Origin of the sequence: Flavobacterium sp. Arc2, assembly GCF_041431385.1 — a bacterium.
GTDB lineage: Bacteria > Bacteroidota > Bacteroidia > Flavobacteriales > Flavobacteriaceae > Flavobacterium.
This window is the reverse complement of record NZ_JASMRH010000008.1, coordinates 1-57671: the sequence shown is the minus strand read 5'-3', so window position 1 is coordinate 57671 and position 57671 is coordinate 1. Positions and strand designations below refer to the sequence as shown.

56 protein-coding genes (1 of these 56 running past the window's edge) are annotated in these 57671 nt (G+C 33.9%); 41 read left to right on the top strand and 15 right to left on the bottom strand.

The window, feature by feature from the left end; genetic code table 11:
• Nucleotides 1-999: the beginning of an LTA synthase family protein gene (locus QO182_RS07145; protein ID WP_371560735.1), read on the bottom strand. Its footprint begins 1098 nt before the window's first position; the window shows 999 of its 2097 coding nt (coding positions 1-999); the start codon lies at nucleotides 997-999; its stop codon lies beyond the left edge, outside the window.
• Between the two features lie 192 nt (nucleotides 1000-1191).
• Between QO182_RS07145 and QO182_RS07140 the strand changes: the two genes are divergently transcribed.
• The 25 genes from QO182_RS07140 to QO182_RS07020 all read left to right on the top strand — a co-directional run bounded on the left by QO182_RS07140 (nucleotide 1192) and on the right by QO182_RS07020 (nucleotide 28331).
• Nucleotides 1192-1629, top strand: coding sequence for a thioredoxin family protein (locus QO182_RS07140; protein WP_371542066.1), 438 nt, complete (start codon nucleotides 1192-1194; stop codon nucleotides 1627-1629).
• 2 nt (nucleotides 1630-1631) lie between these two features.
• Nucleotides 1632-2621, top strand: a complete 990-nt coding sequence (locus tag QO182_RS07135; RefSeq protein ID WP_371560733.1) for an FAD:protein FMN transferase — start codon at nucleotides 1632-1634, stop codon at nucleotides 2619-2621.
• The gene (locus QO182_RS07130) at nucleotides 2614-2823 is read left to right on the top strand and encodes a DUF4266 domain-containing protein (RefSeq protein ID WP_091429927.1); all 210 of its coding nucleotides are present in this window, start codon (nucleotides 2614-2616) and stop codon (nucleotides 2821-2823) included. Before QO182_RS07135 ends, QO182_RS07130 begins: the two co-directional genes overlap by 8 nt.
• A gap of 9 nt (nucleotides 2824-2832) precedes the next feature.
• Nucleotides 2833-4227, top strand: a complete 1395-nt coding sequence (locus QO182_RS07125) for a DUF3570 domain-containing protein (RefSeq protein ID WP_371560731.1) — start codon at nucleotides 2833-2835, stop codon at nucleotides 4225-4227.
• Between the two features lie 11 nt (nucleotides 4228-4238).
• Nucleotides 4239-4901, top strand: a complete 663-nt coding sequence (locus QO182_RS07120; RefSeq protein ID WP_371542074.1) for a response regulator transcription factor — start codon at nucleotides 4239-4241, stop codon at nucleotides 4899-4901.
• Between the two features lie 6 nt (nucleotides 4902-4907).
• The gene (locus QO182_RS07115) at nucleotides 4908-6302 is read left to right on the top strand and encodes a sensor histidine kinase (protein ID WP_371542077.1); all 1395 of its coding nucleotides are present in this window, start codon (nucleotides 4908-4910) and stop codon (nucleotides 6300-6302) included.
• Nucleotides 6303-6360: 58 nt separating this feature from the next.
• Nucleotides 6361-10695, top strand: a complete 4335-nt coding sequence (locus QO182_RS07110) for a CusA/CzcA family heavy metal efflux RND transporter (protein ID WP_371542080.1) — start codon at nucleotides 6361-6363, stop codon at nucleotides 10693-10695.
• A gap of 10 nt (nucleotides 10696-10705) precedes the next feature.
• Nucleotides 10706-11824 (top strand): efflux RND transporter periplasmic adaptor subunit, encoded by a 1119-nt coding sequence (locus QO182_RS07105; protein WP_371560730.1) that lies wholly within the window; start codon nucleotides 10706-10708, stop codon nucleotides 11822-11824.
• A 9-nt stretch (nucleotides 11825-11833) separates the two neighbouring features.
• Complete coding sequence (locus QO182_RS07100) at nucleotides 11834-12952, top strand: VIT1/CCC1 transporter family protein (RefSeq protein WP_371542085.1); 1119 nt, start codon at nucleotides 11834-11836, stop codon at nucleotides 12950-12952.
• A 68-nt stretch (nucleotides 12953-13020) separates the two neighbouring features.
• Nucleotides 13021-13530: a hypothetical protein gene (locus QO182_RS07095; protein WP_371560728.1), complete on the top strand. Its 510-nt coding sequence runs from the start codon at nucleotides 13021-13023 to the stop codon at nucleotides 13528-13530.
• Nucleotides 13531-13804: 274 nt separating this feature from the next.
• Complete coding sequence (gene hisG / locus QO182_RS07090) at nucleotides 13805-14662, top strand: ATP phosphoribosyltransferase (RefSeq protein ID WP_371542089.1); 858 nt, start codon at nucleotides 13805-13807, stop codon at nucleotides 14660-14662.
• Nucleotides 14663-14756: 94 nt separating this feature from the next.
• Entirely contained in the window at nucleotides 14757-16049 is a 1293-nt protein-coding gene (gene hisD / locus QO182_RS07085; RefSeq protein ID WP_371542092.1) for a histidinol dehydrogenase, read from the top strand.
• A complete protein-coding gene (gene hisC, locus QO182_RS07080; RefSeq protein ID WP_371560726.1) occupies nucleotides 16039-17094 on the top strand; it encodes a histidinol-phosphate transaminase in 1056 nt (351 codons plus the stop codon). The genes hisD and hisC overlap by 11 nt, the downstream gene beginning before the upstream one ends.
• 29 nt (nucleotides 17095-17123) lie before the next feature.
• Nucleotides 17124-17558 (top strand): DUF2846 domain-containing protein, encoded by a 435-nt coding sequence (locus tag QO182_RS07075; protein ID WP_371542097.1) that lies wholly within the window; start codon nucleotides 17124-17126, stop codon nucleotides 17556-17558.
• 36 nt (nucleotides 17559-17594) lie between these two features.
• Entirely contained in the window at nucleotides 17595-18731 is a 1137-nt protein-coding gene (gene hisB / locus QO182_RS07070; RefSeq protein ID WP_371560724.1) for a bifunctional histidinol-phosphatase/imidazoleglycerol-phosphate dehydratase HisB, read from the top strand.
• 81 nt (nucleotides 18732-18812) lie between these two features.
• Nucleotides 18813-19394, top strand: a complete 582-nt coding sequence (gene hisH / locus QO182_RS07065) for an imidazole glycerol phosphate synthase subunit HisH (RefSeq protein ID WP_371542103.1) — start codon at nucleotides 18813-18815, stop codon at nucleotides 19392-19394.
• Nucleotides 19395-19415: 21 nt separating this feature from the next.
• Nucleotides 19416-20180 carry a HisA/HisF-related TIM barrel protein gene (locus QO182_RS07060; RefSeq protein WP_371542106.1) on the top strand — a complete coding sequence of 255 codons (765 nt, stop codon included), beginning with the start codon at nucleotides 19416-19418 and terminating at the stop codon, nucleotides 20178-20180.
• On the top strand, nucleotides 20170-20499 hold the full coding sequence (locus QO182_RS07055; RefSeq protein WP_371560723.1) for an NIPSNAP family protein: 330 nt from the start codon (nucleotides 20170-20172) through the stop codon (nucleotides 20497-20499). The genes QO182_RS07060 and QO182_RS07055 overlap by 11 nt, the downstream gene beginning before the upstream one ends.
• Nucleotides 20500-20521: 22 nt before the next feature.
• On the top strand, nucleotides 20522-21277 hold the full coding sequence (gene hisF / locus QO182_RS07050) for an imidazole glycerol phosphate synthase subunit HisF (protein WP_371542112.1): 756 nt from the start codon (nucleotides 20522-20524) through the stop codon (nucleotides 21275-21277).
• A gap of 70 nt (nucleotides 21278-21347) precedes the next feature.
• Entirely contained in the window at nucleotides 21348-21947 is a 600-nt protein-coding gene (hisIE, locus tag QO182_RS07045; RefSeq protein WP_371542114.1) for a bifunctional phosphoribosyl-AMP cyclohydrolase/phosphoribosyl-ATP diphosphatase HisIE, read from the top strand.
• Between the two features lie 137 nt (nucleotides 21948-22084).
• Nucleotides 22085-23221 carry an alpha/beta hydrolase gene (locus QO182_RS07040; RefSeq protein WP_371542118.1) on the top strand — a complete coding sequence of 379 codons (1137 nt, stop codon included), beginning with the start codon at nucleotides 22085-22087 and terminating at the stop codon, nucleotides 23219-23221.
• Nucleotides 23222-24652: a M17 family metallopeptidase gene (locus QO182_RS07035; RefSeq protein ID WP_371542121.1), complete on the top strand. Its 1431-nt coding sequence runs from the start codon at nucleotides 23222-23224 to the stop codon at nucleotides 24650-24652.
• Between the two features lie 4 nt (nucleotides 24653-24656).
• Nucleotides 24657-25871, top strand: coding sequence for an acetyl-CoA carboxylase biotin carboxylase subunit family protein (locus QO182_RS07030; protein WP_371542124.1), 1215 nt, complete (start codon nucleotides 24657-24659; stop codon nucleotides 25869-25871).
• A gap of 51 nt (nucleotides 25872-25922) precedes the next feature.
• Nucleotides 25923-27578, top strand: coding sequence for a M1 family metallopeptidase (locus tag QO182_RS07025; protein ID WP_371560722.1), 1656 nt, complete (start codon nucleotides 25923-25925; stop codon nucleotides 27576-27578).
• A gap of 57 nt (nucleotides 27579-27635) precedes the next feature.
• On the top strand, nucleotides 27636-28331 hold the full coding sequence (locus QO182_RS07020) for a DUF4240 domain-containing protein (RefSeq protein WP_371560720.1): 696 nt from the start codon (nucleotides 27636-27638) through the stop codon (nucleotides 28329-28331).
• 11 nt (nucleotides 28332-28342) lie between these two features.
• Here the strand turns inward: QO182_RS07020 and QO182_RS07015 are convergent, their stop codons facing one another.
• The 6 genes from QO182_RS07015 to QO182_RS06990 form a co-directional block, all read right to left on the bottom strand.
• Nucleotides 28343-29527, bottom strand: coding sequence for a hypothetical protein (locus tag QO182_RS07015; protein ID WP_371560718.1), 1185 nt, complete (start codon nucleotides 29525-29527; stop codon nucleotides 28343-28345).
• Nucleotides 29528-29542: 15 nt separating this feature from the next.
• Nucleotides 29543-30373 carry a type 1 glutamine amidotransferase gene (locus tag QO182_RS07010; RefSeq protein ID WP_371560716.1) on the bottom strand — a complete coding sequence of 277 codons (831 nt, stop codon included), beginning with the start codon at nucleotides 30371-30373 and terminating at the stop codon, nucleotides 29543-29545.
• A gap of 45 nt (nucleotides 30374-30418) precedes the next feature.
• Complete coding sequence (locus tag QO182_RS07005; protein ID WP_371542136.1) at nucleotides 30419-31525, bottom strand: carboxylate-amine ligase; 1107 nt, start codon at nucleotides 31523-31525, stop codon at nucleotides 30419-30421.
• Nucleotides 31526-31663: 138 nt separating this feature from the next.
• On the bottom strand, nucleotides 31664-32611 hold the full coding sequence (locus tag QO182_RS07000; RefSeq protein ID WP_371560714.1) for a RimK family alpha-L-glutamate ligase: 948 nt from the start codon (nucleotides 32609-32611) through the stop codon (nucleotides 31664-31666).
• A gap of 50 nt (nucleotides 32612-32661) precedes the next feature.
• Complete coding sequence (locus tag QO182_RS06995; RefSeq protein ID WP_371560713.1) at nucleotides 32662-33375, bottom strand: esterase family protein; 714 nt, start codon at nucleotides 33373-33375, stop codon at nucleotides 32662-32664.
• 235 nt (nucleotides 33376-33610) lie between these two features.
• On the bottom strand, nucleotides 33611-34018 hold the full coding sequence (locus QO182_RS06990; protein ID WP_371542146.1) for a glyoxalase: 408 nt from the start codon (nucleotides 34016-34018) through the stop codon (nucleotides 33611-33613).
• A 66-nt stretch (nucleotides 34019-34084) separates the two neighbouring features.
• Here QO182_RS06990 and QO182_RS06985 point away from each other — a divergent pair, with 66 nt between their 5' ends.
• Complete coding sequence (locus QO182_RS06985; protein WP_371542148.1) at nucleotides 34085-34468, top strand: acyl-CoA thioesterase; 384 nt, start codon at nucleotides 34085-34087, stop codon at nucleotides 34466-34468.
• 6 nt (nucleotides 34469-34474) lie between these two features.
• Here the strand turns inward: QO182_RS06985 and QO182_RS06980 are convergent, their stop codons facing one another.
• From QO182_RS06980 to QO182_RS06965, 4 genes are all read right to left on the bottom strand, one after another.
• Nucleotides 34475-34867 (bottom strand): ACT domain-containing protein, encoded by a 393-nt coding sequence (locus tag QO182_RS06980; RefSeq protein WP_371560711.1) that lies wholly within the window; start codon nucleotides 34865-34867, stop codon nucleotides 34475-34477.
• A gap of 208 nt (nucleotides 34868-35075) precedes the next feature.
• Nucleotides 35076-35651: a GNAT family N-acetyltransferase gene (locus tag QO182_RS06975; protein ID WP_371560709.1), complete on the bottom strand. Its 576-nt coding sequence runs from the start codon at nucleotides 35649-35651 to the stop codon at nucleotides 35076-35078.
• Between the two features lie 12 nt (nucleotides 35652-35663).
• Nucleotides 35664-36920 carry a mechanosensitive ion channel family protein gene (locus QO182_RS06970; RefSeq protein ID WP_371560707.1) on the bottom strand — a complete coding sequence of 419 codons (1257 nt, stop codon included), beginning with the start codon at nucleotides 36918-36920 and terminating at the stop codon, nucleotides 35664-35666.
• Nucleotides 36913-37197: a DUF3817 domain-containing protein gene (locus QO182_RS06965; protein ID WP_371560706.1), complete on the bottom strand. Its 285-nt coding sequence runs from the start codon at nucleotides 37195-37197 to the stop codon at nucleotides 36913-36915. The genes QO182_RS06970 and QO182_RS06965 overlap by 8 nt, the downstream gene beginning before the upstream one ends.
• 103 nt (nucleotides 37198-37300) lie before the next feature.
• On the opposite strand from QO182_RS06965, the gene QO182_RS06960 reads away from it, so the two are divergent.
• The 11 genes from QO182_RS06960 (at nucleotide 37301) to QO182_RS06910 (ending at nucleotide 50439) form a co-directional block, all read left to right on the top strand.
• Entirely contained in the window at nucleotides 37301-37831 is a 531-nt protein-coding gene (locus tag QO182_RS06960) for a DUF6155 family protein (protein WP_371542162.1), read from the top strand.
• A gap of 108 nt (nucleotides 37832-37939) precedes the next feature.
• Nucleotides 37940-39484 carry a DEAD/DEAH box helicase gene (locus QO182_RS06955; RefSeq protein ID WP_371542165.1) on the top strand — a complete coding sequence of 515 codons (1545 nt, stop codon included), beginning with the start codon at nucleotides 37940-37942 and terminating at the stop codon, nucleotides 39482-39484.
• A gap of 146 nt (nucleotides 39485-39630) precedes the next feature.
• Nucleotides 39631-40968 (top strand): DEAD/DEAH box helicase, encoded by a 1338-nt coding sequence (locus QO182_RS06950; protein WP_371542167.1) that lies wholly within the window; start codon nucleotides 39631-39633, stop codon nucleotides 40966-40968.
• Nucleotides 40969-41189: 221 nt separating this feature from the next.
• Nucleotides 41190-41804 (top strand): hypothetical protein, encoded by a 615-nt coding sequence (locus tag QO182_RS06945; RefSeq protein WP_371542170.1) that lies wholly within the window; start codon nucleotides 41190-41192, stop codon nucleotides 41802-41804.
• 664 nt (nucleotides 41805-42468) lie between these two features.
• Complete coding sequence (locus QO182_RS06940; protein ID WP_371542173.1) at nucleotides 42469-43662, top strand: ATP-binding protein; 1194 nt, start codon at nucleotides 42469-42471, stop codon at nucleotides 43660-43662.
• Between the two features lie 399 nt (nucleotides 43663-44061).
• Nucleotides 44062-44952, top strand: a complete 891-nt coding sequence (gene bla, locus QO182_RS06935) for a class A beta-lactamase, subclass A2 (RefSeq protein WP_371560705.1) — start codon at nucleotides 44062-44064, stop codon at nucleotides 44950-44952.
• Between the two features lie 673 nt (nucleotides 44953-45625).
• Nucleotides 45626-46291, top strand: a complete 666-nt coding sequence (locus tag QO182_RS06930; RefSeq protein ID WP_371560704.1) for an aspartate/glutamate racemase family protein — start codon at nucleotides 45626-45628, stop codon at nucleotides 46289-46291.
• 337 nt (nucleotides 46292-46628) lie between these two features.
• Entirely contained in the window at nucleotides 46629-47447 is an 819-nt protein-coding gene (locus tag QO182_RS06925; RefSeq protein WP_371560824.1) for a pyridoxal-phosphate dependent enzyme, read from the top strand.
• A 52-nt stretch (nucleotides 47448-47499) separates the two neighbouring features.
• Nucleotides 47500-48153, top strand: a complete 654-nt coding sequence (locus QO182_RS06920; RefSeq protein WP_371560703.1) for an NAD(P)H-binding protein — start codon at nucleotides 47500-47502, stop codon at nucleotides 48151-48153.
• A gap of 334 nt (nucleotides 48154-48487) precedes the next feature.
• The gene (locus QO182_RS06915) at nucleotides 48488-48943 is read left to right on the top strand and encodes an outer membrane beta-barrel protein (RefSeq protein WP_371560702.1); all 456 of its coding nucleotides are present in this window, start codon (nucleotides 48488-48490) and stop codon (nucleotides 48941-48943) included.
• Nucleotides 48944-49152: 209 nt separating this feature from the next.
• Nucleotides 49153-50439, top strand: coding sequence for an NAD(P)/FAD-dependent oxidoreductase (locus tag QO182_RS06910; protein WP_371560701.1), 1287 nt, complete (start codon nucleotides 49153-49155; stop codon nucleotides 50437-50439).
• Nucleotides 50440-50559: 120 nt separating this feature from the next.
• On the opposite strand, the gene QO182_RS06905 is transcribed toward QO182_RS06910, so the two are convergent.
• The 3 genes from QO182_RS06905 to QO182_RS06895 form a co-directional block, all read right to left on the bottom strand.
• A complete protein-coding gene (locus tag QO182_RS06905) occupies nucleotides 50560-51795 on the bottom strand; it encodes a multidrug effflux MFS transporter (protein ID WP_371560700.1) in 1236 nt (411 codons plus the stop codon).
• An 81-nt stretch (nucleotides 51796-51876) separates the two neighbouring features.
• On the bottom strand, nucleotides 51877-52128 hold the full coding sequence (locus tag QO182_RS06900) for a hypothetical protein (RefSeq protein WP_371560698.1): 252 nt from the start codon (nucleotides 52126-52128) through the stop codon (nucleotides 51877-51879).
• Nucleotides 52129-52305: 177 nt separating this feature from the next.
• Complete coding sequence (locus QO182_RS06895; RefSeq protein WP_371560696.1) at nucleotides 52306-52614, bottom strand: hypothetical protein; 309 nt, start codon at nucleotides 52612-52614, stop codon at nucleotides 52306-52308.
• 1064 nt (nucleotides 52615-53678) lie between these two features.
• Here QO182_RS06895 and QO182_RS06890 point away from each other — a divergent pair.
• The 3 genes from QO182_RS06890 (at nucleotide 53679) to QO182_RS06880 (ending at nucleotide 55369) form a co-directional block, all read left to right on the top strand.
• Nucleotides 53679-54143 (top strand): hypothetical protein, encoded by a 465-nt coding sequence (locus QO182_RS06890; RefSeq protein WP_371560695.1) that lies wholly within the window; start codon nucleotides 53679-53681, stop codon nucleotides 54141-54143.
• A gap of 74 nt (nucleotides 54144-54217) precedes the next feature.
• A complete protein-coding gene (locus QO182_RS06885; protein ID WP_371541943.1) occupies nucleotides 54218-54805 on the top strand; it encodes an RNA polymerase sigma factor in 588 nt (195 codons plus the stop codon).
• 114 nt (nucleotides 54806-54919) lie between these two features.
• A complete protein-coding gene (locus tag QO182_RS06880; RefSeq protein ID WP_371560693.1) occupies nucleotides 54920-55369 on the top strand; it encodes a DUF6789 family protein in 450 nt (149 codons plus the stop codon).
• A gap of 572 nt (nucleotides 55370-55941) precedes the next feature.
• Here the strand turns inward: QO182_RS06880 and QO182_RS06875 are convergent.
• Nucleotides 55942-56661, bottom strand: a complete 720-nt coding sequence (locus QO182_RS06875; RefSeq protein ID WP_371541938.1) for a TSUP family transporter — start codon at nucleotides 56659-56661, stop codon at nucleotides 55942-55944.
• Between the two features lie 104 nt (nucleotides 56662-56765).
• Here QO182_RS06875 and QO182_RS06870 point away from each other — a divergent pair, with 104 nt between their 5' ends.
• Nucleotides 56766-57194, top strand: coding sequence for an Lrp/AsnC family transcriptional regulator (locus QO182_RS06870; protein ID WP_371541935.1), 429 nt, complete (start codon nucleotides 56766-56768; stop codon nucleotides 57192-57194).
• Nucleotides 57195-57671: the final 477 nt, after the last annotated feature.

The following is a 57671-nucleotide window of genomic DNA, read 5'->3' as shown; positions in this document are numbered from 1 at the left end:
AATAGTAATTAAAACGACATTTTTATGGTTTTCAGTCGCAGCACTTTTAATGTCTCTTAAGGTAGATTCACCAGTTAGACCAGGAATTTGTTCTCCTAATAAGGCATAGACTTCTTTTTCCGGTAGTGTTTTATAAAATTTAAAATAGTCTAATTCACTATTCATAAAAGCCAAATAAAATTTATAAACTCCATTGGCCTGCAACTCGTTTGAAAATATATTTTGGGAATTTTCATTGGTTGCTAATGATGGAATAGCCAAAAGGGAAAATCCAAACAATACAAAATACAAACCTGAAATTTTGACTTTTTCAACAAAGGTAGGAATACTGTCAATGTAGGATTTTGATCTCCCAACAATAAAATAGGTAACAATTCCCGCAATAATAAATAAGCCTGTAAATAATGGAACTACAGGATAAGACTCCATTATGTTTCCTATTACCTCATTGGTGTAAACCAAATAATTTACTGCTATGAAGTTATATTTTACTCCAAATTCATTCCAGAAAAAATATTCGCTAATTGCATTTTGCAAGATTAAAACGACAAACAAAAACATAACAAAGCTAAACAACCAAAACCTTACTTTGTTACGGTATTTTGGTAGAAAAAGGAGTAAGCCAAATAGAAACGTTTTAATTCCAATGAAGATTAAACCAATTTTAGGCAGTGCACCACCATATTCATTAAGAATTGATTTTCCTGAGGCTATATAAAGAAATAAAGCCACAAAAAGACCAAAAATGGCGTATCCATAAGGTTTTAGGTATTTTGTATTTGATATAAAAATCAAGTACAACCATAGAAAACCACTTGCGATAATGAATACAAAGAAATCAGAAACGATTCCTAAAGTAAAAATTTTTAAGGAGTCAATAAAAGAAAATGATGCCTGAGTAATGGGATGAAAGAGCAATACAATTCTTAAAATAAAACTGACTACAACATAGAAAAAGATTAGATTGTAGAAAGGGGATAGTTTTTTTAAAAAAGACATAGATATTTTTTTTGGTAAAATTAGGTAATTTGTTAAAACAACCTACTAGTTTACTGTGCTATCTATTCTTAAATTTAGCTTAAGAACATTTAACTTTAACAATAAGTAGCTTAGAATTGAGTTAAATTTGTTGACAATTGAAGTGCAAAATTAGTAATAAATAGTTCTTTATAGAATTTAAAATAATACACAATGAAAAATAAAATGGCATTCTTATTATTGTTCATGGTAACAATAGGATATTCTCAAAAATGGAATACTGATTTTAGTAAAGCGACAACTGAGGCCAATGCTCAGAATAAGCCAGTTATATTAGTTTTTGCAGGCTCAGATTGGTGCGCTCCATGCATAAAATTGGATAAAGCTATTTGGCAATCCGAAGCATTTAAAAGTTATTCGGCAACAAATTATATTCTTGAAAGAGCCGATTTTCCTAAAAAGAAACAAAACCAATTGACAGAAGAATTAAAGAAACAAAATCAAAATTTAGCCGAAAAATACAATCAAGACGGTATTTTTCCCTTAGTTGTTGTTTTGGATTCTAACGGTAAAGTATTAGGTAAAACAAGTTATAAAAACGTGACTCCTGAAGAATATATCGAATTACTTAATTCATTTATAAAGGGATAATAATGCGACAGCTCTCTTTAATTTTAGTCTTATTTGCTAGTGTAGCAGTTACAGCGCAAGTCACGCAAAAAAGAACGTTGTCCATGCTGGGCAGTCCGTTTGAAATGATTGTTGAAGCAAAAGACATTCCTCAAGCTGATACTTATATTGACATGGCTGTAGCCGAAGTGTCCCGCGTTGAGAACTTAATTTCAGATTGGATTCCGACGACGCCAATTTCTGAAGTCAATAGAAATGCAGGAATAAAACCAGTTAAAGTACCTCAAGAAGTATTTGATTTAGTACAACGTTCCATAAAAATATCTGAATTAACTTCAGGTGCTTTTGACATTAGTTATGCTTCTATGGATAAAATTTGGAAATTTGATGGCAGTATGACCAAAATGCCATCTCCAGAGGAAATTAAAAAATCGGTAGAGAAGGTGGGATACAAAAATATAATTTTGGATGCTAAAAATTCTACTATTTTCCTTAAGAACACAGGAATGAAATTAGGACTAGGAGGAATTGGACAGGGTTTTATTGCTGATAAAATAAAAGCATTGCTTGTTTCAAAAGGTGCAGTCGCCGGAATCGTAAACATATCTGGTGATATTAATACTTGGGGAAAACAGCTCAATGGAGAAAAATGGAAAGTTGGAATTAAAAACCCATTAAATAAGGACAAAATTTTCGCCACTTTTCCGCTGGAAGACAGTGCTGTGGAAACTTCAGGAAGCTATGAAAAATATGTGACTTTCAACGGAATTAGATATTCTCACATTATAGATACCAGAACCGGTTATCCTGCTTCAGGAGTGATTAGTGTTACTGTTTTTGCTAAATCAACAGAATTTGCTGATGCATTAGCTACTGGTGTTTTTGTAATGGGAGTAGATGTAGGATTGGATTTAGTCAATCAATTACCAGGAATCGGTTGTATATATGTCGATGATAAGGGAAAAATATTCGCTTCAAAAAATATAGATTTAAAAAAATTCAAAAATGAATAAACTAGCTCTTTTTATAATCGTTTTAGTCACTATGCAATCGTGTGTTGCGGTGAAAGAATATGATAAATTATACATTAACGATCCTGACATGAAGTTAGCGGCAAAACCGTCTGAGAAGTACGAAACCACTTTTCAGGTGTATCGTGAGGCTGCAGCAGGAGCCAATGGCGGAAAAACAGGTGGTGGATGTGGTTGTAATTAATATAGTAAGATGAAAAAAATAATATTTGTGCTGGCTTTGTTAATAAACATGGCTGCTATTGCCCAGGTCAAAGACTCAACGACTACTTTTAAGAAGAGAGTTTTAGAAAATACCGAAGTAGATCTTTTATTGAGTTACTACAATCAAGATGGTGAGCATTCTGCCGTTGGTGGGGGGACAGGCTCAGAGAAACTGTCTGACATCGCTTCAAATATCGTGGTTGCTCTTCCGTTAAATGACGATGATGTCCTAACTTTTGATGTTGGAGTTTCGGCTTATACGTCTGCGTCTTCAAGTAATATTAATCCGTATGATGCATCAGGAGTTTCAGGAACGGCTAGCCCAACTCCTTGGCAAGCCTCATCGGGAGCTTCACAAAGTGACCAATTGGCGTCTATTAGTGCAAATTACAGTCATAATTCAGATGATCGAAATAACATCTGGAATGCTGATGTTTCTTTTTCTAATGAGTATGATTACACTTCAGTTGGCTTTGGAGGTGGTTTTACCAAATTATTTAATGACAAAAACACCGAAATAAGCATTAAAGCCAATGCGTATTTAGATCAATGGAGACCTATTTATCCTACTGAATTAAACGAATATGCAAAGTATGGAGCTAATTTTAAAAATACCGGAATCTTTTCTGGTGTTCCTATATTAGATCAAAATGGTGCGACATCAAATGCATATTTACCATCGGCATTTGAAACTTACGGCAAGTCAAATAGAAATTCGTACTCGGCTTCTTTTTCATTCTCTCAAATTCTTACAAAAAAGATACAAATGTCTATTTTTATGGATATTTTGCATCAGGAAGGTTTGTTAGGAACTCCATATCAAAGAGTGTATTTTGCTGATAAAGCAAATTTTTATATAGGTCAGTCACAATATATTCCAGTATATTCTACCTCAGAAAATAAAGGAGTATATCAATTAGCCGATGACAAAGAGCGACTACCAAGTACCCGTTTTAAAATTCCGATAGGAGCACGACTAAATTTTTATATTAATGAATACGTAGTCGCCAGAACCTATTATAGATATTATCAAGACAATTGGGGGATTCAAGCGCATACAGCCTCAATTGAGTTACCTATTAAAATTAGCTCCAGCTTCACTGCTTATCCTATGTTCCGCTACTATACTCAAACGGCTTCAGATTATTTTGCGCCTTATGAAAAACACCTTTCAACGGAGAATTATTATACTTCAGATTATGATTTATCAAAATTCAACAGCAGTCAATATGGTTTAGGGTTCACTTATACTGATATTTTTACGCGTGCTAAAATCTTTGCTTTAGGATTAAAATCAATAGATTTACGATTAAATCATTACTCAAGAAGTGATGGGCTTTCGGCAAATATTGCTTCTTTAGGTTTTAAATTTGTACTGGAATAAAAAACAAGGGTATGCATATTTTAATAGTGGAGGATGAAGCAGGTATTGTTCAATTTCTCCAACAAGGTTTAGAAGAAGAAGGCTATCAAATTACCAGTGCTTCTGATGGATTACAAGGGTTTGAACTCATTCAGAAGCAGCAATTTGATTTGATTCTTTTGGACTGGATGTTACCCAAGATTAGTGGGTTGGATTTGTGTCGAGCTATTCGAAAAAAAGATAGTACCACGCCAATAATATTTTTGACGGCCAAAGATACGGTTCAAGAGACAATTGAAGGCATTAAGGCTGGAGCCAATGATTATATCAAAAAACCGTTTAGTTTTGAAGAGTTAGTGGAACGCATTAAAATTCATTTTCGAAATCAGAATGAACAGGATATTTTAACTCTTGGAAGAATACATATTGATATTGCAAAACACATTGTTTTATCCCATGAAACTGAAGTACAGCTAACTAATAGGGAATTTAATCTTTTATGTTATTTAGTTAAAAATAAAGGTAAAGTATGTACTAGAAATCAAATTATAGAGGATGTTTGGGATATTCATTTTGATTACGACACTGGTGTTATAGATGTTTTCATTAACGCGATCCGCAAAAAATTAAATTTAAAAATAGAAGAGGACTATATAAAAACAATTCGTGGTGTAGGTTACATCGCAAATGACTAAATATTAATGCAACAATTTTCATTCAAAAATAGAATTGCCTTCAATTACATTATCACCACAGCTTTATTGATTTTTGTGGTGTTTTTTACTATTTATTCTATCGTCAAGTTCAGCGTTTACAACCATCTTAATAATGATATTGGTAATGAGGTAAAAAATCACTTAAACGAAATTGAAGTAAGAAATAGTTCTATTTTTCTTATCCATGAGGAAGAATGGAAGGAAAGAGAGCACAACACTGTTGATGTAAACCCCGTTTTTATTCAGTTTTTAGATACTAAAGGAAATCTACTTGAAAAATCACCCAACTTAAAAAAACAAAACTTAACGCTTCATAAGAATATTGAAGACAAGGAATTATTTGACACTAAATTGTTAAATAACAAAATTCGTCAAATACAGATTCCGATATACCAGAATACTGAAAAAATAGGCTATTTATTGATTGCGATGTCTCTGGAAGATGCCACAATGGTCCTTCAAAATTTATTCGAGGTATTGATTATTGCTTATCCCTTAATTCTAATTGTACTCTTTCTGATTGCAAGATTTATTGCCGGAAGAAGTATAAAACCGATCAGTTCTATCATTGAGACTTCTAATATCATTACCAAAGATAATTTAATATCCAGGATTCCATTACCTCAAAACCGTGATGAACTTTATGTTTTATCTAAGACAATAAACAATTTATTAGATAGAATTGAAAATACGATCGAAAGGGAAAAAGAATTCACCTCTGATGCTTCACATGAATTAAGGACTCCGTTGACGGTAATAAAAGGGACGCTGGAAGTTTTAATAAGAAAGCCAAGAAATCCCGCAGAGTACGAAGAAAAAATTAATTTTTGTATTTCTGAAGTAGATCGCTTAAACAATTTGGTAGATCAATTGCTGTTGCTAGCTCGGTTCGAAAATCAAAAACAAAGTTTAAAAAAGGAAAAATTTTGTTTAAATGCAGTTATTCTAGACTCAATTTCAAGATATTCGAATACAATTCAAACTAAAAATATTCAGGTTATAACTGAATTCAAAAAGGACTACTATATTAAAACGGATGTTTATTTATTCTCAATAATAATTAACAATTTGATTTCCAATGCGTTAAAATACTCAGATAAAAATGCTAAATTAGCTATTGCCATTATAGAAAAAAATAACAAGATTGAATGCAGTATAATCGATTCTGGTATCGGGATATCGTCTAAGGATGTTGAAAAAGTGTTTAATGCGTTTTTTAGATCAGATGCAACTGATCATCCTGAAATTAAAGGAACGGGATTAGGTTTGTCAATAGTGAAAAAATTATCCTTATTACTTTCTATTGATATTCAAATTTCAAGTCAGGAAAACGTGGGAACGGCAGCAAAGTTAATCTTCTTAAAAGAAGACCTTAAGTAGTTCTTAAGACAAACCTTACCTATTTACTGTATTTTTGAAATATAAAATAAAGTGAAAAATGCTTGAAAAAATTATTGCTTTTAGTCTTAAAAACAAACTTATTGTTTTATTATTTACCTTAGGAATTTTCGGATTTGGAATCTATTCTATTTTCCAAATTTCTATAGGTGCTGTGCCTGATGTAACTAATAATCAGGTACAAGTGATTACTACTTCAAGTAATCTTTCTACTCAAGATATTGAACAATACATCACGTATCCGGTAGAAATTGAAATGGCAAACTTGCCAGGCGTGCAAGAAATTCGATCTATTTCTAAATTTGGTTTGTCTGTGGTAACCATTGTTTTTGACGATGACTTAGGAACCTATTTACCCAGACAATTAATCGCCGAAAAAATAAAATCGGCATCAGAGAAAATTCCAGCGGGTTTTGGAACACCTGCAATGGGACCGATTACCACAGGACTTGGAGAAATTTATCAATATACGCTAGAAGTAAAACCCGAATTTAAAAACCTCTATTCAGTAACCGATTTAAGAACCATTCAGGACTGGGTTGTAAAACGCCAATTATCAGGGATAAAGGGAGTGGTTGAAATAAATACCTGGGGAGGCTACTTGAAGCAATATGAAATTGCGATTACGCCTTCTAAGTTAAAAGCCATGAACATCAGTGCTACAGATGTTTTTACGGCGCTTGAGAATAACAATAGTATTGCCGGTGGTGCTTATATCGAAAAAGTAAATCAGAGTTACTTCATTCGAGCCGAAGGAAAAGTAAAATCACTAGCCGATATTGAAAATATAGTAGTTAAGAACTTAAACGGAATGCCTGTTTATGTAAAAGATGTGGCTGATGTCCGTTTTGGTTCTGCCAATCGTTTTGGAGCAATTACAGGTAACGGAGAAGGCGAGAAGGTACTCGGACAGGTGATGATGCTGAAGGGTGCCAACTCTAAACAAGTAATAAATGATGTAAAGGACAGAATTGCCGAAATCCAAAAATCTCTACCACAAGGAGTTTATATTAACGGATTCCTAGAGCGTAGTGAGCTTGTTGGTAAAACGACTTTTACAGTTGCAGAGAACCTTATTCTAGGTTGTTTAATCGTAATTTTTGTCGTAGTCCTATTACTGGGTAACTGGCGTTCGGGATTAGTGGTAGCCTCGGTGATTCCGTTGTGTTTATTATTTGCTATTTCGTTGATGAATATTTTTGGAATAGATGCTAACTTAATGAGTTTAGGGGCAATCGATTTTGGGATAATTATTGATGGAGCCGTCATTATCGTTGAGTTTATTGCCTTTCAAATAGCCAGTAAAGCAAACCAATTAGGCCCAATGTCTAACGAAGATCGCCAACTTGAAATTGATCAAATCACCTATAAGAGTGCTTCTAAAATGATGAATTCAGCTATTTTTGGACAATTGATTATCTTGATTGTGTTTATTCCAATTCTTTCTCTATCAGGTATCGAAGGTAAAATGTTCAAACCTATGGCGATGACTTTTAGTTTTGCCCTAGTGGGAGCCATGATTTTTTGCTTTACTTATGTTCCTGTCGTCTCTTCACTTTTTTTGAAACCTAAAGAAGAAAATCCTAACTCATTTTCCAGTAAATTAATTCGAAAATTAAATTCTTGGTATCTTCCTGTTATAACATGGGCTTTAAGTAATACTAAAAAAGTATTGTATGGCGCTTTGGGATTATTAGTGATGGCAGTAGTTCTCTTTACTACAATGGGAGGAGAGTTTATTCCCACTTTAGACGAAGGAGATTTTGTTATTCAGCCCGTTTTAAAAACAGGAACTTCCTTGACAAAGACGATTGCTACAACTACTAAAATTGAAAAAATTATTCTAAAAAACTTTCCTGAGGTAGATCAAGTGGTCAGTAGGATAGGTGCCGCCGAAGTTCCTACAGACCCTATGAGTATGGAAGAAAGTGATATTATAGTTAAGCTAAAGCCAAAATCAGAATGGGTATCAGCAAAGAGTAAAGATGAACTTGCAGATAAAATCAAAGCAGCGATTGAGAAACAAATTCCAAATATGGAAATTGAATTTACGCAACCAATCGAAATGCGTTTCAACGAATTAATTTCGGGAACCCGTTCTGATGTGGCTGTAAAAGTATTTGGTGAAGATTTGAATGTATTAGCTAAGAAAGCACATGAAATCAAAAAAGCAATTGAAAAAGTCGAAGGAGCTTCAGATATTATTATTGAAAAAACGGAAGGCTTGCCGCAAATGAGCGTACGATATGATCGTTCTAAAATTGCGCGATATGGTTTGAATATTTCAGAGTTGAATGATATGATTGCGATGGGATTTGCCGGAAAAACAGTGGGTAATGTATTTGAAGGTGAAAAACGATTTGACATGGTAATCCGTTTGGATGAAACCAATAGAACCGATATTAATGACTTGAAAAATTTATATGTTTCAACTTCTACTGGAGAGCAGATTCCGTTACAGGAATTAGCAAATATTGAATATACTGAAGGCCCAGCAAAGATTTCCAGAGACAATACAAACAGACGAATTGTCGTGGGGATTAATGTGAGAAATAGAGATCTACAAAGTGTCGTCACTGATATTCAAAATATTATAAATAAAGAAATCAAACTACCTCCAGGTTATTATGTTCAATATGGAGGACAGTTTGAAAACCTTCAAAGTGCCAAAGCCAGATTAATGGTTGCGGTTCCTATAGCCTTAATCTTGATTTTCATCTTATTGTATTTTGCCTTTGGTTCTATCAAAGAAGCTTTAATGGTATACTCAGCAATTCCGCTTTCGGCAGTGGGTGGAGTACTATTTTTATGGATGAGAGGGCTGCCTTTTAGTATATCAGCGGGTGTTGGTTTTATAGCGCTCTTTGGTATTGCAGTATTAAACGGAATCGTATTAATCGAACATTTTAAAGAATTAAAACATCAAGGAATGAAAAATATTGATGAACTTATATTGAAAGGAACTACAGATAGATTGCGCCCTGTTTTGTTAACGGCAGCCGCTGCAGCCTTAGGATTTTTACCAATGGCAATATCTTCTTCTGCAGGAGCAGAGGTTCAAAGACCTTTAGCTACAGTCGTAATTGGAGGATTATTTACAGCAACAATTTTGACTATGGTAGTGCTACCAATATTATTTAAAGTTTTTGATGGAAAAGAGTTTAAAAAGGCAAAGTTTAAAAAACATCATAGTAGCTCCTATTTAATTCTATTGTTGTTGAGTACGTCGTTTGCTTTTTCACAAAATTCAAATCCCGAATTAGACAGTTTGATAGGAAAAGGGATTACTAATAACCAAGGGCTAAAAGCGTATCAATTGCAGGTTGATAAATACCAGGCCAATATAAAAAGTGCTTATACCTTTGACAAAACCAATATTTACTACAATTACGATCAGAATAATTTAGCTTCCAATAATGAACCATTGAAGATTTTTGGAGCGCAACAACGCTTTTCTTTTCCAACGGTTTATGGAGCACAAAAAAAAGTAAATGAAACGGAATATGAAAAGGAAAAAGCCAACTTTGAAATTCAAAAAAACAAACTTTCGTTAGAAATTTCTAAAGTATATTATCACATTGTCTATTTACAAAACCAGGAAAAATTATACTTCTATTTGGATAGTTTATATCAAAATTTTTCAAAAGCAAGCGACAGACGTTTTGAATTAGGTGAAACCAATTATCTCGAAAAAATAACGGCACAAGCCAAATTTCGACAAATAAAAACAAGTCTTTCTCAAATTGAAAATGATAAAAAAGCAAAGTATGATTTGTTGTATTCCTTGATTCAAACGGATGAAAAAATAGTCATAAAAAACAATTCGATCAGTCCGCTATTTAATTCAACTGAAGAATTAAGTAAAAGTATTCATAACAAATATTTAGAGAGTGTTACGAATAATTATAAAAGCCAAATTAAACTTGAAAAACAACATTGGTTACCTGATTTGCATTTGGAATATTTTAGAGGGTCCAATAAAGGTTTGTCACAATCACTGAATGGCTTTCAGATCGGAATTGGAGTTCCACTTTTATTCTCCGGAAATATTTCGAAATCAAAAGTAGCTGAGCTAGAATTGCAAAGCTGGGAGCAACAAAGGCTAAATGAAGAACAAAAAAGAGAGCAGTTTGTAAATCAAAAAAAGAACGAATTAGCAAAGTATCAGGAAGCAATAAATTATTACAATCAATACGGAAAAAAGTTATCGGATGAAATTATTAAGGTGGCGAATTTAAGTTATAAACACGGAGAAATAGATTTCTTTCAATACATTCAAAGTTTAGAGAACGCAACCACTATTCAAGTAGAATATCTAGACAACGTACTTCAATTCAATGCGACCCAACTCGATTCACAATATCTTAATTTCTAATACCTTAAAAATGAAAAAAGCACTATATATATTCGCCTTATCAACCGTTCTATTGTCATGCAAGGATACTAAAACAGAAGAAGCAGTTGTCAAGGATGACACCATGGTTACTGTTACTGCATCGCAATTTAAATCTTCGGGAATGGAAGTAGGAAGCCCTACGGAACAAGACTTTGAAGTAACTGTAAAAACAGCTGGAAAGATTGATGTTCCGCCGCAAAACAGAGCCAAAGTAACAACTTTCGTGGGAGGTAATATAAAATCAACTACGCTATTAGTTGGAGATAAAGTGAGAAAAGGACAAGCACTATTAACTTTAGAAAACACAGAATTTTTAGATGTTCAAAAAGAATATTTGGAGATAGCAGAACAAATTAAATATCTAAAATCAGAATACGAGCGTCAAAAAACATTGTTTGACGAGAAAATTACTTCTCAAAAAAATTACCTAAAAGCCGAAAGTGATTATCGCAGAGCAAAAGCAATGTATCAAAGTTTAAGAGCCAAATTGCAGCTGTTAAGTATTAATCCTGCAAACGTCGAAAACGGTAAACTGACTTCGGTAATTACCATTTACGCGCCTATTTCGGGTGATATCGTGGTAATGAATGCCAACGTTGGGATGTATGTAGCGCCTTCGGATGTTATGCTTGAAATTATTCAAACAGAACATTTGCATTTAGAGCTAAATGTATTCGAAAAAGACATTTTAAAAGTAAAAGTGGAACAAGATATCAATTTTACGGTTCCAGAAGCTACAAAAGAAGTATTCCATGCCAAAGTACATTTAGTAGGGAAATCTATTGAAGGGAATGACAGAACAATCAATGTTCACGGGCATTTAGATGATAATATAAAACAAAAATTAATTACAGGGATGTTTGTGGAAGCGGCTATTGTGGTAGATTCTAAAAAAGGGCTGGCAATCCCTGCTGAAGCTTTAATTACCGAGGACAACAAAAATTTTGTACTTTTATTGAAGCAAGAAAAAAATGAAAGTTATTTCTTAAAAAAGATAGCGGTAAAAATAGGCGAGAAATCAGAGAAATTTGTTGAAATTCTACCTGGCAACCAAATTAATTCTTCCTCTAAAATTTTAACAAAAGGCGTTTTTGACGTGGTTAATTAATTGTAAAATATGGATTTAAGTAAATTGAAAGGTCAATTGCAAACTGAAGTTGACACCGCTTTCCTTTATGATAGTATCGCCAAAATTCAAGAAGATGAGAATTTAAACAGAGTCTTGCGCGGTTTGTCGGACATTGAGAAAGGACATGCGCAACATATGTTGAATAAAGTACGAACAATTGAAGCAGGATATAAAATGCCTGCAGCATCTTCAAGAGCTAAATTTCAACTAAAATTAGGTAAGCTATTTGGTTACGGATCTATAATCAGTAGTTTGTCAAGTATCGAAAAACAATTTGCTGTCAATTCGATAAAGAATAAAATTGAAAAAGGAGAGAAACCTACTGGTTTTGAACACAATCATCTTGACATTATAGAAGCGGTAAATAACAATGCCGCTTTAAATGTGTCTGGAGGTTTTCTTTCTAAATTTGAAAGCCGCCATAAATCAGTAGGAGGGAATGCATTGCGTGCCGCTGTTTTAGGCTCGAATGACGGCTTAGTTTCAAATATGAGTTTGGTCATGGGTGTTGCTGGAGCAGCAGTTTCAAACAATACGATATTACTAACGGGGATAGCAGGCTTAATGGCTGGTGCTATTTCAATGGCATTGGGAGAATGGCTTTCAGTTCAAAGTTCAAGAGAGTTAAATCAACGCCAAATCGACCTAGAAACGGAAGAGTTAGAAGCATCTCCTGAAGAAGAAAAAAAGGAATTGGTTTTATTATATCAGGCCAAAGGAATGAATGTTGTTGAGGCACAGAAACTGGCAGATAAAGCATTTGAAAGCCATGAAACAGCCATTGATGCAATAATTACTGAAGAATTAGGTATCGACAAGGAAGAATTAGGAGGCTCAGCCTGGGAAGCGGCAATTGCTTCCTTTGTTTTATTTTCAATTGGCGCTATTATACCTTTATACCCTTTTATGTTTTTAGATGGGAAAAATGCTATACTTTTGAGTGTCGGTAGTAGTGTTATCGGACTTTTTGGAATTGGTGCTGCCATTACTTTATTGACGGGGAAAGGGGTTCTGTTTTCGGGATTCAGACAAGTTTTTTTCGGATTAGCTGCAGCTGCCATTACTTATGGTATTGGATCGTTGATTGGAGTTTCGCTGGCGGGTTAATGATTACACCATATCAAGTCGCACAAATTTATTCAAAAACAGATTATTAATTATTTAAATACAATACTATGAATGATGCACATTTACACCTAGTGGTAAACCATTTTCCAATTATCGGAACAATCTTAGGCTTGGGAATTTTGATTGCTGGATTGCTTTTAAAAAATAATTCAGTCAAAAATACTGCTTACATAGTACTTGTAGTCGCCGCTATTTTTGCATTTTTAAGTATGTATACTGGCGATGGAGCTGAAGAAATGGTGGAAGATATGCCAAATATAGGCAAACAAATCATCCATGAACATGAAGAATTAGCAGAAAAGTTAGCCTTGTTATTATATGCAACAGGAATTTTTAGTTTAGTAGCGCTATACACAAGTGTTAAGAGTCATAAATTTTCTAAAATGGCATCTTATATTACACTTGCCTTAGCTTTAGGTACCGCAGTGTTAGGATCAAGTGTAGGAACTTCAGGTGGAGAAATTCGTCACACTGAAATTCGTGATAATGCAGTGAATTCAGCTATTGAAAACGGCAATTCGAACTCAGAAAGCACTACTAACGAAAAAGAAGAATAATATTTTTTAACAAATTAGCAAAATTAAGTTAAACTAAAAATTGCTTTTTAATCAAAAAAGCTTTTATATTTGCAGGAGTAAAGAAAAACAAAAAAATTATGTTCGCAATACAATTACATCATCATCATTTCCATTATTGCTCTCAAGCGATGTGTTAATGATATGGTTGTAAGTCATCATATTTTAAAACCCGTTTGAGTACATCAAACGGGTTTTTTATTTAATATCCTTTGTGCTCAAACATAATATTATAAACAAACTAAAAAACATTACAATGAGTACATTAAAAATTGCAATCCAAAAATCAGGACGTTTAAACGAAGACAGTATTCAGATCTTGAAAGATTGCGGGATTTCTATTAACAACGGAATCGACCAATTAAAAGCCGAAGCTTCTAATTTCCCTCTTGAAGTTTTATATTTAAGAAACTCAGATATTCCTCAATATTTGATTGATGGAGTGGTAGATATCGCCATTGTTGGTGACAATTTATTGGTAGAAAAAGGAAAAGGAATCCAAGTGATTCAAAAACTAGGTTTTTCTAAGTGTAAAGTATCTGTTGCTGTTCCTAAAGCATTTGAATACAACTCAATTCAAGATTTAAACGGATTACGTATTGCGACTTCTTATCCTAATACTGTGATTGAATATTTCAATTCTTTTGGAGTAAACGTAGATATCCACCAAATATCAGGTTCGGTAGAAATCGCTCCTAATATTGGTCTTGCAGACGCCATTGTTGATATTGTATCCAGCGGAAGTACTTTATTCAAAAACAACTTAAAGGAAGTTGAAATTATTTATAAAAGTGAAGCCGTATTAGCGGTTTCTCCTAAAGTTACTCCTGAAGTTCAAAAACTAATTGACACTTTAAAATTTAGAATAGAATCAGTTTTGAGAGCACGTAGATCAAAATATATTTTGATGAACGTTCCTAATGATAAAATTGAAGCTGTTGGTAAAATCCTTCCAGTATTACGTAGTTTAACCGTTTTGCCTTTAGCGCAAGAAGGATGGAGCAGCGTGCACTCAGTAATTGATAAAGATACTTTTTGGGATGTTATTGATCAGTTGAAAGACGCTGGAGCCGAAGGGATCTTGATCTGCCCAATTGAAAAAATGGTACTTTAATTAAGTAGTAATTCATAAGTATTAAGTTCTTTAATGGTTTTTATGCTCTGAGCAACTTTAAACTCTTAAACTCTTAAACTTTAAACTAAAAATTATGAATAAAATATACAACCCAACACCAGAAACTTGGTCTGACATACTAGAAAGACCAACTAAGACGGTAGACGATATCGAACTTACCGTAAAAGAAATTTTTAAAGAAGTTCAGAAAAAAGGAGACGAAGCTATTGCAAAATACACTTCGATTTTTGACGGTGTCAATTTTGAAACCCTGGAAGTTTCCAGAAAAGAAATTGAAACTGCTGTTGCTGCTGTTCCTGCTGAATTGAAAGAAGCGATTCAGTTAGCTAAAAGCAATATAGAAAAGTTTCATGCGGCTCAAAAAACGGCCAAAGTTGAAGTAGAAACAGTAGAAGGAGTTAATTGTTGGCAAGAAAAAAGACCAATTCAAAAAATCGGATTGTATATTCCTGGTGGGACAGCTCCTTTGTTTTCAACAGTTTTAATGTTAGCTGTTCCTGCAAATATTGCAGGGTGCAAAGAAATTATCTTGTGTTCACCTCCAGATAAACAAGGAAATATAAATCCTGCAATTTTATATGCCGCTCAACTATGTGGTGTTACTAAAATTTTAAAAGTAGGAGGAATTCAGGCGATTGCCGGAATGACCTTTGGTACTGAAACAATCCCGAAAGTATATAAAATATTTGGACCAGGAAATCAATTTGTAACTGTAGCAAAGCAATTAGCAACCCAGTTTGGCGTAGCAATTGATATGCCTGCAGGTCCATCAGAATTATTGATTGTAGCAGATGATACTGCTGTTGCAGCTTTTGTCGCTTCTGATTTATTGTCTCAAGCAGAGCACGGTGCTGACAGCCAAGTGATTTTAGTTTCTACTTCAAAGAAATTAATTGATGAAGTCGAAAACGAAATTCAAATCCAGTTAGACGCTTTACCTAGAAAAGAGATTGCTGAAAAGGCTATTGCCAATTCGAAATTGATTTTTGTAGAGAATGATTCCATTGCATTAGAGCTAATTAATGAATACGGACCAGAACATTTTATTATTTGTTCAGAATCAGAAGCATTTTTTACAGATGGAATTGACAATGCAGGTTCCGTTTTTATTGGTAATTTTACTCCGGAAAGCGCTGGTGACTATGCTTCTGGAACAAATCATACTTTACCGACAAATGGCTATGCGAAGAACTATAGTGGTGTAAATTTAGATAGTTTTACCAAAGCTATGACTTTTCAAAAAATATCCAAAAAAGGGATACAAAATATAGGAAAAGCGATAGAAATCATGGCGGAAGCTGAAGGTTTACAAGCGCACAAAAATGCAGTTTCTTTAAGATTAAAAGCGATTGAAGATGAAAAATAATTTTGATATCAATACATTAGTTCGTGAAAACGTACTAAAAATGAAGCCTTATTCGTCTGCCAGAGATGAATTTGAAGATTTTAATACCGCCGAAATGATTTTTTTGGATGCCAATGAAAATCCTTTTGAGACTGGAGTTAATCGCTATCCTGATCCGCAACAAGCAAGCGTAAAAGCAGTTTTGGCAAAGCAAAAAAATATTCTTCCAAATCAGATATTACTAGGGAACGGAAGTGATGAAGTACTGGACTTACTATTCAGGGCTTTTTGCGAACCGAATAAAGACAATATAATCTCTTTACCTCCAACCTATGGAATGTACGGTGTTTTGGCAAATATTAATGCCGTAGAGAACAAAGAAGTATTTCTTTCCACTGATTTTGAACCGCAAGTAGATGCTATTTTAGATGCTGCAAATGAGTATACGAAAATTCTCTTTTTATGTTCTCCTAATAATCCAACAGGAAATTCCTTTTCAGATGAAAGTGTAGTGAGCTTGCTACAGAATTTTAAAGGTTTAGTCGTAATTGACGAAGCCTATATCGACTTTTCTAATAAACAAAGTTGGCTGAATGAATTAGATGAATATCCAAATTTAATTATTACTCAAACTTTGTCTAAAGCTTATGGTTTAGCAGGTATCCGTTTGGGAATTTGCTATGCTTCAAGTCAGGTGATCACGATTTTAAACAAAATTAAACCACCTTACAATGTAAACGAGCTCACTCAAAAAAGAGCTTTGGAACGTCTATCTGACCAAGAAAAAATACAACTTGAAATTGACTCTATTGTAGTACAAAGAGAGGATTTGATTAAAGTTTTACATAAAGTGAAATTTGTATCTAAAATATATCCGACTGAGGCTAATTTTATTTTAATTAAAGTAGATGACGCTAATAAAAGATACAGTGAGCTAATCGCTAAAGGAATTGTTATTAGAAACAGAACCACACAACCTTTATGCGAAAACACTTTACGTTTAACTATTGGAACAGCAAAAGAAAATAAAAAGTTGATGGAGGCTTTGTTAGCCATTAGTTCATAATTATTTTGATAAAAATTAAAACCATAAAAATGATAACCATAAATAAAAAATTGATCTTGACACTTTTTATTTCATTAAGTGTTAATTGTTTTATGAATGCGCAAGACATAGAAAAAACAGAAACTGGAAAAATATATTTTCTGCGTTCGACTGGTTTTGCAGGATCTGCCGCGGCATTCAAAACATTTATTGACGGAGAATTTGTTTGTAAACTAAACAACAAAAAGTACTCTGTACATGAAGTTTCAGTAGGTAGCCATGAATGTTCTGTTCAATTTGGCGGTAAAAAATCAAAAGACAAAGCTGAAAAATTCGAGGTTAAAGTAGAACCAGGTAAGATAACTTATGTACAACTTGTCTTTGAAACTGGAGTTTTAGTTAATAATATTTATTGCGAGGAGGTAACAGAAAATACTGCCAAACAGAAAATGACAAAAATGGAAGAAGATGCAAAATGCTTGTAATATTATAAAAAAGCGTTTTTAATAAATACTTATACAATGAAAAAAGTACTTTTTATAGATCGTGACGGAACTATGGTTTTAGAACCGGAAGGATATCAATTAGACAACTTATCTAAATTGGAGTTTTATCCAAAAGCATTTCAATATTTAGCTAAAATCGCGAAAGAATTGGAATACGAATTGGTAATGGTGACTAATCAAGATGGATTAGGAACGGACAGTTTCCCGGAAGATACTTTCTGGCCTACTCAAAATTTCATTTTAAGAGCTTTCGAAAATGAAGGTGTTCTTTTTGATGATATTTTCGTAGACCGTTCGTTTCCTGAGGATAATGCGCCAACGCGTAAGCCAAGAACTGGAATGCTATTAAAATACATTGATAATCCTGCCTATGATTTAGCGAATTCTTTTGTGTTAGGAGATCGTTTGACTGATGTGGAATTAGCCAAAAATCTAGGTGCAAAAGCAATTTTCCTTAATACAACAGAAGGAATAGGAAGTAATGAAATCGCTTCTAAGCGGGAAGAGTTAGATGAAGTTATTACTTTGCAAACAATGGATTGGAAAGTGATTTACGAATTTTTAAAATTAGAAGCTCGTTCTGCAACGATTGAAAGAAAAACTAACGAAACGGATATTTTTATCAGTTTAAATCTGGATGGAACTGGGAAGAGCAAAATCGAAACTGGAATTGCTTTTTTTGACCATATGTTAGACCAAATTGCGCGTCACGGGCAAATGGACTTAGAAATCCTTGTTAAAGGCGATTTAGAAGTAGACGAACATCATACAATTGAAGATACGGCGATTGCTTTAGGCGAAGTTTTCGCAAAAGCGTTAGGTAACAAATTAGGCATTGAGCGTTATGGTTTTTGTTTACCAATGGATGATTGCTTAGCACAGGTAGCCATTGATTTTGGAGGCAGAAACTGGTTAGTTTGGGAAACCGAATTCAAACGTGAAATGGTAGGTAAAATGCCAACAGAGATGTTTTTACATTTCTTTAAATCCTTCTCGGATGGAGCCAAAGCTAACATCAACATAAAAGCTGAGGGACAGAACGAACATCACAAGATTGAAGCTATTTTTAAGGCTTTTGCCAAAGCAATAAAAGTTGCCGTTAAACGGGATACCGAGAAAATGATTTTGCCAAGTACGAAAGGAATGCTTTAAAAAAGTTGTTTCAAGTTTAAAGTTTCAGGTTGCCACAAAACAACTTTAAACTTTAAACTTGAAACTTGAAACAATTAAGAAATGAAAATAGTAATAATCAATTACGGGGCAGGAAATATTCAAAGTATTATGTTTGCCATCGAAAGATTGGGATTCAAAGCAGTTTTGAGTAACAATGCTGAGGAAATTAAAGCAGCGGATAAAGTGATCTTTCCAGGTGTAGGTGAAGCTAGTTCAGCAATGAAAATGCTTTTAGAAAGTGGATTAGACAGTTTAATTCCAACCTTGACTCAACCTGTTTTAGGGATTTGTTTGGGAATGCAATTGATGTGCAATGCTTCGGAAGAAGGGAATACACAAGGTTTGGGTATTTTTGATGTCGATGTGATTAAATTCACGCCAAAAGTTAAAGTACCACAAATGGGGTGGAATCAAATATACAATTTGAAGTCGGAGTTATTTGAAGGAATTGCTGAAAACGAATACATGTATTTAGTGCATAGTTTTTATGCACCAGACTGTGCGGAATCTATTGCGACCACAAATTATGAAGTAGAATATGCTTCGGCATTGCAAAAAGATAATTTTTACGGAACCCAGTTTCACCCTGAGAAAAGCGGTGATGTAGGAGAGAAAATTCTAGGGAATTTTCTAAAACTTTAAACTTTAAACCTGAAACAAATTATGCGTATAATACCAGCAATAGACATCATCGACGGGAAATGTGTTCGCTTGTCCAAAGGAGATTACAATACCAAGATAATTTACAATGAAAACCCACTAGAAGTTGCCAAAGAATTTGAAGCTCATGGTATCGAATATTTGCATTTGGTGGATTTAGATGGAGCAAAGTCAAGCCAAATTGTCAATTATAAAATATTGGAGCAAATTGCTTCTAAAACAAAATTGAAAATTGATTTTGGTGGTGGTTTAAAATCGGATGCCGATTTAAAAATCGCTTTTGAAAGCGGAGCAAACCAAATTACAGGCGGAAGTATTGCGGTTAAAAACAGAGCCTTATTCGAAAAATGGATTCAAGAATATGGATCGGATAAAATCATACTTGGAGCAGACGCAAATAATGAAAAAGTAGCTGTGTCAGGTTGGTTAGAAGAATCCGATGAAGACTTAATTCCATTTATACAAGCGTATCAAACTAAAGGAATTCAATATGTTATTTGTACTGATATTGCAAAAGACGGAATGCTTGAAGGACCTAGTTTTGATTTATATAAAAAAATTATAGAGCAATGCAATGTCACTTCGAGCGGAGTCGAGAAGTTGGCGGAAGCCCAAGGAATAAAATTAATCGCCTCAGGTGGAATTTCTACTTTTGATGAATTGCCCAAATTAGCCGAATTAGGATGTGAAGGAACGATTATTGGAAAAGCGATTTACGAAGAAAGAATTTCGCTAAAACAATTGGAAAATTATATAATTGGCAAATAATAAAGCTCAAAATATGATAACTTGTTATTTGAAATACACTATAGACCCTTTTCAGCTAGATGTTTTTGAAGATTATGGTAAAAGGTGGATTAAATTAGTTAACCGTTTTGGAGGACAACATCATGGTTATTTTTTACCTTCTGAAGGGGCGAATAATATAGCATTTGCAATGTTTTCCTTTCCTAGTTTAACCGAATATGAAAATTACAGAAGGTTAATTTTGGAAGATCAAGAATGTATTCAGGCCTTTAAAATTGCAGAGGATACAAGATGCATATTGAGCTATAAAAGAACTTTTTTACGCCCAGTATTTGAATAAAAGACTCTTAACTATAAATAAAATGTTAACAAAAAGAATAATACCTTGTCTCGATATTAAAAACGGAAGAACCGTAAAAGGCATAAATTTCGTAGATTTACGTGATGCTGGCGATCCAGTGGAATTAGCTAAGATATACTCGGATGAAGGAGCCGATGAATTGGTTTTTTTAGATATCTCTGCAACAGAAGAAAGAAGAAAGACCTTAGTTGATTTAGTTCGAAAAGTAGCGTCAACTATTAATATTCCTTTTACAGTAGGCGGCGGAATCTCATCTGTAGCCGATGTTGAGATTTTACTTCAGAATGGAGCCGATAAGGTTTCTATCAATTCTTCGGCAGTAAAAAATCCGCAATTGATTAATGACTTAGCTCAAAAATTTGGCAGCCAATGTGTGGTTGTCGCGATTGATGCCAAGCAGATTGACGGTCGATGGATTGTTCATTTGGTAGGAGGAAAAGTACCAACGGAACTAAACTTATTTGATTGGGCTAAAGAAGTGGAAGAAAGAGGGGCAGGGGAAATCCTGTTTACGTCGATGGATAATGACGGTACAAAAAATGGTTTTGCAAATGAAGCGTTAGCCAAGCTTTCAAGCATAGTTAATATTCCAATCATTGCTTCGGGAGGAGCAGGAAATATAGAGCATTTTGTAGATAGCTTTACAGTAGGAAAAGCAGATGCCGCATTAGCAGCAAGCGTTTTTCACTTTAAAGAAATCGAAATAAAAACATTAAAACAGGAATTGAAGGACAATAATATCGAGGTGAGATTATAGAATATAGAAAAAAGAGAAAAGAAGTCAGATTTGATAATCTTTTAATTTTTCAATCATAAAATTATAAATAATGAATATAGATTTTTCAAAAAGCGCAGAAGGATTAATTCCAGCAATCATACAAGACAGTGAAACGAATGCTGTTTTAATGTTAGGTTACATGAATGCCGAAGCCTATCAAAAAACAATAGATACTAAAAAGGTGACTTTTTACAGCAGATCAAAACAAAGACTTTGGACAAAAGGGGAGGAAAGTGGTAATTTTTTGAATCTGATTGACATCAAAAATGACTGTGACGACGACACTTTATTAATTCAAGTGAAACCTGAAGGACCTACGTGTCACAAAGGAACAGATACGTGTTGGGCTACAGAAAACAAAACCAATTACGGTTTCATTTCTGCTCTGGAAGATACCATTCAAGTACGAAGAGAAAATGCAGATTCTGAAAAGAGTTATGTGGCTTCTTTATTTAAACTAGGTATCAATAAAATTGCACAAAAAGTAGGTGAAGAGGCAGTCGAAGTGGTTATTGAAGCAAAAGATGATAACGACGACTTGTTTTTAAGTGAAAGTGCCGATTTACTTTTTCATTACCTAATTTTGCTTCAAGCGAAAGGATTCAAAATCAACGATGTAGTTGATGTATTAAAAAGTCGCCAGAAATAGAGATTTTTTTCTTGTTAACCATCCTATATAAAAACCCAACAGTAATTTCATTTACTGTTGGGTTTTCTTTTTTCTTTTATTTCAGGTTGCAATCCACTATATTTACTATTATTTTACAAAATACCACAATACACATTATGAATTTTGACAATAAAAGCAACACTTTAGAACCTAACCATACAATCATAAAAACTGGATTACACATAATATTGACCACCGATGAAGATGATTTACGTCCCGTATATCTTTCGGGTAATTTTAATAATTGGTTGACGCAGGATAAGGATTTCATGATGGAAAAAATAGGAAGTGGGTTGTATCATTTCAAATTTACCCACGATTTTGACTATCCAAAAACGTTATTGTATAAATTTACAAAAGGGGATTGGAGTGAAGTGGAAATTGACAGGAATGGCAATCGTACCGAAAATAGATCAACAATGAAGCATACGGGAACACAAAAAGAACATGTTGCAAGATGGAGAAAGAACTGGCTCCCCTACAAACAAAACTATTTGCCGCAAGTTTTACTTATATCTGATGAATTTGAGATTCCTCAGCTGAATAGAACCAGAAAAATTTGGGCTTTGCTTCCTCACGATTATGATACTTCAACAGAAAGCTATCCCGTGATGTATTTGCAAGATGCTCAGAATTTATTTAATGAGAATGCTGAATACGGAAATTGGGAAATTGACAAAAAACTGGCTGTAATGTCGGAGTATAAAATTGGGAAGATTATTATAATCGCCATTGAACACGCTGATGAAGACAGAATAAGAGAATATAGTGTTGGCAAAACAATATTAGGAAAAGGACAGGGTAAAAAGTACATCCGTTTTGTAACCAAAACGTTAAAACCGTTTGTCGATAATAATTTTCGTACCAAAACAGATCGTGCTAATACCGGAATAGGTGGCAGTTCGATGGGCGCTTTAATCAGCATTTTTAGCGGATTGAGATACCCCAAAGTATTTGGTAAATTGATGATTTTTTCTCCTTCACTTTGGGTAAAACCTGATATGAAAATAAAAGTTGACGAAGATGTTACTGAGGATACTAAAATATATTTATATGCTGGTGGCGACGAAAGTGACACCATGATTGAACATGTGAAAAATTTCAAGGATCGCGCCATTGCAAGCGAATTTGTAAAAGATAAAATGAAAATTAATTTGAGCATCAATAAGGAGGGAAAACACAACGAGACCTATTGGAGTGATGAATTTCCTAAAGCTATTGAGTGGCTTTTTTTTAACACAAAAGATAACTAGATGAAAACTAAAGAAATAGATAAATTAGAGAATTTTTCAGGAACCGTTTTAATACCCGTTTTTGAAACCACTGCAAAAAGTATTGTTCCAATTAAGTTTGAAGGTTTAGAAATTTCATCCAAAGTGTTCTATGGCAAGAAGGACACTTATTATTTATCCGAAAAAAACGATAATACTTACCTTTTTATTGGACTAGGTAAAAAAATAGATTATAAGGCCTTAAAAACAATAACCAGGAGAGTTGCTGCTAAGGAAAAAGAAGCTTTTGGAAAAAATGTCGCTTTATTTGTACCCGAAGAATTCAGTACTGACCAAGTGGAAGCTGCAGTTTCCGGCTTATTGTTAGGCACTTATAATTTAGGTCATTTCAAAAAAGTAGATGAGCATCCGTTTTTAAACCCTGATTTTGAATTGGAAATTTTATCTTTTAAAGATTATACTGCAACAATCAATAAAGCGATAAAAATTGCCCGCGCCCAACTTCAAACTTTAGCGTTAGTCGACTTACCGCCTAATAAAGTGACTCCAAAGTATCTTGCAAAATGGGCACAGGATAAAGGAGAGAAATACGGATTTGAGGTCAATGTTCTAGGTCTCGAAGCATGCCGAATAGAAGGACTCGGTGCTTTTTTAGCTGTTGGAAAAGGAAGCCAGAATGAGCCACAATTTGTAGTAATGACTTATACTCCAAAAGAAGATATTCCTCATTTAAAGCATGTTGGCTTGGTGGGAAAAGGAATCACTTTTGACACTGGAGGTTTGAACATAAAAACGGCTGGAATGGTTCACATGAAGTGTGATATGGCTGGTGGTGCTGCAGTATTTGGAGCAATGCAATTGATCGCTGATTTACAATTACCCGTAAAAGTAACTGCTATCGTTCCTTGTGCAGAAAATTCAGTGGACGCAAAAGCATTTTTACCTAGCGATGTGATTCACAGTTACAACGGGACTTCAATCGAAATTATTGATACTGATGCAGAAGGACGTTTAGTCTTGGCAGATGGTCTTTCCTATCTAATAAAAAATTACAAGCCAGAATACATTGTGGATATCGCAACACTTACCGGAAGTAGTGTGGGGACGTTAGGCTATGAATGCGGTGCTTTATTTACCAATAACGATTCTATTTCAAAAAAACTGCAAGAAGCAGGAGATTCAGTAGGGGAGCGCCTATGGCAATTGCCACTTTGGGATGTCTACAAACAGGATATAGAAAGTGACATTGCAGATGTAAAAAACTATAGCGGAAAACCGGTAGCTGGCGCTATTAGTGCGGCTAAATTTTTAGAATATTTCACAAACGAGCATGCTGCTTGGGCACATTTGGATGTTGCTGGCGTAGCATTTGGCGACGATGAATTTGCAAAAAGCAAACATGCTACAGCATATGGAGTACATTTATTAACCAAGTTCATTGAAAATTTATAAGCTTATGCAAAATCCTAAAACTTTCATTTGTATTTCGAATTATTTCAAAGGGGCCGATTTTTTAATTCATTTAAAAAGCCTTGGCAACAAAGTCTACCTCATAACCAGTGAAAAACTGAGAGATAAACCATGGCCACATGATTCTATAGATGAAACCTTTTACATGCAAGGTCAGGATATCGATTGGAATCTAGAGCATTTATTATTGGGTGTTGGGAACTTAATGAAGTCAAATCAAATTGATGCCATTGTAGCATTGGATGATTACGATGTAGAAAAAGCAACCTATCTGAGAGAGAATCTGCGTATTGATGGTATGGGACAAACTACGGGACGTTACTTTAGAGATAAGCTGGCGATGCGTATGAGAGCAAAAAGTTGTGGCATTTCCATTCCTGCTTTTTGTTCTTTATTTAATGATCACGATATTAATACTTTTGCCGATACTGTTTCTCCTCCATGGGTATTAAAACCAAGATCGGAAGCCTCAGCCAATGGTATCATAAAAGTACACGATAAGGAAACGCTGTGGATTCATATTAATGAAATGGGGAATAACCGTTTCAAATACTTATTGGAACAATTTAAACCTGGTGCTGTTTATCATTGTGATAGTTTAATTTCAGATCGTAAAGTCATTTTTAGTTTGACTTCAAAATATTTGGCCACTCCGATGGAAATATCACAGGGAGGAGGCGTTTTTCGAAGCTCAAACATCCCATACAACTCTGAAGATGACAAAGCCATAAAAAAGCTAAATGAGCAGGTCATGAAAGATTTCGGACTGAAACATGGTGCCGCACATACTGAATTTATAAAAAGTGATGAAGATGGAAGAATATATTTCCTAGAAACATCATCTCGAGTAGGCGGAGCGCATCTGGCAGAAATGGTGGAAGCAGCTTCCAACATTAATCTTTGGAAAGAATGGGCCGCCATTGAAGACGCATTGGTAAGAGAACAAAAATATAAGTTACCAAAAGTAAAAAAAGGATATGCTGGAATTGTATTGACTTTGTCTAAATATAAAAATCCTGATTTATCTTCTTTTTCTGATCCAGAAGTTTGCTTTATAGTACCTTTGGATTACCATGCCGGATTAGTGGTTCAGTCTGATAAAAGTGAAAGAGTTTTAGAGTTATTAAATGATTATGTAGACCGTTTAGTCGCTGATTTTACTGTGGTGGTAGCGCAAGAAAAAGTATCAAAACTACATTAGTAGCAATAGATTAGATTTAAAAATAGAGTTATATTAAAAGATTCCGCATTCATGAAAAATTTTTTTGTTGTTATTTGTTCCTTAGTATTTATTTCGAATAGTTCTAACGCCCAAGGTCTTTTAAGTAAGTCGGAAATGGTATTTACCAAACAAGACAGTCTAAGAGGAAGCATTACTAAAGAAAGAGCGTGGTGGGACGTGAAGTACTATCATCTGGACGTTAAAGTGAATCCAAAAGACAGCACTATAACGGGTTCTAACACCATTAAATATAAAGTAGTAGAAGAGTACAACCGCATGCAAATTGATTTGCAAAAGCCTTTAGAAATTTACAAAGTAATTCAGGATGGAGTTGAATTAAAATACAGCAGAGAAGGCAATGCCTTTTTTATTGAGTTGGTCGCGCTTCAAAAACCGGGTACCATTAAAGAACTTACCGTTTTCTATGGCGGAAGACCAAAAGTTGCCGTAAATCCGCCATGGGACGGAGGGATTACTTGGAAGAAAGACAGCAACGGTAACCCATTTATTGCGTCTTCCTGTCAAGGATTAGGTGCTAGCGTTTGGTGGCCCAATAAGGATCATATGTACGACGAGGTAGAAAGTATGCTAATCAGTGTAAATGTTCCTGGAAATCTGACTGATGTCTCTAATGGACGATTAGTTAGCGTAAAAGAACTAAAAGATGGAACTAGGACGTTTAACTGGTATGTATCAAATCCAATCAATAACTATGGTGTAAATATAAATATTGGGGACTACGTTTCGTTCTCAGAGAAATACAAAGGGGAAAAAGGAAATTTAGATTGTAGCTACTATGTCTTGAGAGATAATTTAGCAAAAGCTAAAGAACAATTTAAAGATGTTCCTCGTATGCTGAAAGCTTTTGAGCATTGGTTTGGACCTTATCCGTTTTATGAAGACAGTTACAAGCTAGTAGAAGCTCCTTATCTAGGAATGGAGCATCAAAGTTCAGTTACTTACGGGAATGGCTTCAAAAATGGATACAGAGGCAGGGATTTAAGCGGAACAGGCTGGGGTCTTAAATTTGATTTTATCATTATTCATGAATCTGGTCATGAATGGTTTGCCAATAACATTACAGATAAAGATATCGCAGACATGTGGATTCATGAGAGTTTTACCAACTACTCTGAGAGTCTTTTTGTGGAGTATTATTACGGAAAAGAGGCCGGTAATGAATACGTTCGAGGAATCCGAAAAAATATTCAAAACGATAAACCCATTATTGGTCATTATGGTGTAAATAGTGAAGGCTCGAGTGATATGTACTATAAAGGTGCTAATATGCTACATACTTTGCGTCAAATTGTAAACGACGATGAAAAATGGAGAACCATACTAAGGGGTTTGAATAGCACTTTTTATCATCAAACAGTGACTACAAAACAAATTGAGGATTACTTGAGTACAGCGGTTGGAATGGAATTAAACCCTTTCTTTAATCAGTACTTAAGAGACACTAGAATACCCACATTAGAATATTTCTTTAAGGACAAAACCCTCGGATTTCGATGGACTAACTGTGTTACGGGCTTCAATATGCCACTAAAAATTACCATTAACGGCGTAGAAAAATGGCTCAAACCAACGACAGAATGGAAAAATGATTCTAGTACAGTGGAAAATACACAACTTAAAATTGATGCAAATTTTTATGTAGCGGAATTTGATATTACAGAATAAAAATAGTTAATTTTACGCAGGCATATTAAGAGCCAGTTGTCAAATTCCTTTTGTTTTATGAAAAATTCAATTACATTACTATCGTTATTTTTGTTCTTCAGTATTGCTGTTTGTGGTCAAAACAGCACGGAAAATATGGAAGAGTCATTGGATAGTATTGAAAATCCTGAAATGGTAGCTCAAATTAATCTTGATTCAATAGCACTTCCTAAATCAAGTGAAATGCTAAGCGAAGATACTTTCTGGACACTAATTGAAACCTCGCTCAAGGAAACTACAAATCAAGAAGATCAGGAAATTTTTCTGGTTTCGGCAATCGAAAAATTGACTCCGCAGGAAATGATAGGATTTCGTTTAAGAACTGACCAGCTCCTTTATGACAGCTACAATCCGGAATTATGGTGTGCAGCTTATATTGTAAGTGGTGGTTGCTCTGATGGTGGATTTGAATATTTTAGATGTTGGTTAATTTCTCAAGGTAAAGAGGTGTTTTATAAAGTAAAAGCGAATCCTGATACTTTAATTACTGAGGTAGTTGAAGGCAAGGAATCCTATGAATTTGAAGGTTTTTGGTATGTAGCGATGAATGCATTTAAAAACACTACGGGTGAAGATTTGTATTCTTATATTGACTATGATACTTTCTTAACCAATGACGAAAATTATCCATTACTAAAATTTAACTGGAATCCAGATGAACCTGAAACAATGGGGAAAGTTTGTCCGGTTTTATTTCAAAAATTATGGAAATAATAGAATCACCTTTAAAACAAACCGATCGTTCCCCCAACCCAGTCTTTGTCTTTATTGAATTTAACCCCAATCATTTCACCACGGCTCAAGCGCACTAGGTTACATAATAGAGTAGGAGCAACATCTTCCTTTTTCCAAACGCAAAGTATGCGAACTTCTGCTTTTACCTTACCGTCAGGTGACTGTACTATGGGAATGTAGTTAACCTTTTTTTGCAGAATGTAAAGTTCTTTTTCTACAACAGCTTCAATATCTTCTTTTTTTACATGAAAAATAACACCTGTTCCCGAAAAAGAAAATAAAGGTTTTAAGACGTAATTTTCTAAATCCTCAGGGATTTTAGTTAATTCACTTAACAATGTCGTTTCTATAAAATACTTACCTTTTAAAAAAGGCAGTATGAATTTACTGATTCTGAAAAACCAATTTGGATGTCCTGCCCATTCGACATCAAGATCATCTGAGAAACTGAAATCTAGTTTCAAATCTGTACGCAAATCAAGTTCATCAAAAATTACTCGGTTATAAATCCGCTTTATAAGCACTACCTCATTATTTTCATTTTTATAAAACAGCTGTCTACCTTTTTTGATTACTTCAGTTACACAAACAATCGGTATTCCGATATCTCTTTTACAATAGTAAAAATCAATTTTTGTGTTTTGCTTTTCGGGCTCTATTTCGAGTAAAACAACATTTTCCTTAAGGTGATGGTTACAAATTACTTCCTCAACAATCTTCAGGTATTCTTGTGAGTTGATGCCATTAAAGAATGGAGTCAGCTCGTTCAGAAAAGGGTACTGATTTACAAATTTATCATATAGATTAGTCTGATAATTATACAAGGAAGGAAATCCTTGTACTTCTATCAACTTCGGAACTACTGCTCCGTTCTCCTCGCAGATTCCAAAGTCAATAGCCAAAAAATTGGTGTGCTTATCTTCATTTTGTACTTTGATATTTAATTCTAATGCTTTATCTGTTAACGCTTTAAAACCTTCTTCTTGAATTAAAGCTATAACTTCATTGCAACCCTCTATTAATTGTTCTTTCAGTTGGTTAGATATAAAAAAAGGAGTTTCCCCTATTCGAAAAGTAGGTTTATAATCAAAATCAGAGGCGATATCATCTTGTAATTGCTGATATTTTTTTTCTGTGAATTGCTCATTAAATAGTTTTCGATATTTTGAAATCATAACGTCTAGCTGAGATTAATTGGAAATCATCTTTTTTGTTTTCATCAGGTCATTTATCGCCGTGCGAAGAAAATTGGGAATCAAAGTTTCGTTTGTTCTGTAGATTTTATCATCATCCAATAAATCTTCCAGCATATTTCTAAACTTTCTTTTCCCTTTCATCGCTTTTATTTTTTCCTTGGCATCCTTATTTCTCAGGTGAGAAATAAAACTTATGGGATCTGCTTCGGGATGAAATTGAGTTCCCACAAAATAATCTGTGAATCGTACGGCCATTATTGCGCGTTCGTATTGCACATGATCTCTTATTTTTTCTAGGGAAATAATTTTAGCTCCTTTTTTCTTAAAAACACTTAATTTAGGTTGTACCACTTGGTAATCTCTGGAATCAATAGCATAGAAAGGATCGCTTAAACCCTCAAAAAGAGGATCAGTTTCACCTTCTTTCGTTTTATGAATTGTCATAACACCGAAGGAAGTATCATTCCTTTTAGTAATTTCTGCCAGACCAAAGTGCTTACACGCCATCTGAAAGGAATGACAGATGAATAGTACATGCTTTTTTACTGGGTTTTCCAGGTTCCATTTCGTTAAGGCATCAATAAATACATAGTATTTTGTATCCCAAGTGCCGTCACCAATTAAAGGATTTCCCGGCCCTCCAGTAGAGATATAAATGTCGTATTGCTCGATTTCGGGCAATTCGCATTTTCCCCTCACATCATATATTTTGAAGCTTACAATAGGGCTAAATCTGTTTATTATGTCAATTATACAGCGCATTCCCTGATTAGGTACTCCGTGGTACATGTCTAAAAGGGCAATTGTTATTTTTTTCTTATTCATGAGGCAATCTTTAATTGTAGTAATATGCAAAGGTAATCTAATAATTTACAACCCTTTAGTGAATTCATCGGTTATAAAATCAACCACTTTTGTAATGTCATTTGTTTTCTCAAATACTGCCAATTGTTTTGCTGCTCCAGTTCCGTTTTTCAAAATCTGATGTACATAATTAATTTGTTCACGGCTTCCTAATTCATCTACAACATCATCCACAAAATCCAATAATTCAAGAATCAACACTCTTGTTTCTACCTCTTTCTGAAGTCCGAAATCAATCATATGTCCTTCGATTCCATAGCGAGAAGCACGGAATTTGTTTTCTTTTATTAGTGCCAGTCTGTAAATATTGAAACTCATATTTTGCATATTCAGTTTATATAATTTAGCCACAACAGCTTGTATTACAGCTACAATACACATAGTCTCTTCAACCGTTAAACTCATATCGCAAATGCGAAATTCAATTGTGTCGTAAAAGGGATGCAAACGTAAATCCCACCAAATTTTCTTTGGATTATCGATGCAATTAGTATTTACCAAGGTGTCAAGAAAATTATCATAAGATGCCACCGAATCAAAATATTCTGGCAATCCCGTTCTGGGAAATTTATCAAATACTTTTGTTCTAAAGGATTTGTATCCCGTTTGTCTGCCTTCCCAAAAAGGAGAATTGGTCGACAGCGCAAAAATATGAGGTAAAAAATAGCAGGCTTGATTCATTAATTTTAAGCCTATTTCACGATTTTCGATCCCAACATGACAATGCATTCCAAAAATTAAATTAGAACGTGCCGCATCCTGTAACTCATTCACAATGGTATGGTACCGCGGATCATCAGTAATGGGTTGGTCTTGCCATTTCGAAAAAGGATGTGTTCCAGCGCCACCCACAATTAATCCTTGCTTATCTGCTAGTTCAACAATTTTAGTTCGCAGGAATTTAATTTCTTTTTCGGCCTCATCAACATTCGTACAAATATTAGTACCCACTTCCACGACAGATTGATGCATTTCTGCCTTTACCTGTTCGTTCAATATAATCTTGGCTCCATCAACAATTTTCGACAAATGCGAGCGCAGGTCTCTTGTTTCAGGATCTATAATTTGATATTCTTCTTCAACACCAAGGGTAAAAGCGGGTAGTTTTTTCATTTTTATTTTTTTTTAGGAGCAATTTACTTCGCCAGTTCGCTTCGTTCGTGTCCAGCTATTCGATACAATCCACCTCGTTAAAAAACGAGATTGGATTTTCTCTGCTATCTGGGCTAGGCATTCCGGTTTCTCACAATTTTATTTGCCCGCAACCGCGTCTTTCATAAATGTTCCCCAAGTCAGATTAATTTTTCCTGGCTTTTGTTTTTTTGCAGCAGCAATAGCCATTTTAGCCGATTCTTCCACTACCCATTCAAAATTTTCTGCACCTACAGAAGTTAATTCAGCATCGGGTGCAGGATTACCAAAATCAATTGCATAAGGAATACCATCACGCACAGCAAACTCGACCGTATTGAAGTCATAGCCTAAACCTTTACATAGTTTCAACGTGTAGTCTTTTACGGTTGCCAGTAATTTTTTATCCACTGGTGGACCATCAATTACATAACGCAAATGAGGTGCGTTTCTTGGTTCGTATTGCATGATTCTAACCGCTTTACCGCCCAGACAATACACTCTAAAATATTCAGTAAAAACAATCTCTTCCTGAAGCATCATTACCAGCTGACCAGTTTCCTGATGTTTCTCCCAAAATTCCTCTTTGTTTTCAAGACGGTATACATTTTTCCATCCTCCACCAGAGTACGGTTTCATGTAAGCAGGGAATTTTATGTAATCAAATATTCCTTCCCAGTCCATTGGGTATTTTAAGTTTCTGAATGATTTTCCAGTCGTATCTGTTGGGTGTTCCGCAGAAGGTAGTAAAACTGTATTGGGTAACGGCACTCCAAGTGTATCTGCTAATGAGTTATTAAAAAATTTATCATCGGCACTCCACCAGAAAGGGTTGTTAATGACATTTGTACCCGTTAAAGCGGCATTTTTCAGATACGCACGATAGAAGGGAACATCTTGAGAAATGCGGTCGATAATGACTGCGTATTCTCCATCTTTATTTTGAACTACTTTATCGATCGAAACTGCTTCTGCAATAATTCCTTTTTCGTTTTTTGAATTAACACGGTCTATAAATGCTTGAGGATAGGTGTCTTCCATTCCAAATAAAATTCCAATTTTTTTCATTTTTTATCTATTTTACCTTATTAATATTTTTTTACGTTTAATTTCTCGTTCTAAAAAAACTTGATTCGGGATAAGTAATGTGGAAACATTTCCTTCCATATCGGCCAGTCATGATTTCTGTCCTGACGAATATCAAGCCAGTGGTGTACGTTTCTTTGACTTAATACTTTGCTTAATTTCAGATTGGCATCAAAACAAATATCCCAATTAGAAGTACCCAGAACAATATCCATTTTCCATAATTCAGGATCTTCTAATCCATATAAGTAATCCTCAGGACTGTGATAAAAAACATCGTCGTTATGAAAACCATCCAGAAAGCTTTTTATATTAAAAGCACCACTCATAGAAAACATATGACTAACATAACCGGGATGTCTAAAAGCAAAATTGGCGGCATGATATCCTCCAAAACTGCAACCGGCAACGGCAACTTTCCCCGACGGTGTATTGTTTTTTACTTTTTCAACAATTTCATGGCAGATCATTTTGTCATAACGCACATGGTTTTCGATGCGATGAACAGGATGAATGTGTTTGTTATAAAAGCTGTCTTTATCAACACTATCTGGACAAAATATTTGTATTAATCCTTGCTCCATATACCATTTAGCAGATTCTATCAAACCCATGTCTTTATTTTCATGATAACTTCCCATTGAAGTGGGAAATAGGATAACCGGGTATCCGGAATGCCCAAAAACTAACATCTCAATCTCCTTATTTAGGTTAGGAGAATACCACTTGAAATATTCCTCTTTCATATATTTTGCTTTTAACAATAATAACGAAAATATTCTTTCAAAGAGGAGAAAATACATAGCTAATCTCCTTTTTTACATTAAAAATAGTATGAATCCTTAAAGCATTAGATATTTTGATAATTATCGAGTTAAAGCTTGATATAAATGAGAATGTGAGAACAGATTCAATGACACTTCTACTTTAATTTACACTAAAAGGATGTCTAATTTCTATAAAATCAACCTTTTACAGCCTTTACTCCTTAGTGGAGACGGCTTCAAACAATTGAATCTGACTTTTTAATCTTTCAATTAACATATTCATCATTCTTTTGTTGAGATTTGAGGAATTCTTGATATAGAATAAGTATTCTTCTGTTGTGAATAAGCCGATTACCATTCCCTTTAATGTATTACGGTATTTTATGTCTTTTTGAACTGTATTTTCAATGCTAACCAGTTTCTTTTCGCTAGTTTGAGAATAAAAATCGCCCTTGTGTTTAGCCAAATAATTTCTAAAAGAAGCTATAAATAAATCATTTTGCAGCTTTAAAATTGGTCGAAGCACCTCGTTTTGGAACATTTCCTCGGATGAAGATTGTGTACTGACACTTCCTATTGTTACTCCACGGAATTCTACTAAAAAAACATCTCTTGGTTCCATTTTTTTTTCTTTAAATATAAAAAAATCAACGGAGATAGGTTACTTTAGCATTATTAAATAAAAAATATGCGATTTCACACTAGAAAATGGATAAAACCAGAAGACCTGAACCCAAATGGAACTTTATTTGGAGGGCAATTATTAGCTTGGATTGATGAAGAATTGGCTTTATATTCTATTATTCAATTAGAAAACCAAAGAGTAGTGACCAAATACATGTCGGAAATTAATTTTAGAAGCTCTGCAAAACAAGGAGATATTATCGAAATTGGTATTGATGTGGTGAAGTTTGGAACTACATCCCTTTCTCTAAAATGCGAGGTTCGAAATATGATGACCCGCGAAACCATTATTTCTATAGCCAATACGACTATGGTCAACTTAGGAGCAGATGGTAAACCTAAAGCGCACGGTAAAACAGAGATTGAATTTGTAAAAAACCGCCTTTAAAAGAAATTACTTAGAAAAACTATTGAGTATTTCCATTGCTTTATTAATATCTTTTTGGTCAACAAATATATGGTCATGATAGTAGCCGGCTACTACATTGCAACTGATCTCTTCTTGAGAAAGGGCATTCGAAAATGCGGCAGTTAAACCCACAGCCTCCAGCGAGGAATGAACCGTTAGCGTGATCCACGCCATAACAGAGGTATATTCGAGGTTTGAGGAATCAGCGCATTCTTTTTTAAGAATAATAGTAGTTGCTTCTTCTTCCTTGAAAAGCATAACAATGACATTCAAATCGATACTTTCAAGTGAATTAATAAAACAAAAAACATAATCCCCTTCAATATGCTTGGGTTTCATTGTTTTTAGCAATGTTTCTAAGTCTTTTTCTCCAGCCATAGTGTTTTTATAAATTTGTTTTTCAATTCATAAGCTAGTCTAAATTCAGCATCATTTAGATAATAGAAGCTAAACAAATGACTACAACGTAGGTAATGTTATTATTTCAAGTAATACTTAATTAAAATAGTACGCAGATTTTTGCTAAAATCGGTTAGAAAATCTGCAAAATAGGCACAAAAATAAATTAATATTCCTGAACTTAATACTATCCTTTAATTTGAAGTTCTTTTTCGATCATCCGTTTCCAGAATAGCATATTCAAAATTATCAGACAACCAGATTTCAATGGCAGTAGCTGTCTTCCTCGCCCTTCTCGTAACATTCCTGCCTTTTCAAGTACTTTAATAGAACCAATATTGTCTACGGCACAACCTGCCTGTATTCGATGCAATTTTAAATCCTCAAACCCAAAATCGAGAATACGGTTTAATGCTTCTGTTCCATATCCTTTTCCCCAATAATCTACATGTAATTTATACCAGACTTCTCCTCGTCGGTACTTCTTAGCTCCTAATTTAAGTCCAAACAAACCAATGAATTGATTAGTTCTACTTTCTTCTATTGCAAAAGTATAGATTTGAATATCTTCTTCCTGATTTGCTGCAATCCAAGGGGCGATTATGCTGCTGGTTTCGGCACTATTTTCAGGAATTCCTAACGCATTAAACTCATCGGTTTCTGGTAAAGAATGCAAAATATGAATTGCATCTAAATCCCCATTGTCAATTAATCTCAGTTTTAATCGGAGACTAATGAGTTCCATTTTTTTTGGTAAAAGCATTAAGATAAAATTTTATTGAAGAAAATCATTATTAGAAGGCAATTCATATAACTCTAGTCCAAAGAAAGGTACCGATGCAATTATATGGTCAAAGATATCAGACATGATGTATTCATAATTTTGCCATTGTTTGTCACTTGTAAAAGCATACACTTCTAAAGGAACTCCCTGTGCGGTCGACTGCAATTGACGACAGAGTAGGAGTAGGTCTTTATTTATCGCCGGATGATTGTTCAGGTATTGCGTAATATATTTTCTAAACAGCCCTAAATTAGTAATATTTCGGCCATTTATAGCCAGCGATTTATCAATCGCATTATCGCTATTGTATTTATCGACTTCGGCCATTCTGGTGTCAATAAAGTCGCTAATAAGTGTGATTTTCTTCAGCTTTATCAACTCCTCGTTATTCAGGAAATGGATGCTACTCGTTTTAATAAGGATGTGTCTTTTTATACGTCGCCCATCAGAATGAAACATCCCGCGCCAGTTTTGAAAAGAATCTGAACTCAAGCTATACGTTGGAATAGTCGTAGTTGTATTGTCAAAATTTCGAACTTTTACCGTGGTCAGGTTGATTTCGATTACATCCCCGTCAGCACCAAATTTAGCCATGGTAATCCAGTCACCTATTCGAATCATATCGTTTATAGACACTTGGACACTAGCTACAAAACCTAAAATAATATCCCTAAAAATTAATATAATCAAAGCAGATACGGCTCCAAAAGTCGTTAAAAGCTCAGTATGACCTATTTCAAATACGCGTGATATGATGATGATGATCCCAACGATCCATAACATAATCATAATAACCTGAATGAAGCTATCGATGGGTTTATCGCTGTATCGGGGTTTTAGTTTTAGATAATCCCGTAAGGCATTAAAAATGGTACGAATAATCCAAAGTACTAAAATAACGATATAGATTCCTACTAATTTTCCAAAAACGCTTTCCCAATACTCATAACGCTCCAAAATGACAGGAACAGACTTATAAATGAATAGCAACGGAATTAAATGCGCAATGTATTTGGCTGTTTTGTTAGTTACCAATAAATCATCAAATTTCGTTTTGGTTTTTCGAGCTATAAAAATCATTATAGTCACCAGCAAAAGTCGGAAAACGACATAGATGCTGTAAGCCAAAATGCAGAGTAGTGCTATATTAAGAAATAGACTTAAATAGGACGCAAAACTGTATCCTAAACCCCATTTTCGGAATATTGGATAAAAAAAAGTGAATATTTTTATTATAAATTTAAGCATTTACACAGTATTTCTTCTCTACATAAAAAGTACCAAATGGAATAAGAGAAGCTAATTGAATAAGAGAAAAAGTTTTAAAATCCCACTTTTGAGGTTTTCTTAATATAAAAGCTAATATTACATAGCCAATAAACAATACACCGTGACTCATTCCTATAGGATATAACAAACTATGGTATAATTCAAAATTATTAGGTTTGATGAACAACATATTCGAGAATAAAACCAAATAAGAGATTCCTTCCAGAATCGCTACCACCTTAAAAATTTTGAGCATGTACTTTATTTTTAGTATTTATGGGCAAAATTAAGTAATTATGATTGAATTTATAGCTATTCCATCTTAAACTCTTTTACTTTTGTAACCTGAACCTTTTAAAATGAGCAAACGCGATTTAAAAAAATACTTGAACGAACTTACAAAAGAGCAACTTGAAGAGCAGATTCTCGAATTGTATGAAAAATTTAGTCCTGTAAAAGTGTATTATAATTTTGTGTTTAACCCAAAGGAAGAAACACTGCTGCAGGAATGTAAGCTTAAGATTTCTAATGAGTATTTTCCAATACAAACGGCTGCCAGGAAGCGTAAAAAACCAAAAATGCGTCGTTCTGTCGCCCAAAAGTACATTAAGCACTTTATCACTTTGGGCGTAGACCCGTTTGTAATAGCAGATGTGATGCTGTATAATATCGAAATCGCCCAAGCTTTCTCCTCCGAAAATACCATCAAACAAGAACTCTTTTTTAAAAGCATGTTCAATTCTTTTGAGCAGGCAGTGGTTTTTATGATTGCAAATGGGGTTCTTAACGAATTCAAATCTAGAATCAATGCGATTCATAAGGAAACGATTACACAAAAGTGGAAAAATGAGCCGGAATTTGACGCAATCATCGAGAGATTCGAGTATTAGTAAGCTCCCCATAACAGAAATTTCTTCAATCCCTCCCTATATTTTAAATTAAATATAACAGAATTACTGTTTTTTAGGCGTATTTTTGCAAAAACCCAACAAAATACAATGTTTGAAAATACTATAGAAATAGAAAAAGAAGACAGAAAAGAACTCTATGGATACCAAAAAGGAGATATTGATTCCATTTTTGAACGAATAGACAATGCACCAAAACAACATCACCTGTTGTATCAACTGCCTACCGGTGGTGGTAAAACGGTTGTATTCTCTGAAATCGTTCGACGCTATTTATCTAAAAGTAACAATAAAGTAGTTGTTTTAACACACAGAATTGAGCTGTGTAAACAAACTTCTAAGATGTTAAAAGGTTTTGGCGTAAAAAACAAAATTATCAATAGTAAGGTAAAAGACCTTCCAGACCAAAACGAATATTCTTGTTTTGTGGCCATGGTAGAAACGCTGAAAAACCGTATCAATGATGAAAAACTTCATTTAGATAATGTAGGACTAGTAATTATCGATGAGGCGCATTACAACTCATTTAGAAAATTATTGAGTTCTTTTACTAATGCATTTATCCTGGGAGTTACAGCAACCCCTTTGAGCTCAAATATTAAACTGCCAATGCACGAAAGCTACGATGAATTAATCGTAGGGGATACCATCAATTCATTGATTGAAAATGGTTTCTTGGCAAAAGCAATAACATACAGTTATGATGTAGGACTTACGTCGTTGAAAGTCGGAATTAACGGAGATTACACCGTGAAATCATCTGATGATTTGTATACTAATATGGCAATGCAAGAGAAATTACTGCATGCTTATACAGAGAAATCTTTAGGTAAAAAGACCCTGATTTTCAATAACGGAATCAATACGTCTCTATACGTTTATGAAACGTTTAGAGAAGCAGGTTATCCTATCCGTCATCTTGACAATACCAGCAGCGCTGAGGAACGTAAAGATATCCTACAGTGGTTCAAGAAAACACCAGATGCGATTTTGACTTCGGTTGGAATCCTTACCACTGGTTTTGATGAGCCGACCGTGGAAACTATCATCCTGAACAGAGCAACAAAATCGTTGACATTATATTACCAAATGATTGGTCGTGGATCTAGAAAACTGCCTAACAAGGATATGTTTACCGTGATCGATTTAGGAAATAATGCAGCCCGTTTTGGTTTGTGGAGTGAGCCTGTGAACTGGCAGCATATCTTTAAATCACCAGAGTTTTATCTAGAAAATTTACGAGATGATACGGAGATAGAATTGTATTTCAAATACTCAATGCCACCAGAATTACGTGCTAAATTCAGTAAAACAGCCGAGGTAGGGTTTGATGTCGATGAAGAGCACAAACTTATCATTGCCCAAAACTTGCGTTCAAAAGTAGTTTTAGACAAATCGCTAGAGCAGCATTCTTCGATGTGTGTAGATAATACTGAAACATTGCAAGAAGCAAAATCATTGTCACGCGAACTGGACGACGATATTGACTGCCGTATCAAACGCTATTCTAAATGTTTGAGTCAGTGTAGTAAAAACTACCGCGAATGGCTGGTTGATGATTACAAATTAAAAATGACATTAATGATCGGGAAGAAGTATCGTGAGAAAATCATGAACGAACCTGATGAAGATTAATATAAGGAGCTAATCCTGCTATTCGTTTCAATCTCTTGTGCCGTCCCGAAGTTTCGGGACCGCCATAAGAGGATTTTCACTTCTATTAGGGCTAGGGATCCAGTACACAAAACAACTATTTTTTTTAAAATAATAAATCCAAAAAAATGCCAAAACAATTCTCTGATTTAGGGATTTCAGCACCAATTCTAAAAGCAATTTCTGAATTGAAAATTGTTGAACCCACAGAAATTCAGCTTAAAGCAATTCCGCTACTTTTAGCAAATACAACTGATTTAGTTGGGCTTGCTAAAACCGGTACCGGAAAAACGGCTGCTTTTGGATTGCCTCTTTTACAATTAATAGATCCCTCTTTACCTACGGTACAAGCGCTAATTCTGGTTCCTACAAGGGAATTAGGACATCAGATTTTTAGAAACCTAGAAGATTTTGCAAAATACCTTCCAGAAGTTTCTATTGCAGCGACTTGCGGTGGAATCCCAATAAAGCCGCAAATCGAACGCCTAGCTGCACCTACACATATTGTGGTAGCAACACCGGGTCGTTTAATTGATTTAATACAGCGCAAAGCAATCAATCTTAAGGAAACCAAATTTCTTGTATTAGATGAGGCTGATGAAATGGTGACTATCTTGAAAGAAAGCCTAGATGAAATTATTGCCGAATTACCTAAGGAACACAAAACATTATTGTTTTCGGCTACAATGCCGGGAACTATAAAACAGTTGATCCAGAACTACTTGAATAAAAATGTAGTTCAGGTAAGCGCTAATATGGAAACAGTAGGAAATCAAGGAATTGATCATGAGTATATTGTGGTGGATCCTATTGAAAAACTAGATGTTTTAATGCATTTCCTGAATTCAAAAGAAGGAGAACGCGGAATCATATTTTGTAAGACCAAAGCAGCGGTAAATAAACTGGCTAAAAACTTAGCAATAAACCGTTTTTCTTCGGGAGCTTTGCACGGTAGCTTATCACAGGGAATTAGAGACCGCATCATGGAGCAATTTCGTGAGGGACACATCAATATCTTAGTAGCGACAGATTTGGCTGCTAGAGGAATTGACGTAAAGGAAATTTCGTATGTGGTTAATTACCATTTGCCTGATGTGTATGAAGCTTACGTACACCGTAGCGGAAGAACAGCCAGAGCAGGAGCAAAGGGACTTTCATTAACGGTATTACAAGAAGAAGAGGTAAAAGAAATCGCCGACTTTGAAAAAGAGCTAGGTATTAAATTCACCGAATTCAAAAAACCAAGCGCGCTAAGCATCGAAGAAAATAATACTCTTTTATGGGCAAAGCAAATATTCAAAACTAAACCCAACCATGAAGTGGATGCAGAATTGAAAACTAAAATTAAAACCGTTTTTCATCATTTGACAAAGGATGAATTGATCGAAAAGCTACTGGCTAATTATTTGTTACAAAACAAAAACGAACCAGTAGAAAAACCGGTAAAAAGACAAAAAATGAAATAGTACTTTTGCTGTTTTATACATGAAAAACCATTGCAATGCTTAAAGAAGCGAGGCAATGGTTTTTTTATGGTTTATATCAATATCAAATGGGAAAATGAAAACAACTTTAGTTAAATCTGTTGTAAATCTATTATAACAACAATAACTAGTTTTATACCTCGTTATTTATTCTAACAATAACTAGTTTTATACTTAGTTATGAATTAAAAGGATTTTAACTCATGAAGAAAATGACAATGGCGGCAGTTGCCGTATTACTTATTACATCAACCATTTTTAGCCAAACTACAAACAAGATTACCGATTCAGGCACTGTAAAATATCAGTTTGAGAATCTTATTGATAAATCAAATAATTTTCAGGGCTATAAAGTGATTAAAGCTACTTCGATACTTAAATTACAATCTAATGTTCTAGACTCTCTTGCCGTTTCAAAAAAGAAGCTTGTAGCTAATACAGACTTTCTGAATTCGCAGAAACGACTTATTGAAAGTTTACAAACGAAATCAACCGCCTCAGAAACTGTTGTTACCAACTTAATCTCTGAAAAGGAAAGTATTTCGCTTTTTGGAATACAATTTGAAAAAACGTTTTTTAAAACATTGTTTTTCCTTATTGTTATTGGATTGATCGCTGCACTGTTATTTTTCATCTTTAAATTTAAACAAAGTAACATCATAACCATAGAAAGTAAGTTGGCGTTACAACAGTCTGAAAAAGAATTTGAAATCTATAAGGAAAAAGCTTTGGAACGCGAACAGAAAGCAATGCGCAAACTGCAGGATGAATTGAATAAAAAGAAAAAAGAATTCTCTGTGGCTCCATCTCGTGGCTAAAAGAGTAACCTTTGAAAACCTAAGGTCCATCAAACAATAATAGAAAATTTAAAAAAGGGCTGTTGAAAACGTATCAACAGCCCTTTTTTTATGGCTATCGCTACGTAATATTCAGGCATCCTAAAAATTTAGTGTTAGAAAGCGAACGCTAAAAGCCACACTCGCTTACAGTTTCTTCACGGAGTGAACTCCGGGCTAAATGACAAAGCACATCGCTGGGATATAGCAAGGCAACTATGGCGCAAGCGGCTCAAACGACAAAAAATTGAAACAGTACTTTATCTGTTTTAGAATTGATAAACTATTGCCTGCGATTCAAGTAGCCGTGATATGGCTTTTTTGTTTTATTAGATTTAATTAAGATGTCAGAATAGTGGTACGCAATTAGTAGTTTGTATTAAACTTTTTATATTTTAGTTCGAAAATTAAATGGGAGGGTTATGGCGTAAAACATCCCTTTTTAGGATGTATTAGAGCCATTTTGTACTAACAATATACAATTTATAACAAATATGAAAAATCTCCTTATTTTAATAACTAAATGACAATTCGGTTGACAAAAAGTCTTCCTTATTAACATTTTTGATTTGGTAGAATTAAGTACCTTTGCCCTCAAAAAAAGTTGTTCTTCTTTTCAACTTTTAATACTTCATAAAATAAAAAAATGGCAGATCAACTGAAAGAACCAGGAATACTCAAAAGTCAATATGTTCCAACTACAGAATTTTATAGTCAGATAATTGATGGTTTACAAGATTATTCCATTTTCACCCTAGATAATGAATTAAAAATTAATAGCTGGAGTTCAGGATCCGTTTCCATTTTCGGATATGAACCGGACGAAGTTTTAGGTAAAGCTTTTGACATCATTTTTACAAATGAAGATAAAAAAAATGGAATTCCTAAGAAAGAAATTGATCAGGCATTAAAAGAAGGCAGGGCAGTAGATAACAGGTGGCATATTTGTAAAGACGAAAGCACATTTTATGCTTACGGTTTAGTTTTTCCAATAACGGGTTTAGATGGAGAAATGTTAGGCTATGTCAAGATACTGCGTGACCTGACAGAAAGAAAGAATGCTGAAGATTCTATTAAAAATTATGTTAAAGAACTGGAAGAATTGAATACACATAAGGAAAACGTCCTTGCCATTCTCTCACATGATTTACGAAGCCCTTTGGCATCAATTATTGGAACAACCAAATATTTGAAAGATAATTTTGAAAAAATGAAGCCTGAAACATTAAAGCAAATGCTAGAGCTTGTTCATGACTCTTCCATTGCCGAATTGAACATGTTGGACAGTTTAGTGGATTGGGCAAGAATTAAATATGCATCAGAAATATTTACTCCCGCAGAAATTGAACTTGGAAAATATGTAGATGAGACTTTTAATAAGTTGGGGGAAATTGCAAATGTGAATGCAATAAGTCTTCATAACGATATTAAAGAAAATGAAACTGTTTTTGCAGATGAGAAAATGTTACTTTCTATTTTGCAAAACTTAATTTCAAACGCTTTACGTCATACAAAATCGGGAGGAAAAATTACAGTTTCGGCAAAAGAAAATGAAGATAAAGATAAACTTATTATAGAAGTTAAAGATAATGGCATTGGAATGTCGAAAGAAATAACGAAAAATCTTTTTACCGCACAAATGGCTTCTCTTTCAAAAACAAGAGCTGAAAATAAAGGAGCCGGAATTGGGTTATTATTAGTAAAAGGTTTTTTAGAAAGAAGCGGTTGTGAAATCTGGGCGGAAAGCATAGAGGGCGAAGGCTCTTCTTTTTATTTTACGTTACCAATAAATAAACCTGTAGACAAAATGGACAGCCTGAATAAACTCGACGTTAATTAAGAATTTTATTTCATAATTCTTGATTTAAGATTGATAAAAAACGTTTGCCAACTCTATATGTAATTTATGCTCAAAACCCGAGCACTGGGATATAGCAAGGCGACGATAGCGCGGATTCAAAAGTGTGTAGTCGTGCTAAAAAATGAAATACTGATTTTACTGTTTTAAATTGAAAAACCATTGCAATGCTAGAAGGAGTAGGGCAATGGTTTTTTTTAGTTTCCTATTTGATGTATTATAGTATAGTTTTTATATTTTAGTATAAAAATAAAACAGCTACTTTGTGGCACAAAGCCGATCTTTTTTGGGTGGATAATAGCCGTTTTAGTACTAGTATAAATGCGTTATCCGTAATTTGACAATGCTCACAGACCGACAATAGACTTACAGAAATTTAATATGAGTAAAATCTTTATACTAATTTTAGCTTCATTTGCTTCTCTTCAATCTTTAGCTCAAAACACGAATGATCTGCGGCAAAAAATAGATAAAATTATTCTAGCAAAAAATGCAACTGTTGGCGTTTCTATTAGAGGAATTGAAGACAAAGACACTTTAAATATCAATGGGAATTTAAACGCACCTTTAATGAGCGTTTTTAAATTTCATATCGCACTAGCAGTTTTAAAGCAAGTTGATAAAGGTAAACTCTCTTTAACACATAAAATATTTATAAAAAAAGAAGATTTACATCAAGGCACTTGGAGTCCAATAAGAGATGATTTTTCAAATGGAAATCTACATATAACATTAGACAGTTTGTTGAGATATACGGTTTCTCATAGCGACAATAATGGTTGCGATATACTTCTCGACTTAATTGGTGGTACGGAACCGGTTCAAAAGTTTGTCCATAGGCAAGGAATAAAAAACTTTACGATTAAAGTTAATGAGCAGCAAATGAGAACCTGGGAAAATCTCTATTTGAATACGACAACACCACTTGCAACAACAGCGCTATTGTATAAGTTTTACAAAGGTAAAATTCTAAAAAGGGGGACAACAGAGTATTTGTATCAAATAATGGTCGAAAGCTCAAGAGGACTTTCTTGGATGAAAGCAGGGCTTCCTGAAGGAACTGAATTAGCGCACCGAACAGGAATGTCAGAAACTAACGAACATAATTTAAGAGTGGCTATGAATGACGTTGGAATTGTAAAACTGCCAAACGGAAAACATTTTATAATTTCGGTGTATTTAAAGGATATCACGGGGGAAATAGAAGAAACTGAAAAAATTATTGCCGACATAACAAGAGCAACTTGGAATTATTTTACAAATAAATTATGATACAAAAATCAATAGAACGTTTAGCCATTTTATGTCAATCCATTCCACCGTTGTTAATTGAAATAGACGACTTGATTTTTTCTAATAAACTAAATGCTTAAAAGTGGAGGAAGAAAGAAATATTAGGTCACTTAATAGATAGTACAACAAATAATCACGAACGTTTTGTGCTTTCTCAATTTAAAATATTCCTACGATTATATACGACCAAAACAATTGGAATAAATACAATTACTATCAGCAAATTGACAAAAACCAAATTACAGAATTTTGGACACTTTACAATAAGCAGTTAGTTGTATTGATTAAAAACACTTCAAGTGAAAATATTACGAGAATGCGTAACTAGCGATGGCAAAGCGTATACAATTGCGTTTTCTTTAAACAATACTGGAAGATTTAGAAAAGGGCTGTTGAAACATTTCAATAGCCCTTTTTTAAATTCATTTTTGTCTAATATTCTGGCATCCCCAAATTAAGTGCTACGAAGTGATTACTAAAACGCTTGAGAACAGAGTATAATTGCGCACAATCGTTACGTTATTCCTACTGCAATACAGTTAAATTCTGACTCACTAAAATGTAAAGGCATCACTTAGAATTTATCCTTGAAATTGAAATAACGAATAGTAAATCGTATTTTGCAGAATATATACCTTCAATAAATTTATAAATGGATAAAATAACTTTTACTATATTAGGACTGGGTAGCCGAAGTACTTCCTTTTATTTAACAGAATTAAATAAATTGTACCATCAGAAAAAAGGGGGGTATAGCACTTGTCCATTTCTTTTATTGAATGCAAATTTCGACAGAATCAATTCCCTTTTACCCAATACTTCAGAATCATTAGACGCAGTCATTAAATATTATATTAGTGAAATTGAAAAAATGGATATTGAAAGTATTTTGATACCTAATATTACACTTCACGAAACGATTGATAGACTTGTAATCACAAAGAAAATACTTCACCCAATTCATTTAACCGCATCAAAAATTAAAAATAACAACTGGCATGAAGTTGTTTTATTTGGTTCTCTATTTAGTATGAAATTTGATTATATCCGGTCCATTTTTAATTCAAACGGTATAAAAACAATACTTCCTTCAGAAGAAGACATGTTGTTTATCGATGAATTTCGCAAGCAGGTTTATAATGAAACAGAAACTAAAGAATTGATTAAAAACTATTATTTGCTTATTGAAAAATATACTGCCAACACTCCCGTGGTTTTGGCTTGTACTGAACTGTCTATTTTTAAACCTTTGGCTAATAAAAACCTTTTAGACATGGCATTAGTACAAATGGAAGCGGCAGTAAGTATTATAAAGTAGATAAAAATGCTGCTAATACTATTTTCCTGTTTAGAAGAAGCTTGTAAAAGACCACATAAATAACCATTAAAAATGATCAAATAAATAATAAAATACTAGCTAAAACTTCAGGGAATCTCGGTTTTAAAGGCGTGTTTTTCAGTAGGATTCTGTGTTAACATTAATAAAAAAACGAAATTATGATTGACAATAAGTTTAGTTTAGGTTTCTTTCCCACTCCATTACAAGAGTTAAGTAAATTATCAAAAAAATATCCTGACTACAAACTCTTCATTAAAAGAGATAAAATACGGGTTTAGCTTTTGGTGGGAATAAAACTAGAAAATTAGAGTATTTAATCAAACAAGCTCTTGATGAAAATTGTGACACCATAATCACAGCTGGAGCACAGCAATCTAATCATTGTAGGCAGACTGCTGCCGCATGTGCAATCGCTGGACTTAGATGTCATTTACTTTTGGGAGGTGAAAAACCAGACGTATATGATGGGAATTTATTGCTATCGTCAATCCTAGGAGCCGAAATCCATTTTACAGCTGAAAATAGGAAAGGAGAAGATGGAGAAATATTGAAAACCAAAATTGAGAACGAAGGAAGGAAATGTTTCGTAATTCCATACGGAGGTTCTAATTTTGCGGGAGCTATGGGATTCGTTACTGCCGTTAAGGAATTAAAAGAGCAATTAATTGAACAAAAACTAAAGATTGATTATATCTTTTTTGCCTCAAGTTCTGGAGGGATGCAAGCCGGACTAACTCTAGGAAAAGAGGTCTATCAATTAGATTCAGAGCTTATTCCAATAAGTATAGACAAAGAGGAATTAAATGGACTTTCGCTCGAAGAAGCAGTTTTAAATCGAATAGAGGTAGGTGCTCTAAAATTGAACGTCAATAAAAAATTCAATCTTTCAGATATTAAATTAATTAGGGATTATGATAAAGAGGGCTATGGTGTAGTCACTACTAATGAAATTAATGCCATCAGTGAACTAGTTAAAAATGAAGGCGTTTTATTAGATCCTGTTTATACAGCTCGAGCTTTTTATGGAATGCTTGATTTCTTAAATAAAAAAAGAATTCCTACTAACACTAATATTCTATTTTGGCATACCGGTGGACTACCCGCCATTTTCAAATATGCTAATGATCTACAATAATTTATACCTATCAAAATAAAATGAATTACACTAACGAAACATTTCTGTAGTAATGCTTGGAGCAAGTGGTGCTGTAGGAACACAAGTTGTGAAACGGTTCCTAAAGTCAAAACAACCTAAAAGCCTGACTCTATTAGGAAGAAGACGTATTGATACGATACATGCTGATTTTGTACAACAGCATGAAATTAATATTTTTGATCTTAACTCTTATGCTCCTTTTGTGAAAAATACATCCGTTGCCATCTGTACTTTAGGCGTGGGCGAACCCTCAAAAATGAGCAAAGAAGAATTTCTGAAGATAGACAAACAGGCCGTTCTGGATTTTGCTCAAATATGCAAAAAAAATGGGGTCCGACATTTTGAGCTTTTATCTTCTGTTGGAATAAGCGCTACTTCTTCTAACTTTTTTTTGAGAAGCAAAGGAGAATTGGTGGCCGAATTAGAAAAACTTCAATTTGCTCGCTTGAGTATTTTTCAACCTTCAATGATTTTAACACCTACCAACAGATATGGAATTTCACAAGCTATTGTATTAAAAGTATGGCCCAAACTAAATTTGTTTTTACATGGAAACTGGCTAAAATATAGAGGTATAGCAGTAGAAAAATTAGGTGTGGCAATTGCTGAGAACATTTTTTCAAATGGATCTGGATTAGAGATTTTGCAATACGACGACTTTAATAGAATTAGCGAGCGCGGCTAAAAACGTGTCGCAAGTTCTCATCCAAATAATAAAATAAGAATTCCTTTTCGAAAAAGCAAAATCTGATTCCAAGAAAAGTTCCAAACGATCAACACGATTTAGTGATTTATTTTAAAATTTTTATATTTTAGCCTAAGCATAAATAAATCATTTAAGATGAAAATCATAAGCTTGCTCACTGTATGTGAATCAATAACAAACTTTTAAGGTGAAAACAATAAGATTGTTTTTTGCTTTAGTTATTACATTATTAAGTGTAGACAGCTATTCACAAAATTCTAATGAATTTAGATTGTATTTTGGAACATCTGACGCTGAACTTTTATAAGAACCTATGCTTGGGGGAGCCGGATATCAAAATGAAAAATTTAATGAATTTGGAATAAAGTATTTAAGACAATTTTCTCCTAGTTTTTCGATTGAAACTGGAATTAATTATTCTAAAAGTGATATAAAAATAACACCTGAGTTTATGGGAACCGCGATTCAGTCACGATATGAAAAGCTAGAAATTGTATCGGTTGCAATTTATGCAAATTATACATTTTGGAGATACATTTTTTTAAACGGAGGGCCGATTATAGATTTTCAATTATCTGATAATTCAACTGACTCTGAGTCCGGAATTGGATTTGGTATAGGAGTTGGGGCAAAATATAACTTTAGTAAGTTTTTAGTATTTATCAATCCAAATTTCAAAAGACATTCTATACTTTCATTTGAAAAAGAGAATTACGATCAACATTTAACCGAATTTGGAGTGCAAATTGGAGTCGGTTATAAATTTTAGCTTAAGTTTTAAATTCAAAAAAAAGACTAAACATCTAAATATTAAAGCGTTATACCTATTCTAAATACTATTATATACTCCAAAATGAAACAACCAATAGTAAATCAATAGTACCATAGTTATTTCCTATTTCGAAATTTAATAGCTTCCCTTAAAAAAACGTATATTTATGGGGTATCTTTTTTATTAAAATTATTAAATAACAACATATGAATACTGTCATAATAGGTGGAGGATTTGCAGGGATTAACCTTGCTAAAGAACTTTCAAATCAAAAAGGGGTTCAGGTAACTCTTGTTGACAAAAATAATTATAATTTCTTTCCGCCGCTTATTTATCAGGTAGCTACTGCTTTCTTGGAACCATCCAGTATTAGTTATCCATTTCGTAAATTATTTGCAGGAAAGAAAAATATACAGTTTCGTCTTGGCGAGCTCGTAAAAGTCGTTCCTTCAGAAAATAAAATAATACTGCATAATGGCGAATTGAGTTACGACCACCTAGTTTTTGCAACCGGTGCTGAAACGAGCTATTTCGGAATGGAAAATGTAAAGAAAAATGCAATTCCGATGAAAACACTCAATGATGCCATTGAAATGCGGAATACCATATTAAAAAACTTAGAAAAAGCCGCCATTTGCAAGGACATTCGCAAACGTCGTAAACTGCTAACTATTGTTGTGGCCGGCGGAGGTCCAACTGGAGTTGAAGTTTCGGGTATGTTTGCGGAAATGAGAAAGAGTATATTCCAAAAAGAATATCCAGAACTAGGAACCACGGCCAGTAATATCTATTTAGTTGATGGCGGACCTGCGTTGTTAGCACCTATGAGCAAAGAATCACAAAAGGATACTCTTGAAGCACTTACTAGCTTAGGTGTAATGGTACAATTGAATACCCAAGTGGTAGATTACGTCGATGATACTGTATTTTTATCAAACGGAGAAACGATACAAACTAAGAATTTGATTTGGGCTGCCGGAGTATCAGCAAAAATATTTGATGGTATTCCTACTGAAAGTTACGGCCGAGGAAAACGAATGGCTACCGATGCCTTTAATAAAGTAAACGGAACAGATAATATCTACGCGATAGGGGATACCTGTATTCAACTAACTGATACCGATTTTCCTAACGGACATCCGCAAGTGGCGCAAGTCGCTATCCAGCAAGGACTGAATCTAGCAGAAAATTTTAAGTTACTGATTCGCAATAAACCGATGGTTCCTTTTAAATATAACGATAAAGGGTCAATGGCGATTATAGGAAAAAATAAGGCTGTAGTAGATTTACCAAAACCAAAATTACATTTTAAAGGTTTCTTTGCCTGGGCTATTTGGTTATTCATCCACTTGGTTTCTTTAATTACATATCGCAACCGAATAAAAACATTCTTTAACTGGATGATTGCTTATTTTGCCAAAGATCAATCCTTACGAATGATCATAAGACCTGATAAAGCAAAAAGCAAAACTAGTAGTGAACCTACTTGCTAATTTTAAACATATAAAAATATAGATTTTACTAATCTGAAACCATGAGTGTTTTTTTTTTATAATCCTATAAGTCATATAAGTTTTCTTGTATGACTTATAGGGTTATAAAAGCGCCATTAATTAATGTTTTACAGTAATTTTTCGTTTACCAATACTTAAAACGACCAAGGCAGCAATCGTACTCGAAGTCATAATTACCACCATAGGTACCATAGAATCCTTTACAAAAATACCTACTGCAAAGGAAGCAAAAGCACCTAATCCTAATTGGATAGCGCCCATTAATGCCGAGGCACTTCCTGCATTTTTAGAAAACGGAGCCAAAGTCAACGCAGCAGTATTAGGGTTCGAAATTCCCAAACAGGCCAAAAATATAAACAGCATCCCGATCGTTTCATACAATCCTAGAAGACCATTCATAGCCGTTATTAAAAAAGTTATACTAATAACAGATTGCACTATCAGAGCACCAAAAATCATTTGCTCACTACTGTATTTTCTCAGTAACAAAGAATTCAATTGACTGGCGCTGATGAAACTCAATGACATAAAAGCGAAAATCCAACCGTAAGTTGTGGCATCAACTTTAAAAATATCCATAAAGAGAATAGGGGAGGCCGCCACATACGTAAACAAACCAGAGAAAGCAATTGCTCCTGTAAACGCATAGGTATAAAACTGAGGCTCTCTTACGACACTCCAAAAATTAAGAATAATCGGTTTTGGTTTTAACGAAATAGAAGTGTCGGGTTCGTGAGTATTCGGTAAGCCAAACTGAGCCGCCAAAAGAACTACAATACCAATTCCCATTAGAATTAAAAAGACAACATGCCACCCGTAGGCTGCCGTTACATAACCACCAATCGTGGGTGCCAACATTGGCGAAAGCCCAACGACTAGCATTAGCATCGAGAGTACTTTTGGAATTTCTTTCACTGGAAATAAATCTCGAACCATCGCAATCGAAGCTACCGTAGCAGCACAGCTTCCCACGGCTTGTATGAATCGCAAACCAATAAACGTATCAATATCTGTTACAAGTGCGCAACCTAATGAAGCTAAAATATAGACTAACAATCCAATAAATAATGGTTTTTTTCTCCCATAGCGGTCTAATAAAGGGCCATACAGCAATTGCCCTGCAGAAATTCCTATGAAATAACTGGATAAGGTCATGGCGACTTTGGCCACGGTAGTATTCAAATCTTTTGCTATTCCAGAAAAACCGGGTAAATACATGTCAATTGAAAACGGGCCGAGCGCAGTAAGAAAACCTAAAATTAAAACTAATTGAAAATATTTAAATTTGGATCTAGTGGCAGTTGTACTCAAAATTGCTTTTTTAATTTTTTGCAAAGGTAAATATTTAAAATACCAAAAGTGCTACCATCTTGAGTAATAAAATCCAGCTATTTTATATAGGCCTACTTTCAAAAGTTAAATGTTAATGAGATAACTTTCTTTATATGTTTTTTGGTACATCTCTTTACTGAACCTATAAAGTTGAGAAGGTTTTTTTGAAATCCCCACTTGTTTTTCGTCTAAGGCAATGACATACTTTTTAGCAATAACTTTTCTTCGGAAGTTTCTATTGTCTATTTCGACCCCTAAAATAACCTCATATGCATCTTGTAAGTCTTTAATCGTAAATTTATCAGCTAAGAGTTCAAATACGATGGGTTTGTACAATGACTTTTCCTTCAAATTACCATAGGCTTCAGTAATGATTCATTTATGGTCAAAGCCCAATTCAGGCAAGAGATTCACTGGAAACCATTGTAGCTTGTGTTTTTTGTTCTCCAGCTTAACTGTATGCGTAGGCAGTAAAAAATAATAGGCGATCGTAATAGTTCGTTGATTAAAATTCTAGTTTTGTACCCAAATAATATCTTTTTGATTCATTAAGCGATTGGGATCACCAAAAACTTTGAATTGTTTCTTATATAAATTATCAAGTCCTGTTAATTCCTTTAAAATCCGTTTAGCAGTTTCGTCTATTGTCTCATCTTCATAAGCGTGAAACCCAGTCAGCACGTAGTCATTTACTAAAGGTTCATCTGTATCTTTTAACTGTAAAAAACGCTCGATCAATAAAACGTTCAATAATTTTGTTTTGTTATCATACCCAAAAACAACACAGTCAACAGATATATTTGGAATTATTTGAGCAATCATAATTTTAATAAATGGTACTAATTTATAAATGCATTTTGATACTTCGCTTGAAATTGCATTGCTGCAAACATACTAATTTAATGTTCAATGTATATTCCAAACCTAAATTTCCGCTCTAAAGTTAAATTCTCATACATTCTTAAGTTACTATGTTTGGTTGCTGTGCACTGTAAAGGTACTTCTTGATCTATTTACTACGCAAAACCAAAACAGACGTTAGAGTCTAATTCAGTTTTTTAAGGTAGTACTTGAATTAATAATTCTAATAGTTTTTTTAGGAGCTATTCTCGTTATCCGTTGCAAGCTTTCCAGCTTCAACCCTTTTTCTAGGTCGCGCTAGGAGCTTCTTTTAGTCGCTCTATCGCAACAAGAAAAAAGAGGTTATAAGCTCGTAAAGGCTTTTCACTACTATCGAGGCTATGAAAAAAGCGCATAATAAGTCGTTTAAAATTGGCATAAAACAGTTGTTAATTAAGAACTTATCGCTGATAAATTATAGAAGCCAAGCTGCTTTAATAAGAGGTTTAGTTAAAATACTCTATCTTTGAATATTGATATAAACGCTATCAAATAACTCTAATTCATCCATAAAGGATTTACATACCCTACATTATAAGACACATATACAATTTAACAACGATTAAAAGTATATTAACTAAAGTTCTGCAAATGGAAAAAAATTGGATAATAGCAATATCGCTTTTTTAAATAATTACTTTTCTTTTCTGGAGGCCTACAAGTGGTCATTTCAAAAAAGAATAAGGGAACAGTTTTGGGAAAAATAGGAAACGAGACTTTTTTACTGGCAAGGAGCGCTATACACCAGTATCGGAATTACGATTCTAATACTATGTCTTTTATAATGTTCAAATGTTTTGACTTTTTAGAAATACTAAAAACCAATTACAAAGGAGAACAACTATTGACAACAATTTGATAAATAACGAATTACCTTTATATATTTATCCTCATTTCGACATTATCTGCTTGCTGACAAAAATGCGATGGAGAGAAAAATCATAGCACATAAACGGTAGCGGTTAGCTTAAAAACTAATAAATAATATGAATATAATTGAACTAAAAGAAAGGCCAGTTATCTCTGGCAATACCAAATTACATAAAATTTATTTGCAGTTTGGAGAACTTCTAAAAGAATTGAACAAGAAGGAGTTATCTCAAAGTAGTGTAAAAACTATTAATAACGAGGTTGAAGAATTAAACGCTTCCTTACTTACAGAAGATAAATTAAGAAAACTTGTAAAACAGAAGCAAACGAAAATTTTAAAACAAGTTGAAAAAGAATTTAAAATCGTTCCAAAAAACTATTATAGGACTCTTTGGTTGGCCGTTGGAATGTCCGCATTTGGAGTGCCCATTGGAGTTGTTTTTGGATTAAGCGTTGGTAATATGGGCTTACTTGGAGTAGGGTTACCTATTGGCATGGTGATAGGAATGGCCGTTGGTGCAAAATTGGATCAAAACGCATTAGGCGCAGGAAAACAACTAAATTTAGAAATTAAATATTGAGTTTTACAGCATTCAATGTGAAGCAAAACCGGATCTCTAATACGCGTTTTACCGTATTTAGGCTTGAGTAGAAAATGAACTTTCCTAACAACAAACAGACAGTAATTCAACTAATGATAACAGAAATATTAACAGACTTAAAAGACGAAAACAACAACGCATTTGGCCAACTCTACAAAGAGTATTTCGGAATGGTAAATCGTTTTGTACTAAACAATAGCGGTAGGTCTGACGATGCCGAAGATGTTTTTCAGGATACTATGCTTGTTTTAATTGAGAAACTACGACAAGATAATTTTATATTGACAGCCTCAATAAAAACATACATAATGGCAATTTCTAAAAATCTTTGGCTCAAAAGATTAAGAACTGCTTACCGTACAACTGAATTCAATGACATACACGACAATAAATTTTATGAAGAAATAAATCTTGCCATCGATAATGAAAAGTCTTATGCTGACAAACTTCAAAACTACATGCATAAAATAACTAAACATTGCCAAGGATTAATTCACGATATGTTTTTCAAGGAAAAAGCCATTGAACAAATCCAAAAAGAATACGGCTATTCCAATAAACACAATGCTCAAAATCAAAAACATAAGTGCGTTGAGCAAATTAGAAAAGTAAAAGAGCAGGACGATAAAAAAGAAATTTGAAAAATAGTTTATTTGATTGGGTGATTTTTTCAAACTTATGGTATAAAGGTATAGTTAGCTACTAATAGCAACAATTATTTATAAATTGAATTAAAAACTTTAAACCATTAAATTATGAATACAAAAATTCAAAAATCAGTTTTAGCAGGGATTATTGGTACAGTGATAATGACCGCAGTAATGATGATTTCAGCAATGATAGGAATGCCAAAAGTGTCACCACCAGCCATGCTTTCAGGAGCGCTAGGAATGCCTATGTTTGTAGGTTGGATAATGCACTTCATGATAGGAATTGTTTTTGCATTTGCGTACACCTATTTGTGCATTTTCAAATGGAAAATTAGCAAAGTTTATTTAAAAGGAGCCATATTTGGAGTTATTGCATTTGTATTTGCCCAAATAATGATGGCGATAATGGGAGCAATGATGCGAATGCCGGAAGTGGAAGGCCCTATGATACTAAAGCTAATAGGTGGTTTAATGGGACATATTATTTTTGGAATGGCAGTTGCTAAAACAGTAGGCAACGCCTATTGTGCAGACAAGTCTTGTGAAACTAATTAACGAATCTATGAACTGCAAAACAAATAATTGCCATCGAATAACACCAAAGTTCAAACTGACTTGGTGCAACATAAAGACTATTTTAATGCTCGGGCTTGCCGTATATTTTTGGCTAACGAACAAATAAAATTAGTTAAAAAAAAGGTTCATCACTATGGGGACAGAAGTACTAAATGGAGTATTTCTGTCCTCACTTTACTATTTATGCAAAATTTAAACAGCGGTACTTCGAACTGTTCGAGTGCAACGAGTCCAAAGCCATTTTGCAAAATCTTATTTGAAACCTTATGAATCAATAAATAGAAATACGATATACTAGAAAGCATATAAATAAATTTAAAAATTTTAGAACATAAATGAAAATATTAGAATACATGAAGAATTTCTTGCGACGGAATAAATGATTTTACCACTGATAAAAATGTAGTTAACAGACTATCATACGATCCTATACCAATAGATCAAGAATGACTTTAATTCACTATGAACTCACAAAATAAGGGAGTCAAAAACTGAAATAGGCCTAGAAATCCTATTTTGATTTTGTTTCTCAAATCAAATTATATTAGCCGTTAATTATTTAACACTAACATAATTCCGGATAAAAATAGTAGTCCTAATATGATTTTTTTAATTAGTACGTCATTGAGTTTCAAATAGACTTTTTTGCCTAAAAATAAGGCGAGTATAAAAAAAGGCAATACATAAATAGCATTATAGACTTGGTCCATCGTCATTAAACCAGTTGCTATCAAAACTGGTATTCGCATTAGCGTTACTAATCCCAAAGTACCAAACATAGTAGCTCTAAAAGTCTTTACATCAGTAGTTTCACTTTGTACAATCATCACGTACAAAGGGCCACCAGTAGAAAATAGTCCAGAGAAAAAACCGCCTAGAAAACCAAAAACACCCTTGATTCTCCCCAAATTCATGCTCGGCTTTTTAGTTCGTAAACTGTTCAGAACAAATAGTATCACAAAAACACCCAAAGCCTTTTTTAGAAAAAGTGGTTTGCCATAAATCAAAACTATTATGCCAACAAGAACTCCAAAAAACGAAGAAATTGCTAGTTTTTTGAGTAAGGTTTTATCAATATCTTCCCATTCTTTATAAACATAAATAGGAGTGGAGATTAAATAAAAAATCGAAATATAAGACACAGCCTCAGCTAACGGCATTACACACAATAAAAAAGGCAAAGCAATTAAGGCACCAGCAAACCCAATAATAGTTTGAATAAAAAATCCTGTAAATATCCCAATGATAAGTAATAATAATGTTGTATCCATAGCACAAAATTACTATTAGATGAAGTATTCTTGAAATTTATTCCATCGATAAAAGAGTCTTTATCCATAATAAAATGCTATTTTTCGGCTTAAAAACTTTTTTAATGGTTGATACAATAGATTTAAAGATAATAGCACAATTAGAGATTAATGCAAGAGCATCATATGTAGATATTGGAAAACAAATAGGACTTTCGCCATCTTCGGTGCGAGAACGTATCCAAAAACTGGAAGACAATGAAATAATAAAAGGCTATAAATTATCGCTCAACAATCAAAAATTGGGTTATGGCTTAGAGGTTTTTATTATGTTTAAGTTGTTTAGTGGAAAACTAAATACCTTTTGCAAGCAGTTGAATGAATTTCCAGAAATAGGTGAAATCAATAGGATTACCGGAACGCATAATATATTTATGAAAGTGGTTTTAGTTGATCAATTGCATTTACAAAAATTCATTGACCGCTTACTGGTTTATGGTGAACCAACAACCCACTTAATTTTATCTGATTTAAGAAGTTCTAATATTATCTGACTTTTAAAACTACGGCAAAAAAATATAACGACAAACTTGTCATCCTATGTTTGTATCGACTAAGAAAAGATGTTTTTTTTTAAGTAACAACCTCTATTTAATTATATATTTCGTGAATATTAGATTTTATGTCTATATAGGCTCGTTGGTTAAATTAATTTTCGAACACTAAAAAAGACAGGACTAGCTACGTGTAAAGAACTTTTTTTTACGCATTCTTCAAACATTTTATGCTCCACTGCAGATGTTAAGGCCGTTGGAATAAATAAAATAATGTGATATTTGTTCTAACTCAAAAAAGAAAAAGCAAAAAAGAAAAAGCAAAAAAGAAAAAGCAAAAAAAAAAAAGCCTGACAAATAAAGAATTATCTGTCAGGCTTTAATCAAACTATTGTTTTTCTGGTACCATCTCATAAAGTGTGTAAGTTAAAAAGTTATTCTGAAAATTTGAGCTAACTCAAAAGCTCAAAAATTTTC

What these genes read in the sequence shown, in the direction of transcription:
- QO182_RS07140 (WP_371542066.1), top strand. Translation starts at nt 1,192, where the DNA reads ATGAAAAATAAAATGGCATTCTTATTATTGTTCATGGTAACAATAGGA.
- QO182_RS07135 (WP_371560733.1), top strand. Translation starts at nt 1,632, where the DNA reads ATGCGACAGCTCTCTTTAATTTTAGTCTTATTTGCTAGTGTAGCAGTT.
- QO182_RS07130 (WP_091429927.1), top strand. Translation starts at nt 2,614, where the DNA reads ATGAATAAACTAGCTCTTTTTATAATCGTTTTAGTCACTATGCAATCG.
- QO182_RS07125 (WP_371560731.1), top strand. Translation starts at nt 2,833, where the DNA reads ATGAAAAAAATAATATTTGTGCTGGCTTTGTTAATAAACATGGCTGCT.
- QO182_RS07120 (WP_371542074.1), top strand. Translation starts at nt 4,239, where the DNA reads ATGCATATTTTAATAGTGGAGGATGAAGCAGGTATTGTTCAATTTCTC.
- QO182_RS07115 (WP_371542077.1), top strand. Translation starts at nt 4,908, where the DNA reads ATGCAACAATTTTCATTCAAAAATAGAATTGCCTTCAATTACATTATC.
- QO182_RS07110 (WP_371542080.1), top strand. Translation starts at nt 6,361, where the DNA reads ATGCTTGAAAAAATTATTGCTTTTAGTCTTAAAAACAAACTTATTGTT.
- QO182_RS07105 (WP_371560730.1), top strand. Translation starts at nt 10,706, where the DNA reads ATGAAAAAAGCACTATATATATTCGCCTTATCAACCGTTCTATTGTCA.
- QO182_RS07100 (WP_371542085.1), top strand. Translation starts at nt 11,834, where the DNA reads ATGGATTTAAGTAAATTGAAAGGTCAATTGCAAACTGAAGTTGACACC.
- QO182_RS07095 (WP_371560728.1), top strand. Translation starts at nt 13,021, where the DNA reads ATGAATGATGCACATTTACACCTAGTGGTAAACCATTTTCCAATTATC.
- hisG (WP_371542089.1), top strand. Translation starts at nt 13,805, where the DNA reads ATGAGTACATTAAAAATTGCAATCCAAAAATCAGGACGTTTAAACGAA.
- hisD (WP_371542092.1), top strand. Translation starts at nt 14,757, where the DNA reads ATGAATAAAATATACAACCCAACACCAGAAACTTGGTCTGACATACTA.
- hisC (WP_371560726.1), top strand. Translation starts at nt 16,039, where the DNA reads ATGAAAAATAATTTTGATATCAATACATTAGTTCGTGAAAACGTACTA.
- QO182_RS07075 (WP_371542097.1), top strand. Translation starts at nt 17,124, where the DNA reads ATGATAACCATAAATAAAAAATTGATCTTGACACTTTTTATTTCATTA.
- hisB (WP_371560724.1), top strand. Translation starts at nt 17,595, where the DNA reads ATGAAAAAAGTACTTTTTATAGATCGTGACGGAACTATGGTTTTAGAA.
- hisH (WP_371542103.1), top strand. Translation starts at nt 18,813, where the DNA reads ATGAAAATAGTAATAATCAATTACGGGGCAGGAAATATTCAAAGTATT.
- QO182_RS07060 (WP_371542106.1), top strand. Translation starts at nt 19,416, where the DNA reads ATGCGTATAATACCAGCAATAGACATCATCGACGGGAAATGTGTTCGC.
- hisF (WP_371542112.1), top strand. Translation starts at nt 20,522, where the DNA reads ATGTTAACAAAAAGAATAATACCTTGTCTCGATATTAAAAACGGAAGA.
- hisIE (WP_371542114.1), top strand. Translation starts at nt 21,348, where the DNA reads ATGAATATAGATTTTTCAAAAAGCGCAGAAGGATTAATTCCAGCAATC.
- QO182_RS07040 (WP_371542118.1), top strand. Translation starts at nt 22,085, where the DNA reads ATGAATTTTGACAATAAAAGCAACACTTTAGAACCTAACCATACAATC.
- QO182_RS07035 (WP_371542121.1), top strand. Translation starts at nt 23,222, where the DNA reads ATGAAAACTAAAGAAATAGATAAATTAGAGAATTTTTCAGGAACCGTT.
- QO182_RS07030 (WP_371542124.1), top strand. Translation starts at nt 24,657, where the DNA reads ATGCAAAATCCTAAAACTTTCATTTGTATTTCGAATTATTTCAAAGGG.
- QO182_RS07025 (WP_371560722.1), top strand. Translation starts at nt 25,923, where the DNA reads ATGAAAAATTTTTTTGTTGTTATTTGTTCCTTAGTATTTATTTCGAAT.
- QO182_RS07020 (WP_371560720.1), top strand. Translation starts at nt 27,636, where the DNA reads ATGAAAAATTCAATTACATTACTATCGTTATTTTTGTTCTTCAGTATT.
- QO182_RS07015 (WP_371560718.1), bottom strand. Translation starts at nt 29,527, where the DNA reads ATGATTTCAAAATATCGAAAACTATTTAATGAGCAATTCACAGAAAAA.
- QO182_RS07010 (WP_371560716.1), bottom strand. Translation starts at nt 30,373, where the DNA reads ATGAATAAGAAAAAAATAACAATTGCCCTTTTAGACATGTACCACGGA.
- QO182_RS07005 (WP_371542136.1), bottom strand. Translation starts at nt 31,525, where the DNA reads ATGAAAAAACTACCCGCTTTTACCCTTGGTGTTGAAGAAGAATATCAA.
- QO182_RS07000 (WP_371560714.1), bottom strand. Translation starts at nt 32,611, where the DNA reads ATGAAAAAAATTGGAATTTTATTTGGAATGGAAGACACCTATCCTCAA.
- QO182_RS06995 (WP_371560713.1), bottom strand. Translation starts at nt 33,375, where the DNA reads ATGAAAGAGGAATATTTCAAGTGGTATTCTCCTAACCTAAATAAGGAG.
- QO182_RS06990 (WP_371542146.1), bottom strand. Translation starts at nt 34,018, where the DNA reads ATGGAACCAAGAGATGTTTTTTTAGTAGAATTCCGTGGAGTAACAATA.
- QO182_RS06985 (WP_371542148.1), top strand. Translation starts at nt 34,085, where the DNA reads ATGCGATTTCACACTAGAAAATGGATAAAACCAGAAGACCTGAACCCA.
- QO182_RS06980 (WP_371560711.1), bottom strand. Translation starts at nt 34,867, where the DNA reads ATGGCTGGAGAAAAAGACTTAGAAACATTGCTAAAAACAATGAAACCC.
- QO182_RS06975 (WP_371560709.1), bottom strand. Translation starts at nt 35,651, where the DNA reads ATGCTTTTACCAAAAAAAATGGAACTCATTAGTCTCCGATTAAAACTG.
- QO182_RS06970 (WP_371560707.1), bottom strand. Translation starts at nt 36,920, where the DNA reads ATGCTTAAATTTATAATAAAAATATTCACTTTTTTTTATCCAATATTC.
- QO182_RS06965 (WP_371560706.1), bottom strand. Translation starts at nt 37,197, where the DNA reads ATGCTCAAAATTTTTAAGGTGGTAGCGATTCTGGAAGGAATCTCTTAT.
- QO182_RS06960 (WP_371542162.1), top strand. Translation starts at nt 37,301, where the DNA reads ATGAGCAAACGCGATTTAAAAAAATACTTGAACGAACTTACAAAAGAG.
- QO182_RS06955 (WP_371542165.1), top strand. Translation starts at nt 37,940, where the DNA reads ATGTTTGAAAATACTATAGAAATAGAAAAAGAAGACAGAAAAGAACTC.
- QO182_RS06950 (WP_371542167.1), top strand. Translation starts at nt 39,631, where the DNA reads ATGCCAAAACAATTCTCTGATTTAGGGATTTCAGCACCAATTCTAAAA.
- QO182_RS06945 (WP_371542170.1), top strand. Translation starts at nt 41,190, where the DNA reads ATGAAGAAAATGACAATGGCGGCAGTTGCCGTATTACTTATTACATCA.
- QO182_RS06940 (WP_371542173.1), top strand. Translation starts at nt 42,469, where the DNA reads ATGGCAGATCAACTGAAAGAACCAGGAATACTCAAAAGTCAATATGTT.
- bla (WP_371560705.1), top strand. Translation starts at nt 44,062, where the DNA reads ATGAGTAAAATCTTTATACTAATTTTAGCTTCATTTGCTTCTCTTCAA.
- QO182_RS06930 (WP_371560704.1), top strand. Translation starts at nt 45,626, where the DNA reads ATGGATAAAATAACTTTTACTATATTAGGACTGGGTAGCCGAAGTACT.
- QO182_RS06920 (WP_371560703.1), top strand. Translation starts at nt 47,500, where the DNA reads ATGCTTGGAGCAAGTGGTGCTGTAGGAACACAAGTTGTGAAACGGTTC.
- QO182_RS06915 (WP_371560702.1), top strand. Translation starts at nt 48,488, where the DNA reads ATGCTTGGGGGAGCCGGATATCAAAATGAAAAATTTAATGAATTTGGA.
- QO182_RS06910 (WP_371560701.1), top strand. Translation starts at nt 49,153, where the DNA reads ATGAATACTGTCATAATAGGTGGAGGATTTGCAGGGATTAACCTTGCT.
- QO182_RS06895 (WP_371560696.1), bottom strand. Translation starts at nt 52,614, where the DNA reads ATGATTGCTCAAATAATTCCAAATATATCTGTTGACTGTGTTGTTTTT.
- QO182_RS06890 (WP_371560695.1), top strand. Translation starts at nt 53,679, where the DNA reads ATGAATATAATTGAACTAAAAGAAAGGCCAGTTATCTCTGGCAATACC.
- QO182_RS06885 (WP_371541943.1), top strand. Translation starts at nt 54,218, where the DNA reads ATGAACTTTCCTAACAACAAACAGACAGTAATTCAACTAATGATAACA.
- QO182_RS06880 (WP_371560693.1), top strand. Translation starts at nt 54,920, where the DNA reads ATGAATACAAAAATTCAAAAATCAGTTTTAGCAGGGATTATTGGTACA.
- QO182_RS06875 (WP_371541938.1), bottom strand. Translation starts at nt 56,661, where the DNA reads ATGGATACAACATTATTATTACTTATCATTGGGATATTTACAGGATTT.
- QO182_RS06870 (WP_371541935.1), top strand. Translation starts at nt 56,766, where the DNA reads ATGGTTGATACAATAGATTTAAAGATAATAGCACAATTAGAGATTAAT.